The 56729-nt window shown below is 70.4% G+C and carries 54 protein-coding genes (1 of these 54 only partly in view); 22 read left to right on the top strand and 32 right to left on the bottom strand.

The genetic code is table 11. The features are described from left to right. Positions 1 to 145, bottom strand: partial view of a DEAD/DEAH box helicase gene (locus tag ACIA77_RS03165; protein WP_395884092.1) — the beginning only. The gene continues 2360 nt to the left of window position 1, outside the view; only the first 145 of its 2505 coding nucleotides appear in the window; its start codon is at positions 143 to 145; the stop codon falls past the left edge of the window. 155 nt (positions 146 to 300) lie between these two features. Here ACIA77_RS03165 and ACIA77_RS03160 point away from each other — a divergent pair, with 155 nt between their 5' ends. After that, on the top strand, positions 301 to 1545 hold the full coding sequence (locus ACIA77_RS03160; protein WP_395884091.1) for a primosomal protein: 1245 nt from the start codon (positions 301 to 303) through the stop codon (positions 1543 to 1545). A gap of 384 nt (positions 1546 to 1929) precedes the next feature. Here ACIA77_RS03160 and ACIA77_RS03155 read toward each other — a convergent pair whose 3' ends face one another. From ACIA77_RS03155 to ACIA77_RS03145, 3 genes are all read right to left on the bottom strand, one after another. Beyond that, complete coding sequence (locus ACIA77_RS03155) at positions 1930 to 2121, bottom strand: helix-turn-helix domain-containing protein (protein ID WP_395884090.1); 192 nt, start codon at positions 2119 to 2121, stop codon at positions 1930 to 1932. A gap of 854 nt (positions 2122 to 2975) precedes the next feature. Further along, the gene (locus ACIA77_RS03150; RefSeq protein WP_395884089.1) at positions 2976 to 4184 is read right to left on the bottom strand and encodes an MFS transporter; all 1209 of its coding nucleotides are present in this window, start codon (positions 4182 to 4184) and stop codon (positions 2976 to 2978) included. A gap of 120 nt (positions 4185 to 4304) precedes the next feature. Continuing rightward, positions 4305 to 5396 carry an adenosine deaminase gene (locus ACIA77_RS03145; protein ID WP_395884088.1) on the bottom strand — a complete coding sequence of 364 codons (1092 nt, stop codon included), beginning with the start codon at positions 5394 to 5396 and terminating at the stop codon, positions 4305 to 4307. A 211-nt stretch (positions 5397 to 5607) separates the two neighbouring features. Between ACIA77_RS03145 and ACIA77_RS03140 the strand changes: the two genes are divergently transcribed. Beyond that, the gene (locus ACIA77_RS03140; protein ID WP_395884087.1) at positions 5608 to 6702 is read left to right on the top strand and encodes a PA containing protein; all 1095 of its coding nucleotides are present in this window, start codon (positions 5608 to 5610) and stop codon (positions 6700 to 6702) included. A gap of 1307 nt (positions 6703 to 8009) precedes the next feature. On the opposite strand, the gene ACIA77_RS03135 is transcribed toward ACIA77_RS03140, so the two are convergent. The 6 genes from ACIA77_RS03135 to ACIA77_RS03110 form a co-directional block, all read right to left on the bottom strand. Continuing rightward, positions 8010 to 9287 carry a thymidine phosphorylase gene (locus ACIA77_RS03135; RefSeq protein WP_395884086.1) on the bottom strand — a complete coding sequence of 426 codons (1278 nt, stop codon included), beginning with the start codon at positions 9285 to 9287 and terminating at the stop codon, positions 8010 to 8012. Continuing rightward, complete coding sequence (locus ACIA77_RS03130; protein WP_395884085.1) at positions 9284 to 9673, bottom strand: cytidine deaminase; 390 nt, start codon at positions 9671 to 9673, stop codon at positions 9284 to 9286. Before ACIA77_RS03130 ends, ACIA77_RS03135 begins: the two co-directional genes overlap by 4 nt. Continuing rightward, positions 9673 to 10905: an ABC transporter permease gene (locus ACIA77_RS03125; RefSeq protein WP_395884324.1), complete on the bottom strand. Its 1233-nt coding sequence runs from the start codon at positions 10903 to 10905 to the stop codon at positions 9673 to 9675. Before ACIA77_RS03125 ends, ACIA77_RS03130 begins: the two co-directional genes overlap by 1 nt. 47 nt (positions 10906 to 10952) lie before the next feature. Continuing rightward, on the bottom strand, positions 10953 to 12053 hold the full coding sequence (locus ACIA77_RS03120; protein ID WP_395884084.1) for an ABC transporter permease: 1101 nt from the start codon (positions 12051 to 12053) through the stop codon (positions 10953 to 10955). Then, entirely contained in the window at positions 12050 to 13618 is a 1569-nt protein-coding gene (locus ACIA77_RS03115; protein WP_395884083.1) for an ABC transporter ATP-binding protein, read from the bottom strand. The genes ACIA77_RS03120 and ACIA77_RS03115 overlap by 4 nt, the downstream gene beginning before the upstream one ends. Before the next feature lie 78 nt (positions 13619 to 13696). Further along, positions 13697 to 14839, bottom strand: coding sequence for a BMP family protein (locus ACIA77_RS03110; RefSeq protein ID WP_395884082.1), 1143 nt, complete (start codon positions 14837 to 14839; stop codon positions 13697 to 13699). A gap of 693 nt (positions 14840 to 15532) precedes the next feature. Here ACIA77_RS03110 and sdhC point away from each other — a divergent pair. The 5 genes from sdhC to ACIA77_RS03085 all read left to right on the top strand — a co-directional run bounded on the left by sdhC (position 15533) and on the right by ACIA77_RS03085 (position 20055). Beyond that, positions 15533 to 15976: a succinate dehydrogenase, cytochrome b556 subunit gene (gene sdhC / locus ACIA77_RS03105; protein ID WP_395884081.1), complete on the top strand. Its 444-nt coding sequence runs from the start codon at positions 15533 to 15535 to the stop codon at positions 15974 to 15976. Positions 15977 to 15978: 2 nt separating this feature from the next. After that, a complete protein-coding gene (locus ACIA77_RS03100; protein WP_204091581.1) occupies positions 15979 to 16395 on the top strand; it encodes a succinate dehydrogenase hydrophobic membrane anchor subunit in 417 nt (138 codons plus the stop codon). Positions 16396 to 16431: 36 nt separating this feature from the next. Next, a complete protein-coding gene (gene sdhA / locus ACIA77_RS03095) occupies positions 16432 to 18186 on the top strand; it encodes a succinate dehydrogenase flavoprotein subunit (RefSeq protein ID WP_395884080.1) in 1755 nt (584 codons plus the stop codon). Beyond that, on the top strand, positions 18186 to 18956 hold the full coding sequence (locus ACIA77_RS03090; protein WP_395884079.1) for a succinate dehydrogenase iron-sulfur subunit: 771 nt from the start codon (positions 18186 to 18188) through the stop codon (positions 18954 to 18956). Before sdhA ends, ACIA77_RS03090 begins: the two co-directional genes overlap by 1 nt. A gap of 175 nt (positions 18957 to 19131) precedes the next feature. Next, positions 19132 to 20055 carry a hypothetical protein gene (locus ACIA77_RS03085; protein WP_395884078.1) on the top strand — a complete coding sequence of 308 codons (924 nt, stop codon included), beginning with the start codon at positions 19132 to 19134 and terminating at the stop codon, positions 20053 to 20055. Positions 20056 to 20478: 423 nt separating this feature from the next. Here the strand turns inward: ACIA77_RS03085 and ACIA77_RS03080 are convergent, their stop codons facing one another. Next, positions 20479 to 20742: an SCO4848 family membrane protein gene (locus ACIA77_RS03080; protein WP_395884077.1), complete on the bottom strand. Its 264-nt coding sequence runs from the start codon at positions 20740 to 20742 to the stop codon at positions 20479 to 20481. Between the two features lie 43 nt (positions 20743 to 20785). Between ACIA77_RS03080 and ACIA77_RS03075 the strand changes: the two genes are divergently transcribed. Continuing rightward, positions 20786 to 22030, top strand: a complete 1245-nt coding sequence (locus ACIA77_RS03075) for a D-alanyl-D-alanine carboxypeptidase family protein (protein ID WP_395884076.1) — start codon at positions 20786 to 20788, stop codon at positions 22028 to 22030. Here ACIA77_RS03075 and ACIA77_RS03070 read toward each other — a convergent pair. The 5 genes from ACIA77_RS03070 to ACIA77_RS03050 all read right to left on the bottom strand — a co-directional run bounded on the left by ACIA77_RS03070 (position 22027) and on the right by ACIA77_RS03050 (position 26402). Further along, a complete protein-coding gene (locus tag ACIA77_RS03070) occupies positions 22027 to 23040 on the bottom strand; it encodes a YhjD/YihY/BrkB family envelope integrity protein (protein ID WP_395884075.1) in 1014 nt (337 codons plus the stop codon). The two genes, ACIA77_RS03075 and ACIA77_RS03070, sit on opposite strands and share 4 nt — an antisense overlap. A 55-nt stretch (positions 23041 to 23095) precedes the next feature. After that, positions 23096 to 23608 (bottom strand): AAA family ATPase, encoded by a 513-nt coding sequence (locus tag ACIA77_RS03065; protein WP_395884074.1) that lies wholly within the window; start codon positions 23606 to 23608, stop codon positions 23096 to 23098. Further along, on the bottom strand, positions 23609 to 24868 hold the full coding sequence (locus ACIA77_RS03060; RefSeq protein WP_395884073.1) for a hypothetical protein: 1260 nt from the start codon (positions 24866 to 24868) through the stop codon (positions 23609 to 23611). Between the two features lie 24 nt (positions 24869 to 24892). Further along, entirely contained in the window at positions 24893 to 25915 is a 1023-nt protein-coding gene (gene trpS / locus ACIA77_RS03055) for a tryptophan--tRNA ligase (RefSeq protein ID WP_395884072.1), read from the bottom strand. A gap of 136 nt (positions 25916 to 26051) precedes the next feature. Next, positions 26052 to 26402 (bottom strand): hypothetical protein, encoded by a 351-nt coding sequence (locus ACIA77_RS03050; RefSeq protein WP_395884071.1) that lies wholly within the window; start codon positions 26400 to 26402, stop codon positions 26052 to 26054. Between the two features lie 494 nt (positions 26403 to 26896). Between ACIA77_RS03050 and ACIA77_RS03045 the strand changes: the two genes are divergently transcribed. Further along, positions 26897 to 27577 (top strand): chitinase, encoded by a 681-nt coding sequence (locus tag ACIA77_RS03045; protein ID WP_395884323.1) that lies wholly within the window; start codon positions 26897 to 26899, stop codon positions 27575 to 27577. Between the two features lie 61 nt (positions 27578 to 27638). On the opposite strand, the gene ACIA77_RS03040 is transcribed toward ACIA77_RS03045, so the two are convergent. After that, positions 27639 to 28454, bottom strand: a complete 816-nt coding sequence (locus tag ACIA77_RS03040) for an exodeoxyribonuclease III (RefSeq protein ID WP_395884322.1) — start codon at positions 28452 to 28454, stop codon at positions 27639 to 27641. Positions 28455 to 28495: 41 nt separating this feature from the next. On the opposite strand from ACIA77_RS03040, the gene ACIA77_RS03035 reads away from it, so the two are divergent. The 3 genes from ACIA77_RS03035 (at position 28496) to ACIA77_RS03025 (ending at position 30515) form a co-directional block, all read left to right on the top strand. Continuing rightward, complete coding sequence (locus ACIA77_RS03035; RefSeq protein WP_395884070.1) at positions 28496 to 29215, top strand: MBL fold metallo-hydrolase; 720 nt, start codon at positions 28496 to 28498, stop codon at positions 29213 to 29215. Between the two features lie 70 nt (positions 29216 to 29285). Further along, complete coding sequence (locus ACIA77_RS03030; protein ID WP_395884069.1) at positions 29286 to 29861, top strand: TetR/AcrR family transcriptional regulator; 576 nt, start codon at positions 29286 to 29288, stop codon at positions 29859 to 29861. A 147-nt stretch (positions 29862 to 30008) separates the two neighbouring features. Further along, complete coding sequence (locus ACIA77_RS03025) at positions 30009 to 30515, top strand: permease (RefSeq protein ID WP_395884068.1); 507 nt, start codon at positions 30009 to 30011, stop codon at positions 30513 to 30515. Between the two features lie 4 nt (positions 30516 to 30519). On the opposite strand, the gene ACIA77_RS03020 is transcribed toward ACIA77_RS03025, so the two are convergent. Both ACIA77_RS03020 and ACIA77_RS03015 read right to left on the bottom strand, forming a co-directional pair. After that, entirely contained in the window at positions 30520 to 30834 is a 315-nt protein-coding gene (locus ACIA77_RS03020; protein WP_395884067.1) for an SH3 domain-containing protein, read from the bottom strand. 212 nt (positions 30835 to 31046) lie between these two features. Next, positions 31047 to 32270: an NADP-dependent isocitrate dehydrogenase gene (locus ACIA77_RS03015; RefSeq protein ID WP_395884066.1), complete on the bottom strand. Its 1224-nt coding sequence runs from the start codon at positions 32268 to 32270 to the stop codon at positions 31047 to 31049. A gap of 229 nt (positions 32271 to 32499) precedes the next feature. On the opposite strand from ACIA77_RS03015, the gene ACIA77_RS03010 reads away from it, so the two are divergent. From ACIA77_RS03010 to ACIA77_RS03000, 3 genes are read left to right on the top strand one after another with little or no spacing between them, the layout of a single operon-like run. Beyond that, positions 32500 to 32988 carry a hypothetical protein gene (locus ACIA77_RS03010; RefSeq protein ID WP_395884065.1) on the top strand — a complete coding sequence of 163 codons (489 nt, stop codon included), beginning with the start codon at positions 32500 to 32502 and terminating at the stop codon, positions 32986 to 32988. Positions 32989 to 33011: 23 nt separating this feature from the next. Continuing rightward, a complete protein-coding gene (locus tag ACIA77_RS03005; RefSeq protein ID WP_395884064.1) occupies positions 33012 to 33374 on the top strand; it encodes a DUF2203 domain-containing protein in 363 nt (120 codons plus the stop codon). Positions 33375 to 33407: 33 nt separating this feature from the next. Next, positions 33408 to 34016, top strand: coding sequence for a class I SAM-dependent methyltransferase (locus ACIA77_RS03000; protein WP_395884063.1), 609 nt, complete (start codon positions 33408 to 33410; stop codon positions 34014 to 34016). On the opposite strand, the gene ACIA77_RS02995 is transcribed toward ACIA77_RS03000, so the two are convergent. Beyond that, a complete protein-coding gene (locus tag ACIA77_RS02995) occupies positions 34013 to 34276 on the bottom strand; it encodes a hypothetical protein (protein WP_395884062.1) in 264 nt (87 codons plus the stop codon). The genes ACIA77_RS03000 and ACIA77_RS02995 overlap by 4 nt on opposite strands. A 452-nt stretch (positions 34277 to 34728) precedes the next feature. On the opposite strand from ACIA77_RS02995, the gene ACIA77_RS02990 reads away from it, so the two are divergent. Beyond that, entirely contained in the window at positions 34729 to 35253 is a 525-nt protein-coding gene (locus tag ACIA77_RS02990; protein ID WP_395884321.1) for a pentapeptide repeat-containing protein, read from the top strand. Between the two features lie 101 nt (positions 35254 to 35354). Here the strand turns inward: ACIA77_RS02990 and ACIA77_RS02985 are convergent, their stop codons facing one another. From ACIA77_RS02985 to ACIA77_RS02975, 3 genes are read right to left on the bottom strand one after another with little or no spacing between them, the layout of a single operon-like run. Then, a complete protein-coding gene (locus tag ACIA77_RS02985; protein ID WP_395884061.1) occupies positions 35355 to 35933 on the bottom strand; it encodes an HhH-GPD-type base excision DNA repair protein in 579 nt (192 codons plus the stop codon). Continuing rightward, entirely contained in the window at positions 35923 to 36510 is a 588-nt protein-coding gene (locus ACIA77_RS02980; protein ID WP_395884060.1) for a hypothetical protein, read from the bottom strand. The genes ACIA77_RS02985 and ACIA77_RS02980 overlap by 11 nt, the downstream gene beginning before the upstream one ends. Further along, entirely contained in the window at positions 36492 to 37136 is a 645-nt protein-coding gene (locus ACIA77_RS02975) for a spermidine synthase (protein WP_395884059.1), read from the bottom strand. The genes ACIA77_RS02980 and ACIA77_RS02975 overlap by 19 nt, the downstream gene beginning before the upstream one ends. A gap of 75 nt (positions 37137 to 37211) precedes the next feature. On the opposite strand from ACIA77_RS02975, the gene ACIA77_RS02970 reads away from it, so the two are divergent. Beyond that, complete coding sequence (locus ACIA77_RS02970) at positions 37212 to 37394, top strand: DUF1918 domain-containing protein (RefSeq protein ID WP_204091598.1); 183 nt, start codon at positions 37212 to 37214, stop codon at positions 37392 to 37394. On the opposite strand, the gene ACIA77_RS02965 is transcribed toward ACIA77_RS02970, so the two are convergent. After that, the gene (locus ACIA77_RS02965; RefSeq protein ID WP_395884058.1) at positions 37391 to 38581 is read right to left on the bottom strand and encodes an MFS transporter; all 1191 of its coding nucleotides are present in this window, start codon (positions 38579 to 38581) and stop codon (positions 37391 to 37393) included. The genes ACIA77_RS02970 and ACIA77_RS02965 overlap by 4 nt on opposite strands. Before the next feature lie 108 nt (positions 38582 to 38689). On the opposite strand from ACIA77_RS02965, the gene ACIA77_RS02960 reads away from it, so the two are divergent. Beyond that, the gene (locus tag ACIA77_RS02960; RefSeq protein WP_395884057.1) at positions 38690 to 39013 is read left to right on the top strand and encodes an ArsR/SmtB family transcription factor; all 324 of its coding nucleotides are present in this window, start codon (positions 38690 to 38692) and stop codon (positions 39011 to 39013) included. A 181-nt stretch (positions 39014 to 39194) separates the two neighbouring features. After that, positions 39195 to 40379, top strand: a complete 1185-nt coding sequence (locus tag ACIA77_RS02955; protein WP_395884056.1) for an MFS transporter — start codon at positions 39195 to 39197, stop codon at positions 40377 to 40379. A gap of 743 nt (positions 40380 to 41122) precedes the next feature. Here the strand turns inward: ACIA77_RS02955 and ACIA77_RS02950 are convergent. Together ACIA77_RS02950 and ACIA77_RS02945 are read right to left on the bottom strand one after the other, a co-directional pair. Further along, a complete protein-coding gene (locus ACIA77_RS02950; protein WP_395884055.1) occupies positions 41123 to 41461 on the bottom strand; it encodes a DUF3017 domain-containing protein in 339 nt (112 codons plus the stop codon). Next, positions 41461 to 42315: a bifunctional methylenetetrahydrofolate dehydrogenase/methenyltetrahydrofolate cyclohydrolase gene (locus ACIA77_RS02945; protein WP_395884054.1), complete on the bottom strand. Its 855-nt coding sequence runs from the start codon at positions 42313 to 42315 to the stop codon at positions 41461 to 41463. Before ACIA77_RS02945 ends, ACIA77_RS02950 begins: the two co-directional genes overlap by 1 nt. 266 nt (positions 42316 to 42581) lie before the next feature. On the opposite strand from ACIA77_RS02945, the gene ACIA77_RS02940 reads away from it, so the two are divergent. Then, positions 42582 to 45695 (top strand): TNT domain-containing protein, encoded by a 3114-nt coding sequence (locus ACIA77_RS02940; protein WP_395884053.1) that lies wholly within the window; start codon positions 42582 to 42584, stop codon positions 45693 to 45695. A 42-nt stretch (positions 45696 to 45737) separates the two neighbouring features. Here the strand turns inward: ACIA77_RS02940 and ACIA77_RS02935 are convergent, their stop codons facing one another. Further along, the gene (locus ACIA77_RS02935) at positions 45738 to 47165 is read right to left on the bottom strand and encodes a phenylacetate--CoA ligase family protein (RefSeq protein WP_395884052.1); all 1428 of its coding nucleotides are present in this window, start codon (positions 47163 to 47165) and stop codon (positions 45738 to 45740) included. A gap of 245 nt (positions 47166 to 47410) precedes the next feature. On the opposite strand from ACIA77_RS02935, the gene ACIA77_RS02930 reads away from it, so the two are divergent. After that, the gene (locus ACIA77_RS02930) at positions 47411 to 47743 is read left to right on the top strand and encodes a hypothetical protein (protein WP_395884051.1); all 333 of its coding nucleotides are present in this window, start codon (positions 47411 to 47413) and stop codon (positions 47741 to 47743) included. Positions 47744 to 47758: 15 nt separating this feature from the next. On the opposite strand, the gene ACIA77_RS02925 is transcribed toward ACIA77_RS02930, so the two are convergent. From ACIA77_RS02925 to ACIA77_RS02905, 5 genes are all read right to left on the bottom strand, one after another. After that, the gene (locus ACIA77_RS02925) at positions 47759 to 48073 is read right to left on the bottom strand and encodes a hypothetical protein (RefSeq protein WP_395884050.1); all 315 of its coding nucleotides are present in this window, start codon (positions 48071 to 48073) and stop codon (positions 47759 to 47761) included. Next, positions 48070 to 48675 carry a pentapeptide repeat-containing protein gene (locus ACIA77_RS02920; RefSeq protein ID WP_395884049.1) on the bottom strand — a complete coding sequence of 202 codons (606 nt, stop codon included), beginning with the start codon at positions 48673 to 48675 and terminating at the stop codon, positions 48070 to 48072. Before ACIA77_RS02920 ends, ACIA77_RS02925 begins: the two co-directional genes overlap by 4 nt. Before the next feature lie 47 nt (positions 48676 to 48722). Then, positions 48723 to 52055 carry an error-prone DNA polymerase gene (locus ACIA77_RS02915; RefSeq protein WP_395884048.1) on the bottom strand — a complete coding sequence of 1111 codons (3333 nt, stop codon included), beginning with the start codon at positions 52053 to 52055 and terminating at the stop codon, positions 48723 to 48725. 92 nt (positions 52056 to 52147) lie between these two features. Beyond that, the gene (locus tag ACIA77_RS02910) at positions 52148 to 53719 is read right to left on the bottom strand and encodes a DNA polymerase Y family protein (RefSeq protein WP_395884047.1); all 1572 of its coding nucleotides are present in this window, start codon (positions 53717 to 53719) and stop codon (positions 52148 to 52150) included. Between the two features lie 130 nt (positions 53720 to 53849). Beyond that, entirely contained in the window at positions 53850 to 54602 is a 753-nt protein-coding gene (locus ACIA77_RS02905) for a hypothetical protein (protein ID WP_395884046.1), read from the bottom strand. 607 nt (positions 54603 to 55209) lie between these two features. Here ACIA77_RS02905 and ACIA77_RS02900 point away from each other — a divergent pair. After that, complete coding sequence (locus ACIA77_RS02900; protein ID WP_395884045.1) at positions 55210 to 56358, top strand: epoxide hydrolase family protein; 1149 nt, start codon at positions 55210 to 55212, stop codon at positions 56356 to 56358. Positions 56359 to 56729: the final 371 nt, after the last annotated feature.

The raw sequence follows: 56729 nt of genomic DNA, 5'->3' as shown, positions 1-56729 counted from the left end.
TGACGTTCGCCCCCGAGACGACCTCGATCAGCGCCTCCTCCTGCGCCGGGTACAGCTGGATGCCCCGTTCGGCCGTCCAGGTGGAGAAGGCTTCGAACAGGGCGTCGGGGTCGGGATCCGCTGGCAGGAGGTCTGTGAGTGTCATCGCGGTGCCCATCGTGCCATCCCGCGGCGGCCAGTTCTCCAGGGGCGATCGCGGCTGCTTGCCCCAACCCGTAGGCTTCGCGGTACCGCGCACCGACCGGGGGATGCTTCCGGGCAGGCGCGCGTCCACGGGCGGTACTCCGGAGGGTTCGCAGAATGGCACAGGACATCATCCCGATCGAGCTCGGGCTGCCGCAGGGCGACGTGGTCACCCTGTGGGCTCCGCGGTGGCGGGAGGACGGCGAGGAGTGGGAAGCGTTCCTCGGCGACGAGGACGACCTGTACGCCTTCCCCGACGCCGCTCACCTGGCCGCTTTCGTGCGCACGTCCGACCAGCACGACCTGCTCGACCACCCCGCGTGGGACGCGGTGCCGGCGCTGAACGTGCCTGAGCTGATCCCGGACGACGACCACTCCTACGACCTCGTCGGTGTGCCCGAGCTCGTCGCCGAGGAGCCCGATTCGTGGACGATCGGTGAGCTCGCCGAGATCGTCGGCATCGTCCGGTCGCTCGCCGACGTGTGCGAGCTGGACGAGGTGCACGAGGTCCTCGACGCGTACGAAGGTTTCTCGCTGCTCGAGCAGGGCCGGCTGCCGTTCACCGGCCGCGACGGCGAGGCGCTGTGGAACGACCTGTCGAAGGCGGTGTCCGAGAAGTGGGACATCGTGCTCGACGCGATCGACGGCATCGTGACCGTGCCCGACGTCGACGCCGCGGTGCTGGAGCAGACGGCCGAGGAGCTGGCCGCGTTCCACGAGGAGTCCGCCGAGGCCGAGGCCGCCGAGCCGGAGGACCTGGAGGCCGTGGACTCCGCTTCGGACGACGAGGGTGACGACGAGCCCGTCGGCTTCTGGGGCGAGGTCGGCATCGACCCGATCAAGATCGTCACGGCGGGCGCCGAGTACTACACGCTGCGCTGCTACCTCGACGACAAGCCGATCTTCCTCGGCAGCGACGGCGAGATCGACGTGTTCCCGTCCGAGAAGAAGCTCCTCGCGGCCATCAAGGACGGCAAGGACCTCGCCGACACCGACATCGCCGACGTGTCCACTTGGGACGAGGTCGTGGCCAAGGCCACCACGGGCGACCTCGAACTCGAGGTCGACGCCGAGAACACCTACGTCCTCACCGGCATCGACGACGACATCGCCGAGGGCCCGGAGTCCATGGACCCCAACCAGCTCGAGCTCGCCGTCGAGCTCATCACCGACGCGGCCGACTGGGCGGGCGACGACACCGTCGAGGTCGCCCTCTCGCAGAACGAAAGCCTCGGCTGGCTGGTCTCCTTCGTCCTGCGGCCCGACCCCACGCGCCTCGAGCCGAGCGCCCCGTTCGACACGGAGCAGAGCGCCTGGCGCAAGCTGGTGGAGGACTTCGAGAATCGCCTCACGGTGGTCTGAACCACTTCGTTTCACTGAAGGCCACCCGCGAGGTTTCCCGTGGGTGGCCTTCTTCGTCGGCGGGGCACACCCCCGCCCTCCGGCGTTTCTGATCATGCTCGTGTCGGTGACCATCCGCGGCCGCCGCTGATCCGGACTGACGGTTGGCGGGTGATGCGGTCGGTGCGCAGCCAGGCGGCGACCTGACGGCGCAGACCGTCTCGGGCCTGCGGGCAGAGGGCTTGGCAGATGGTTTCGCAGGTCACCTGCCGCTCCGACCGGTCAAGGTGATCGCGGCGCACCTGCGGGCGATCTGTTGCGGGCTCCGCCTCCAGCCCGGCCCGCACGATCGCTCGCAACACCGCATCCGCGGCCGGCTTGCCTGTCTTCGGGCGAGCGCGACACTCAGCGGCGAATTCGTGGGCAGCGTGGGGCTGGTCGGTACCATCCTTGCTGGTTCGGGCGCACTTCGCGGGTGATCGTGGAGACCGGCCGGTTCAGCTCAGCGGCGATCGTCCGCAGCGACATCCCGGGCCGGCGGACCCGATCGGTGATCCGGATCCGTTCGCCCAGGCTCAGAAACCGCGACGAGACCACTACCCGTACGCCCGGCACTACCGGCGCAGCGGCCGAGACGGCCCGCTAGCGTTTCACGGTCCGGTAGCTGACCCCCACCTGCCGAGCCGCTTCCACACCACCGCAAACCGGCCGCCCACACCGCCGGCAAAGCCCGGCCGCGCCAAGCAGGGCTTCGAGGTCTGCCCGCCGACGCTCGGTCCCGTTCCGGACATCCGCGCAACTCCTGAACAACTCAGGTGTTGCAACGCCCCCAGAGACCGCCTCTCTCGAGGGGCGCCCCCGAGTCCATCGTATCCGCGACCACCGACAAAAACCGTGATCAAAGCCGTGAACGGGTCAAGCTGTCCACAACTCGGACGCAGTGTGGACAGCTGGATGAAGCAGCCGAGCCGCTCTGGTCGGTGGTGCTCAACGCCCTCCCCATCGGAGGAAGCCACCTCGCCGCTAACCCGCTCTGCTTGGCGGTGCGCGACGTCCTGGTCACCGGAGGAAGCAGCTCCGCAGCAACCCACCCTGGTCGGCCGTGCGCAGCATCCCGCCCACCGAAGAAAGTCACCTCACCGCCAACCCTTCCCGGTCAGCAGTGCGCGACGTCCTGGTCACCGGAGGAAGCGGCCCCGCTGCCGGCCCGCTCTAATCAGCCGTACCCGACATCCGGCCCACCGGAGCAAGCGGCCCCGCCGCCAACCCGCCCTAGTCGGCCGTACCCGACGCCTAGCCCACCGGAGCAAGCAACCCGCCGCCAACCCACCCCGGTCAGCACTGCACAACGCCCCGCCCACCAGAGGAAGCAGCCCCGCAGCAACCCCCGGTCGGCGGTGCGCGACATCCGGCCCACCACAGGAAGCCACCTCACCGCCGACCTGGCCCACTCAGCGGTGCTCGACCTCCCGCTCCGCCCGCACCGGCACCGCCGCGATGGCCAGCGCCGGGAAGATCGCGACCACGCAGAAGGCCAGCGCGTACCGCGTATCTCCGATGAGCAGGCCGAGCAGGGGTGGCGTCAGCGCTCCGGCGATGTTCTGCGCGGTGTTCTGGGTGCCCATCGCGCGGCCGGACCACGCGACGCCCGCCAGCTCGGCCGACGCGGTGAAGCCGAGGCCGTTGTCGGCGACCGTGATGATCGCGGCGAGGACCAGGGCGGCCAGCACGAGCCACAGCCAGGTCGCGTCGCCGGCCGCGACGAGGAGCATGACCAGGCAGCTGGCGAACGCGAGCTGCCGCATGGGGCGCAGCCGGCTGCCGACGCGGTCGGACCAGTAGCCCGACGCCAGGCGGCCCAGCGCGCCGAGCACCTGCGCCACCGCCAGGAACACGCCGGCCTGCGCCGGGGTCCAGTCGTGCTGCGACACGAGGTAGACGGGCGCGAACGCGGACACCGCGAACTGCGGCACGACCAGCAGCGCGCTCGCCCCGTGCACCCGCCACAGCCACGGCTTGCGGTACGGCGACGGCGGCTTCTCCGAACCCGGCGCGGCGCGCGGTGGCCGCGGCGGGTCCTGCACGAACACCGCCACCAGCAGCGCCACGACGATCGCCAGCGCGGCCGGCAGCAGCATTGCCGCCTGGAAACCCCAGCGCGCGGCCAGCGGCGGCAGGCCCACGGCGGCCACCCCGACGCCCAGCGGCTGCGCCGTCTGCCGGATGCCCATGGCGATGCCGCGCTCGGACTTCGAGAACCAGCCCATGACCACGCGGCCGCTCGCGGCGTTTACGGAGGCCGTGCACGCTCCGGCTACGAGAAACACGCCAAAGAGCAACCCGACCGGGTGATTCCACAGCGCGGCGTACACCAGGAGTAATCCCGACGCACCCAGTCCGAGCGCCATGATCAGCCGCTCTCCGTAACGGTCCGCAGCCGCACCCCACGCGATCAGGGTGAGCAGCAGCCCGATGCTGGGGGCGGCGACGACGGTGCCCGCTTCGGCCAGCGTCAGACCTTCGGCGGCCCGCATCGCGGGGACGAGGAACGGCAGGCCGTAGAGGAAGGCGCAGCTGGACGTCTGGGCGGCGAGGCCGAGGGCGAGGATGAGCCACCGTCGAGAACTCCCCTTTTCCTGCGCTCTCGACCTTGCCGCCACCTGCGCCAATGTTCTCACCGTCTCACATTTTGAGAAGTAACTCCTACATCGTGGACTTTAGTTGACGCACGCTAAGGAACGCAACCGCCTTCGGGGCGGTCGCGTTCCGTGGCGCGGGGGTCAGGCCAGTGCGGCGTACCCGGGCTTGATGACGTTGTCGATCAACGCGAGCCGGGAGTCGAAATCGAGGAACGCGGATTTCATGGCATTGATCGTGAACCAGCGAAGATCATCGAGACCGAACCCGAACGTGGTCGCCAGGGCCGTGAATTCACTGGTCATGGTGCACCCGCTCATCAGGCGGTTGTCGGTGTTGACCGTGACCCGGAAGTGCAGGCGGGCGAGCTGTGCGATGGGGTGGTCGGCGAACGAGGCGACCGTGCCCGTCTGGACGTTGGACGTCGGGCAGATCTCCAGCGGTATGCGGCGGTCCCGGACGTAGCTCGCCAGCCGTCCAAGGTGGACGGTTCCGTCCGAATCGGTCTTGGTGTCCTCGACGATCCGCACGCCGTGGCCGAGCCGTTCCGCGCCGCAATACTGGATGGCCTCCCAAATCGACGGCAATCCGAATGCCTCACCCGCGTGAATGGTGAAATGCGCGTTGTTCTGCCGCAAATAGTCGAATGCGTCGAGATTCCGGGTGGGCGGAAAGCCGTCCTCGGGGCCGGCGATGTCGAAGCCCGCGACGCCCGAGTCGCGGTACCGCACCGCCAGCTCGGCGATCTCGAGCGCCCGGGCGTGCTGGCGCATCGCGCAGAGCAACGTGCGGACCTGGATCGCACCGCCCGCGGCGGCCACGCGGCGTGTTCCCTCGGCAAAACCGGTCTGGACCGCTTCGACCACCGCATCGAGTGACAGTCCGCGTTCGACGAACAGCTCCGGTGCGTAGCGGACCTCGGCGTAGACGACACCGTCGGCCGCGAGGTCTTCCACGGCTTCGGCCGCAACCCTGACCAGCGCTTCCTCGGTCTGCATGACCCCACAGGTGTGGGCGAAGGTTTCCAGGTAGGACACGAGGGAGCCGGAGTCGGCGGCGTCGCGGAACCAGCGGCCGAGCGCCTCGACATCGGTGGTGGGCAGGGCGTCGTAGCCGGTCGCGTCGGCGAGCTCGACGACGGTGGCCGGTCTGAGGCCGCCGTCCAGGTGGTCGTGCAGCAGCACCTTGGGGGCGCGGCGCAGGGTCTCTGCGCTCAGCGGGGTTACGTCTGACATGCACCAACGGTAGTCTCGCTGTCATTCCCCTACATGGCGGTAACGCTCGGCGTCGAGGCAACCCTCAGCTTTGACGATCAAGGAAGGAATCGGCCATCCGGGTAACGGGCTCGTTATCCCGTCTTACCGGGGGCCACACACACAGCAATTTTTCAGTCGATAAGCTTCGGGCCACGTCCCTTCCATTTCCCCGCCGACGAAGGACACGCCAGTGACCACTGACAACCACATTGCCGCTCCGTCCTTCGACCGGATGCGCAACATGCTGGTGCGCGCGGCCGAGGTGCGCGAGAGCGAACAGCAGCAGATCTTCGACGCGCTGGACGACATCTACGCCCGGCTCGCGCCGGTCGACTCGCTGGGCGCGGTGCGCAAGCGGCTGTCCGAGATGCCCGACCGCACCGAGGTCGGCGTGATCGCGGAGCGCCTCGACGAGGCGATGACGCGCCTGGAGGCGCAGGACAACGCGATCGCGGCCCTCACGCACGCCGTCGAGAGCATCGTGGACAAGCTGGCCAAGCCGTTCGCGCAGCTCGACGGCCGGCTCGACGGCGTCGCGGCGCGCTTCGAGGGCGTCGCGGGCCGGATGGACGGGCTCGAGGACAAGCTGCAGAACATCCACCGCCGGCTCGACGAGCTGGGCGGGCACCTGGACAAGCAGGACGGCAAGCTCGACACGATCCCGCAGACCACGCAGGGCCCCGTGCGCGAGCGCATCGAGCTGGCGGAGGCGAACCTGCGCGAGCGCATCGAGACGGTGGACCACGAGCTGCGCTCGCGCGTCGACGAGCTCGACCGCGCGACCAAGGAGCGCATCGGCAGCACGACCGACGCGCTGCGCACCGCGATCACCGAGACCGGCGAGATGGTGGACGCGTCCGAGCGCCTCGAGAACCTCGTCACCCGCCTCGACACGGTCACCCAGCGCCTCGACGACCTGGGCAACCGCCTCGACAAGGTCGAGGACGGCTTCGCCTCCCAGCTCGGCGACCTCGACGGCTCGATCAAGACCGGCCTCTCCAAGGTCGAGGGCACGCTGTCCAAGCAGCCCGACACCGACTCGGTCGACTCCCTGGTCCGCCGCTCGAACGACGAGTCCGTCCGCCGCATCGGCGGCCAGCTCGACGAGGCCATGGCGACCTTCGCGGAACTGATGCTCGGCGGTGGGCCCGCCGTGCAGCAGATCGCCCCGCCGCCGCCCGCCCCGCGCCAGCCGCGCCGCAGCTCGCGCAACGGCCGCTCCCCCAAGGCCGCCGACCCGAAGGCCAAGAACGGCACCGACGCCGACGACCCCGCCGGCGAGTGACGTCTTAGCGATTGAGGAAGTGCCCCCGCCCTGGTGGTGGGGGCACTTTCGCGTCTGGGGTTGGTTCGGCGAGGCGGGTTCTCGGCGGCGCAGGCAATTGGTGAGGTGCGAGCGATGTGGGCCGCTCGCTCAAGTCCGCCGGCTACCTGCGGCCTGCCACCGACAACCGGACAACGACGACGCCACCGCCGGGCCCGGACGCCTGGACCCAACTCGGGTTCGCCCCATCCCGCCGAGGTCTGCGACTCGCCCGCCTTGGAACCGCGCCGACCTGCCACGACGCGGAACTCGACACCGCACCACGTCGGTTCGGACCACATCGCTTCGGACCAAGTCGGCAAGCCGGTTCGGACCAAGTCGAGGACACTGCCGAAGATCAGCCGCCGCAATGCCGGCGACAACCCGGCCACCGCTGCTGCTGGCCACCCACCCCGGAGGCCGAGACAAGCCCCCGCCCTCCCGAGGGGGGCGTCCCCGAGCCCATTCTACCGGCCACCACCGACAAAATCCCTGGCCAAGACCGGAACGGGCCAAGCTGTCCACAACTCGGCGACGGTGTGGACGACTCGCAGAAGCGGTCCGGTCCGGGGCACACATCCGGGTATAAGACCCGCCGATAGAGGCCCAAAGCCCAAACGAAGGCCGGCGATTCCGGCCCATAGCCCAAGCGAAGCCCGGCGATTGAGCCTAGAGCGCAGGCGAGGCTCGGCGACTGCGGCCTGGCGCTCAGGCGGAGTCGGGCAGTTGCAGCCCGCAGCCCAGGCGAGGCTCGGCGGCTGGAGCCCAGGGCCCAGGCGAAGCCCGCGGCTGCGACCCTCAGCCCAGGTCAAGCCCGGCGGTCGAGGCCTAGAGCCCAAGCAAAACCGGCGGTCCAGCACACAGCCACACGAAGCCCGGCGAATGCAGCCCACAGCCCAGGTCAAGCCCAGCGGTCGAGGCCTAGAGCCCAAGCAAAACCGGCGGTCCAGCACACAGCCACACGAAGCCCGGCGGCCCACAGCCCAAGCAAAGCCCGGTGACTGCGAGCTAGAGCCAAACAAAGCCCGGCAGTCCCGGCCCACAGCCCAAACGAAGCCTGGCGATTCCGGCCCAACACACAACACCCAGGCGAGGCCCAGCCGACAGCCGGACCTCGCCGGACCAAGCGCAGCGCCGAACGAGCCCACGGACCGCAACCGAACCCAGTCCACCGCCAACGAGTACTCCGCCGAACCGACTCAGGAACGGATCGTCGGCTCGACAACCGGCCCGCCCCACAGCCAGACCGGCCCCGGCAACCGGACCGCCGCGAGGCGACCCCACTCACCTCACGACCGGATCGTCTCCAAGACGATCGGCCCCACAGCCGGCGCAGCATCCGCGACCGCGAACGCCCCAGCCAGCGCCTCCAGAGCCCCCGGCACCGCGGCGGGAGTGTCCGTGTGCAGCTCCAGCAACGGCTCCCCCGCCGTCACCCGGTCGCCCGGTTTGGCGAGGCACAGGACGCCGGCGGCGGCCTGCACGGGGTCCTCCTTGCGGGCGCGCCCGGCGCCCAGGCGCCAGGCGGCGACGCCGACGGCGTAGGCGTCCAGCGAAGCCAGCACACCGGAAGCCGGAGCGGGAACCACGTGCACGTGAGCCGGCGTCGGGAGTGGGGCCGAGGGGTCGCCGCCCTGGGCGGTGATCATGCGGCACCACACCTCGTACGCCTCGCCGGAAGCGAGTACCGCGGCGGGATCCACTGAGGACAGGCCCGCCAGCGCGAGCATCTCGCGGGCGAGCGCCACCGTCAGCGCGACCACGTCCGCCGGGCCGTCGCCCTGCAAGACAGCAACCGACTCGGCGACTTCGACGGCGTTGCCGACGGCCCGGCCCAGCGGCACGTTCATGTCCGTGATCAGCGCCGTCGTCGCGACGCCGTGGGCCGCGCCGATCGAGACCAAAGTGGCGGCCAGCGCGCGGGCGTCCGCGGCGGTTTTCATGAAGGCGCCCGAACCCGCCTTCACGTCCAGCACCAAGCCGGAAGCGCCCTCCGCGATCTTCTTCGACATGATCGACGACGCGATCAACGGCACCGACTCCACCGTCGAGGTCACGTCGCGCAGGGCGTAGAGCTTCTTGTCCGCCGGGGCCAGGCCTTCGGTGGGCGCGCAGACGACCGCGCCCACCGAGGACAGCTGCGCGGAGATCTCCGACAACGACAGCGCCGCCCGCCAGCCGGGGATCGACTCCAGTTTGTCCAGCGTGCCACCGGTGTGGCCGAGGCCGCGGCCCGACAGCTGGGGCACGGCGGCACCGCAGGCGGCGACGAGAGGCGCCAGGGGCAACGTGATCTTGTCCCCGACCCCGCCCGTCGAGTGCTTGTCCACCGTCGGGCGCGACGCGGGCAACGACAGCCGTGAGCCCGACTCGATCATCGCCAGCGTCCAGCGGGCGGTCTCCTCCGCGGACATCCCCCGCAGGAAGATCGCCATGGCCAGCGCGGCCATCTGCTCTTCGGCCACCACGCCGCGCGTGTAGGCGTCCACGACCCAGTCGATCTGCGCGTCGGACAACCGGCCACCGTCGCGTTTGGTGCGGATGACGTCCACAGCCGCGAAAGTCACGGCAAGTCCTCCGGGCCGAACGCGTCCGGCAGCACGTCCGACATCGGCAGCACCCCGCGCGGGGTGTCCACCAGGCACGCGGACCCGCCGAGTTCGAACAGGATCTGCCGGCAGCGCCCGCACGGCATGAGCAGCTCCCCCTCACCGCTTCGGCACGCGACGGCGACCAGGCGGCCGCCGCCGGAGAGCCGCAACTGGCCGGCCATCGTGCACTCCGCGCAGAGGCCCAAGCCGTACGAAGCGTTCTCGACGTTGCAGCCGGTTACGACGCGGCCGTCGTCCACCACGCCGGCGACGCCGACGTGCAGGCCCGAGTAGGGCGCGTACGCCAGCGCAGCCGCCGACACCGCCGAAGCGCGCAGCGCTTCCCAATCCACGGCAACCATCAGTCGCCTTCACCTCGCCGGTACGGCGCGCCGTCGGCCTTCGGCGGCCGTAGTCGTTGCGACGCGACGGCCAGCACGATCAGCGTCACGAAGTGCGCCGTGTACGGGATCAGGTCGCTCGGCAGCGTGTCGTTCGTCCAGTAGATCGCGTACAGCACACCCGCGCCCACCACGCCCAGGGCCGCCGCCAGCCACTGCCGCCGGATCAGCTGCACCACCACGATGATCGCCAGCAGGATCACGGCGCCGTACAGCAACGCGAGCACCGCCCCACCGCCACCGGCGAGCTGGAGACCGTCGGCGTACCCGAACAGCGCGGCGCCGCCGAGGAGGCCGCCCGGCCGCCAGTTGCCGAAGATCATCGCGGCCAGACCGATGTACCCGCGGCCGTTCGTCTGGTTCTCGAGGTAGTCCGCGCCGCCCTTGAGCAGCACCAGCGAAGCGCCACCCATGCCGGCGAAGCCGCCCGAGATCAGCACACCCACGTACTTGTAGCGGTAGACGTTGACACCCAACGACTCCGCCGCCACCGGGTTTTCGCCGCACGAGCGCAGCCGCAGGCCGAACCGCGTGCGCCACAGGATCCAGTAGCTCACCGGCACGAGGATGATCGCGAGCATCGTCAGCGGCGCGACCCCCGTGACGAGCCCGCGCAGGATGCCGGCGACGTCGGAGATGCCCACGCGCTGCTCGTTCTCCAGCGTGCCCAGCCAGTCGGACAGGCCCGAAGCGGAGTACGTGTCGAACTTCGGCACCGGCGGCGACTGCCGCGGGTTGCCCGACAGCGGCTCGAAGATCAGGTTCGCGAGGTACTTCGCGACGCCCAGTCCCAGCAGGTTGATCGCCACACCGGAGACGATGTGGTTGACGTTGAACGTCACCGTCGCCACCGCGTGCAGCAGGCCGCCGAGCGCGCCGAACGCGATGGCCGCCAGCAAGCCGATCCACACGCCGCCGTAGTACGCGCCCCAGGCCGCGCCCCACGTGCCGAGGATCATCATGCCCTCGAGGCCGATGTTGACCACGCCCGCGCGCTCGGCCCACAGACCGCCCAGCGCGCACAGCAGGATCGGCAGGGCGAGCCGCAAAGCGGTCGACGCGGTGTTGCTCGACGTCAGCGCCGAAACGCCGGTCGCGTACGACGCCGTGGACATCACCGCGATCGACACCACGGCCCAGATCACGCCGCGCAGCCAGCCGGGGACCCGCCGGCGCCGGCGCTCGACCGGCATCGGCGTCCCGGCATCGGGCTCCGGGCGGGAGAACTCCGTCACCTGGCTCACAGCACCGCACCGCCTTCCGCGACGGATGAGGTCTTGCGCCCGTTGCGGCCGAGTGCCCGGCCCACCCTGCGTTGCTCGGCAGCCAGGTCGGCGCGGCGCACGATCTCGTACGCGACGACGACCGACAGCACGATGACCCCCTGCATGATCGTCGCGATCTCCTTGGACACGTTGATCTGCTCCAGCGACACCGCCGAGGTGTCGAGGAACGCCCACAGCAGCGCGCCGAACGCGATGCCGCCGGGGTGGTTGCGGCCCAGCAGCGCGACGGCGATGCCGGTGAAGCCGTACATCTGCGTCGAGGTGATGCCGTAGCTGTAGTCGCGGCCGAGCAGCTCCGGCATGGCGACCAGACCGGCCACGGCGCCCGAGAGGATCATCGCGATCAGCGTCATCCGCGTAGCACTGACGCCGCCGGCCGTCGCGGCCGTGGACGACTCACCGCTGGCCTTGAGCTCGAAGCCGAAGCGCGTGCGGTTGAGCATGAACCAGTACGCGATGCCGAGCGCGATCGCGATGAACACGAACCCGAACAGCACCCCCGAGCCGATCGGGATGCCCGGGATCCGGCCGGACGGCGCGATCGTGCGCGTGCCGATGTTGTTGCCGGTCTGCACGCCGAACTGATCGGCGTTGACGAGGAACGCGATGATGCCGGCGACGATCGAGTTCAGCATGATCGTCGAGATGACCTCGCTGACGCCGCGGGTCACCTTAAGCACCGCGGGGATCGTCGCGTACAGCGCGCCGGCGAGGACCGCGACGATCAGGATCACGATCGTGTGGATGACCGGCGGCAGCTGCAGCGCGCCACCGATGATGGCCGCGACGATCGCCGCGAAGCGGTACTGGCCCTCGACGCCGATGTTGAACAGGTTCATCTGGAAGCCGATGGCCACCGCGAGCCCGGACAGGTAGTAGACCGTCGCGAGGTTCACCGTGTCGACGGCGGTGGAGCCCTTGAACAGCTGCCCCACCATGGTTCCGTACGCCTGCAACGGGTCGGCGCCGGAGATGACGAGCGCGATCGCCGACAGCACCACGGCGAACACGATCGCGAGCAGAGGCGGCAGCAGCCGCGTGCGCCACGAACTCATTGGACTTCTTCACCTTCTTCGGCGCCGGTCATGGCGGAACCGAGTTCCTGCGGGGTCACCGTCGCGGGGTTCGCCTCGCTCACGAGCCGCCCGCGCAGCATCACGCGGATCGTGTCGGACAGGCCGATCAGCTCGTCGAGGTCGGCGGAGATCAGCAGCACGGCCAGGCCGTCGGCGCGAGCCTGGCGGATCTGCTCCCAGATCAGGGCCTGCGCGCCGACGTCGACGCCGCGCGTCGGGTGCGACGCGATGAGCAGCACCGGGTTCCCGGACAGCTCGCGCCCGACGATCAGCTTCTGCTGGTTGCCGCCCGACAGCGCGGCTGCCGGCACGTCGATGCCCGGCGTGCGCACGTCGTACTCCCGCACGATGCGCTCGGTGTCCCGGCGCGCGCCGGCGATGTCGAGCAGCCGCCCGCTGGAGACGGGTTTGCGGGTCTGGTAACCGAGGATCCGGTTGGCCCACAACGGTTGCGTGAGCAGAAGGCCGTGGCGCGTGCGGTCTTCGGCGATGTAGCCGATGCCCGCCTCGCGCCGGGCGAGCGTGCCCAGCTTCACCAGGTCGTGGGTACGGCCGTCGGCCTCGGCGAGCTCGACGTGCCCACCGCTCGTCTTGCGCATGCCCATGATCGCTTCGACGAGCTCGGTCTGGCCGTTGCCCTCGACGCCCGCGATGCCGAGCACCTCACCGGCGTGCACCGTGAAGTCGATGTCGTCGAGGATGCGCCGCTCGGAGTTCAGCGCGGTCATCTGCAGGCCGGTCACGCGCAGCACGTCCCGGTCGGTCACCGTCGACTCGCGCGTCTCCGGGCTCGGCAGCTCCGAACCCACCATCATCTCCGCCAGTTCGCGGCTCGTGATGGTCCTCGGATCGGCCGTGCCGACGGTGGTGCCACGCCGGATCACCGTGACCGTGTCGGCGATCGCGCGCACCTCGTCGAGCTTGTGGGAGATGAAGAGGAACGTGTAACCGTCGGCCTGCATCTCGCGGACCGTGGCGAACAGCGCGTCGACCTCCTGCGGAACGAGCACGGCGGTCGGCTCGTCGAGGATGATGATCTTGGCGCCGCGGTAGAGCACCTTCACGATCTCGACGCGCTGGCGCTCGGCCACGCCGAGCTCCTCCAGCAGCTGATCCGGCTTGGCGTGCAACCCGGTCTGCTGCGACAGCTTCGCCAGCCGGGCGCGCGCCGCGCGCCCGATGCCGTGGAGCGCCTCGCCGCCGAGGAACACGTTCTCGGCCACCGTGAGGTTGTCGGCGAGCATGAAGTGCTGGTGCACCATGCCGATCCCGGCCCGGATGGCGTCCTGCGGGTTGCGCAGCTTCAGCTCGGTGCCGTTGATCGCGATCGTGCCTTCGTCGGGCTGTTGCATCCCGTACAGGATCTTCATCAGGGTCGACTTGCCCGCGCCGTTCTCGCCGCAGAGGGCGTGCACCTCGCCCGCGGCCACGGTGAGGTTGACGTCGGAGTTGGCGACCACACCCGGGAAGCGTTTGGTGATCCCGGTCAGCTGGACGGCCGGGGTGCCCCGATCGGGGACGGCATCGGCCTCGGCAGTGCTCATCGGTTGGACATCCAGTTCTGGTCGAAACGCGTGAGGGCCCGGAAGGAAGATCCTTCCGAGCCCCGACACGTCTGTGTACTACTTGGTCGGCTTGTCCGAAACCTGGATAGCGCCCGAGATGATCTGGGCCTTGTACCCGTCCAGCACGTCCTTGATGTCGTCGACCTTGCCACCCGAGGTGGCGTAGCCGACGCCGTCGACCTTCAGGTCGAAGCGCTTCGGCAGCACGCTGAGGTCGCCCTTCGCGTCGGCCTGCAGGAAGTCGAACACGGCGACGTCCACGCGCTTCATCATCGAGGTGAGGATGATGTCCTTGTCGGCGGCGACGGTGGCCTGGTTGTACTGGTCGGAGTCGACCCCGATGGCCAACGCCTTGCCCGACGTCTTCGCGGCGTCGAACACGCCCTTACCGGAGGCGCCGGCGGCGTGGTAGATCACGTCCGCGCCGTTGTTGATCTCGGCGGCGGCCTTCACGTTGCCCTTGGCCGGGTCCTGGAAGCCGGAGAAGTCACCGGCCGGGGTCAGGTACTCGTCCTCGATCTTGACCTTGTTCGACACGGCCTTCGCGCCCTGCAGGAAGCCGGCCTCGAACTTCTGGATCAGCGGCGTGTTCACGCCACCGACGAAGCCGATGTGGCAGCTCTTGCTCTTGTAGACGGCGGCGACGCCGGCCAGGAACGAGCCCTGCTCTTCGGCGAACACCAGCGGCGTCACGTTGGGAGCCTTGATGGTGTCGTCGTCGACGATCGCGAACTTGGTGTTCGGGTGCTTCGGCGCGACGACCCCCACGGAAGGCGCGTAGGCGAAGCCGACCGCGATGATCGGGTTCAGGCCCTGGTCGGCCATCTGCTCGAGGCGCTGCTGCTTCGCGGCTTCGCTCTCGTTCGGGCTCGCGGTGCTCTCGCTCACCGTCGTGATGCCGAGCTCCGACTTCGCCTTGTCGACGCCGGCGGCGGCCGCGTCGTTGAACGAGGCGTCACCCCGGCCGCCGATGTCGAAGGCCAGGCCGACCTTGAGCTTGCTGCCGTCGACCTTCTCGCCGGACGAGCTGCTCGTGGTGGCGGCGGCCGGAGCTGCCGGCGGCTTCGGCGCGGTGACGCAGCTCGTGTCCGAGCCGCCCCCCGAGGCGGTGTTGCTGCTGCTCCCGCCGGTGTCCTTCGCGCACCCTGCCAAGGTGAGGACCCCGGCCATGGTCGCGGCGGCCAGCGCGGTTCCACGCATGCGACGCAACGTGTGTCTCCCTCCCCGCTGATCCAGCGGACGAATCGAGATCGACCCGGCACCGGTGCCGAGTTCAACCGCCAGACCGTACCCAACCGCCAGACGGGCGCCATAGGAAAGGCACGCTACGTAACACAAACGTTTACTCAGGGGTCCGATTCGCGACCGATCGTGTACTTACGGTGATCAACTGGTTCCGGCGTGGGGTCACCTGGAGTCACTTCGAACCGGTTCCACGGCGGCGTCGCGAGGGCTCCGGAACGCGTCCGGACGATCTTCGTCCCCCCTTCGCCGAGCCCTCTCGCGCGACCGCTCGAACCGGGCGTAGCGAACCTCACGAAAGCGCCTTCCCGACCGCCCTTTTTCCTCGCCGAAAGCCCTGGAATCGCTTTGCTGAATCGAACTGACCGGGCCGGAAACCCCCAGGTCGGATCGTCTGCGAATGGCGTCCGGTACGTGGTCGGCGCCACACGCCCGAGTGGTCCGCGACGCTCCCGGTGTCTGGTCCATCACAGAGACGAACCCGGAGGTGAGCCGGGTCGGGAAGGCGGGTCTAGCATCCACTCATCCACGCTCGATGGCCCTAGATCTCGGCACCGCTGCCGGAGTTGTCCCCAGTGGACCGACCCGGAAGCGAGTGCGGACCTCACCGGTCACCCGGGCACAACAGATGACGTTGGAGGCCGTTCACCGATGTCCACCACGGCGAGCACCGCCACTGAGGCGGGAGCGAGCGATCGGGCGGGTGCCTCACGCCGGCAGGGGACCTTCTACCGGGGCGACCCCGGTATGTGGTCCTGGGTGCTGCACCGCATCACCGGCGTGCTGACATTCTTCTTCCTGTTCGTGCACGTGCTCGACACCGCGCTCGTCCGCGTGTCGCCGAACACCTACGACCAGGTGATCGAGACGTACAAGACCCCGATCGTGAACCTGCTCGAGGTCGGTCTCGTCGGCGCGGTCCTCTTCCACGCCCTCAACGGCATCCGCGTCATGCTGGTCGACTTCTGGGCCAAGGGCCCGAAGTACCAGAAGCCGATGTTGTGGGTGATCGGCGTCGTGTGGGTCGTCGTGATGGTTCCGGGTGCGTTCTTCATGCTGAAGCGCACCGCTGAAATGCTCTTCGGGGGTGCCTGATCATGGCCGACCAACTCGTCATCGAATCGCCGCGCCAGCCGCGGCGCCCGGCCGCCCGGCGCAGCAACAAAGAGCTCTACAGCTGGCTGTTCATGCGCATCTCGGGCCTCGCGCTGATCATCCTGGTGCTCGGACACCTGCTGATCATGAACATCCTCGACGGCGGCGTGCACCGCATCAACTGGGGCTTCGTCGCCGGCCGCTGGGCTTCGCCGTTCTGGCAGTTCTGGGACCTCGCGATGTTGTGGCTCGCCGAGATCCACGGCGGCAACGGACTGCGCACGATCATCGACGACTACGCGCGCAAGGACAACACGCGGTTCTGGCTGAAGATCCTGCTGTACGTCTCGATGGTCCTGATCCTGGCCGTCGGCACGCTGGTGATCTTCACGTTCGACCCCGAGATGCCCGCCAGCTAGGCGCACCCACCACCACACGTAGCGGAGTTCTTTCCCATGCAGTTCCACAAGTACGACGTGGTGATCGTCGGCGCCGGCGGCGCCGGCATGCGCGCGGCCATCGAAGCCGGCCAGCGCGCCCGCACCGCGGTCCTCACGAAGCTGTACCCGACGCGGTCCCACACCGGCGCGGCCCAGGGCGGCATGTGCGCCGCGCTGGCGAACGTCGAGGAGGACAACTGGGAGTGGCACACCTTCGACACCGTCAAGGGCGGTGACTACCTGGTCGACCAGGACGCGGCGGAGATCATGGCCAAGGAGGCCATCGACGCGGTCCTCGACCTGGAGAAGATGGGCCTGCCCTTCAACCGCACGCCCGAGGGCAAGATCGACCAGCGCCGCTTCGGCGGGCACACCCGCGACCACGGCAAGGCGGCCGTGCGCCGCGCCTGCTACGCCGCGGACCGCACCGGCCACATGATCCTCCAGACGCTGTACCAGAACTGCGTCAAGTACGGCACCGAGTTCTACAACGAGTTCTACGTGCTGGACCTCGTCACCAGCGAAGACGAGAACGGCAACCCGGTCGCCTCCGGCGTCGTCGCCTACGAGCTGGCCACCGGCGAGCTGCACGTCTTCCAGGCCAAGTCGATCGTGTTCGCGACCGGTGGCGCGGGCAAGATCTTCAAGACGACGTCGAACGCCCACACCCTCACCGGTGACGGCCTCGGCATCATCTTCCGCAAGGGCCTGCCGCTGGAGGACATGGAGTTCTTCCAGTTCCACCCGACCGGCCTCGCGGGCCTGGGCATCCTGATCTCCGAAGCCGTCCGCGGCGAAGGCGGGATCCTGCGCAACGCCGACGGCGAGCGGTTCATGGAGCGCTACGCCCCCACCATCAAGGACCTGGCGCCGCGCGACATCGTCGCCCGCTCGATGGTCCAGGAGGTGCTGCAGGGCCGCGGCATGGGCCCGAACAAGGACTACGTGGTCCTCGACGTCACGCACCTGCCGGTGGAGGTCCTCGAGACCAAGCTGCCGGACATCACCGAGTTCTCGCGCACCTACCTGGGTGTCGACCCGGTGAAGGAGCCGGTGCCGGTCTTCCCGACGTGCCACTACGTGATGGGCGGGATCCCGACCAACATCCACGGCGAAGCCCTGCGCGACAACGAAAACGTGATCCCGGGCCTGTACGCGGCCGGCGAGGTCGCCTGCGTGTCGGTGCACGGTTCCAACCGCCTCGGCACCAACTCGCTGCTGGACATCAACGTGTTCGGCCGCCGCGCCGGCATCGCCGCCGCGGAGTACGCGCTGGCGCACGAGCACGTGGAGCTGCCCGAGCTGCCGACCCAGCTGGTCGAGGACCAGCTGGCGGGGCTGCTTTCCGAGCACGGTGACGAGCGCGTCGCCGACATCCGCAAGGAAATGCAGCAGACGATGGACTCGCACGCTTCGGTGTACCGCACCGAAGACACGCTCAAGCAGGCGCTGACCGACATCCAGGCGCTCAAGGAGCGCTACGGCCGGATCACCGTGGCGGACAAGGGCAAGCGGTACAACACCGACCTGCTCGAGGCCGTCGAGCTGGGCTTCCTGCTGGAGCTGGCGGAGGTCCTCATCGTGGGCGCGCTGGCGCGCAAGGAGTCGCGCGGCGGCCACGCCCGCGAGGACTACCCGAACCGCGACGACACGAACTTCATGCGGCACACGATGGCGTACAAGCAGGGCGAGGGGTTGTCGTCGGACATCCGCCTCGACTACAAGCCGGTGACCTTCACGCGTTACGAACCGATGGAGCGGAAGTACTGATGACTGCGGCAACCACCGAAGAAGCTCCGGCGGGGGCGCAGGAGCACCAGCCGATCACGGTCACGCTGAAGATCCTCCGCTTCAACCCGGAGGTCGACAACGAGCCGCACTGGGAGTCCTACGACGTCCCGGCCCAGCCGACCGACCGCGTGCTGAACCTGCTGTTCTACATCAAGGACTACGTCGACGGGACGTTCTCGTTCCGCCGTTCGTGCGCCCACGGCGTGTGCGGTTCGGACGCCATGCAGATCAACGGGATCAACCGTTTGGCCTGCAAGGTGCTCATGAAGGACCTGCTCGAGAAGGACGGCAAGAAGACCGTCATCTCCATCGCGCCGATCAAGGGCCTGACGACGCTCAAGGACCTCTACGTCGACATGGACCCGTTCTTCGAGGCGTACCGGGCCGTGAAGCCCTACCTCGTGAACTACGGTCACGAGCCCTCCCGCGAGCGCATCCAGTCCCAGGCCGACCGCGACCGCTTCGACGACACCACCAAGTGCATCCTCTGCGCCTGCTGCACGTCGTCCTGCCCGGTCTACTGGAACGACGGCTCGTACTTCGGCCCGGCCGCGATCGTCAACGCGCACCGCTTCATCTTCGACTCGCGCGACGACGCGGCCGAGGAGCGCCTCGACATCCTCAACGACTCCGAGGGTGTCTGGCGGTGCCGAACGACGTTCAACTGCACGGACGCCTGTCCGCGAGGGATTCAGGTGACGAAGGCCATTCAGGAAGTGAAGCGCGCACTGCTGTTCAAGCGCGTCTGAGAAATTCGTGGTCGAGAGGCCCTCACCGGGTTCGCCGGGTGGGGGCCTTTCGGCGTATTGGCCGCCGTAAATTCGGACATAACTCGCCTGTTCGGCTCTGACAAGACCGTGCGTTACTGGGCTATTCTTACGCGTTACCGATGTCTCGGACGGTCGTGCGACGGGGAACGAACAGATGAGCGCAGGTGCGGAACTGCGGAAGGTGCTTTCACAGCACTTGGCGCCGTTTATCGCCGATCTCGAAGAACTGGTGTTCCGGTATGGCTACTTGCGGGTGTTCGCCGCGGCGGTCGCCGCCCTCGGCAGCGTGGGGCTGCTCGGCGAGGTGCTCGGCATGGAGTGGTTGCGCACGACCTTCGCCAGCATCGCGGGCGGGTTGTTCGTCATCGCGAGCGCGATTTCCTTCGCCGGAACCCACAAACTGCGTACGCGAGTGCAGCACAGCGAAGAACTTCTGCACAACTACGCCGACGCGCTCGCCGTGCGCACGCGCAAGCCCATCTCCGTCCAGGAGTGGAAGCAGGAGGTGATCATCGAAGACAACGGCGACGCGTTCTGCCGCCGGGTGCTCGTGCTCCACGAGGCGAACGACAACGTTCCCCGCTACCTTTCGGTGAACCTCGTTTACTACGGCTCCACGCCGTTGTCGGAACGCGGCCGGCGGCTGGTCGAGTGCAAGGCTTTCCACGCCGGACCGGAAGACCTCGACCAACGGACCCGCGCCAATGCGACGTCCATCTGGTCCTCTTCGTCGAACGGGAAACCGAAACTGGACCTGTACATCCACCTCGGCACCGCGGTGCAGGAGGGCGATGTGGTCACCGTCGAATGGACGTGGCCGAAGTACTCGGTGGATTTGATGACGGGCGCGGAACCCGAGGCGTTCGACGTGCTGTTCACCAAGGAGGTCAGCAAGTTCGAGCACCGCGTGGTCTTCCGCAACGTCAAACACGACAGCATGTTCGTGGTCCGGAACCAAGGGGCGCAGGGGCTGCGGCGGATCCGCCAGGGCAAGGACGTCATCGTGGAGTTCTCCGCCGCGAACCCGAAGATGGCTCACCGGATGGGGTTCATCGCGGATTACTCGCGTCAGGGCTGAGGACGGAAAAGGGCCCGGAGCCGAGGCTCCGGGCCCTTTTCGGGTGTGCGATCGGATGACCGATCAGTTCCCACCCGTTTCGGAGCCGCCGCCGTGCATACGAAGTCCATTCACATTACCGAGCCGCCTTCTCCGCGGCCCTCCGGGTGCGCTGACCTTACCCCCTCCTCAGCCGGTCGGCATGGTGGGCCACCCCGTGGGAAATCCGGTTACCGAGCGGCGTCGGGTGCATTCACCAAGCCATGACCGGAGGCCGTGTTTCTCCTTCGCCGAAGCAATGCGCGCGGCTGAACCGCACGTCGCGAGGTCGGCTCCGGTGGTCAGTGGTGCGGCCGCGGGTCCGTCCGGGCGCACGCACCGAACGGGCGCGCCAGCAGAGCGGTGGGTGCCGGCAACTGCGACACACCGCCGAACGGGCCGAACTCAGGCGTCGGCGGAGCTCTGTTCCTTCGATCGGGTGGCGCGCGAAGCCCGCAGCGCCCGCCAGCCGATGACGCCGATGATCGTGCCGAGCACGAAGGAAACGACCGTCAGCACGGCGTGCACGATGAAGTACCCGGTGACGGAGCCGTCCGCCGCCCAGGACTGGTCGCTCGCCCAGAGGTTCTTGGCGAAGGTGATCCAGATGATCCAGGACCACACCCCGAAGGCGAGAAAGAAGATAGCTGTACCTCGCGTAATACGCATGTCCTTGAGTATGCGCGCGGCGCCGCGACGCTAGATTGCGTGGGTGCACAGCGCATTCCCCACGTCACTTCGGGTCCTCGCCGCGACGCTCACCGCCGGCTTCCTCGCCGTCGCCGCGCCCGCCGCCGCGACGGCGGCCACACCCGCGCCCGCGCAAGCCCAGCCGTGCGCGGACCGCGCCGCTCCGCCGCCCCCAGTGGACACGTCGGAGAAGCCCGCACCGGGCGAGCCTTCCCCGGCGCCACTGCCCGTGCCGGCCGAACCCGTCGGCGGGAACCGGATGGGCGGCTGCGGGCTGGTCCTGCCCGAGGGCGCGCTCAACCCGCCGGACGGCGACACGGCCGCTTCCTGGCTCGTGCAGGACCTCGACACCGGCGACGTCATCGCGGCGAAGGACCCGCACGCGCGGGAGCGGCCCGCGTCGCTCATCAAAACGTTGCTGGCGCTCGTCGTCACCACGGAGCTCAAGCCCGACCAGATCGTGGTGCCGACGAAGGAGGACGCCGAGCAGGAGTGCACCTGCGTCGGCATCGTCGCCGGCGGGCACTACACCGTCGACCAGCTGCTGCACGGCCTGCTGATGCACTCGGGCAACGACGTCGCCCACGCGTTCGCCACGGCGCTCGGCGGCGTCGACGTGACCACCACGAAGATGAACCTGCTCGCCAAGCGCATCGGCGCGACCGACACGCGCGCGGCGACGCCGTCGGGCCTCGACGGTCCCGGCATGTCGACCTCGGCGTACGACCTGAGCCTGATCTTCCACTACGCGATGAAGCAGCAGGAGTTCGCGCAGGCCGTCGCCACGAAGGCGTACACGATCCCGGCGATCGGCGGGAAACCGCCCATCCCGGTCTACAACGACAACAAGCTCCTCGGCGTCTACCCCGGTTTCCTCGGCGGTAAAACGGGTTTCACCGACGACGCCCGCCACACCTACGTCGGCGCCGCGCAGCGCGACGGCCACCGCCTCGCCGTCGTGATGATGCGCGCCGAGCAGCGGCCCACGAAGGTCGTCGACCAGGCGGCGAAGCTGCTCGACTACGGTTTCGCGCTGCAGGAGGACCACGCGGCGCCGGTCGGGCGCATCGCGTACGAAGCACTCGTCGCGACGGCACCGCCCGCTCCCCCGGCCAACGTCGCCGCCGCGGGTACCGGATCAGCCGCCACACCGGCGAAGAACGACCCGTTCGGCACCACGGGCTGGATCCTCACGCTGGTGGTGTTCGTCGTCATCGTCGCCGGGTTCGTGATCGGGTACCAGCGCAAGAAGCAGGCGCGGGACTAGCTCTTCCGGCGCCCGAACCAGCCGAGCAGGGCACCCACGCCGAACACCCCCGCGGCGGCACCCATGCCGAACCCGCGCTGGACGGTCACCCGCGGCTCCAGCAGCACCGGCGCCGGCGGGCGCACGACCTTGCGCTGGTTCTCGCGCGCCGTCGCCGTCCACGCCGTCACGAGCAGCAGGAAGCGCGACACGAGGTTCGCGAACACCAGCAGACCGATGATCGGGCCGAAGATGGCGGCGGCCGGCGACTGCGTCACGCTCTTCAGGTAGATCGTGGCGACCTGCTGCAGGATCACGAACCCGATCGCGGCGACGATCGCGCCCTTCACCGCGCTGCGCATCGCCACGTGCTCACGCGGCAGGCGCGCGATGACCCACAGGAACACGAGCGCGTTGGCGGCCAGGCCGAGGATGATCGTGGCCACCCGCAGCACCCAGACCGCCCACGTCTGGTCCTGAAGGCCGACCAGCTCCAGCAAGTACTGGCCGACACCGCTGCCCGCGGCCGTCACAGCGAACGACACGATGAGCGCGATGCCCAGGCCGACCAACGACAGCAGGTCCTTGATGGTCGTCTTCACGAACGGCTGCTGCTTCTTCTCCTGGCCCCACTGCGCCGTGAGGGCGTCGCGCAGGTTCGACATCCAGCCGATACCCGAGTAAAGAGCCAGCAGCAGACCGAAGATCCCGATGCCGCTGCCCGAAGAGATGGCGGCGTTCACGATGGTCATGACGAGGTCCTGCAGGCCTTCCGGCACCGAGTTCTTGATCCCGTCGGTGATCTTGCCGATCACGGCCTGGTTGCCGCCCACGACCTTGCCGATGACGGTGAACGCCACCATGAAGATGGGGAACACCGACAGCACGCTGAAGTACGTGATGGCGGCGGCGTAGTGGTTGCCGTAGTGCTCGCCGAAGGATTCGTTGGCTCGGATCAGGTGATCCAGCCACGGGTACTTCCGCCGCAGCCGAGGCAGCAGCTTCTCCTGGTCACCGTTTTTGTTCGCCACCGTAAAACGCTAACCACGGTGGGTGAGGGCCGCAACGCGAGCGGGCCCGCGCGGGTCAGGCGACGCTGGTCAGGAAGGCGCGGTACGCGTCGTCCACCCGGCCGGAGGACGTCTCGACGACCCGCGCGTGCGGCCGCGTCGCGAGGAACGTTTCGAGCCGGTCGTACAGCGCGGCGACGTCGGCGGTACCGGTTTCGTGGTGCTCGGGCCGCGGCGGGCGCTCGGCGAAGCGGCGCAGCACGTTGTCGCGGGTGTCCCAGAGGACGATCTCGAAGAACTCCGCGCCGACGTCGCGGGCGAGTTCTTCAAGCCGCACCAGGAACTCCGGGCGGGCGAGCAGCTGCGGGACCACCACGTCGTGACCCGCCGCCAGGTGTTCGCGGGCGGCGGCGAGCGCCAGTTCACGCGCGGCGACGCCCGACTCGCGCGGCCGCTCGCGCCAGCCGCCGACGAGTGAGCGGACGCGGTCGACGTCGAGGTTCAGCGTCGGCGGGTGCTCCTCGGCGAACCGCTCCGCCACGGTCGACTTGCCGATGGCGGGCGGTCCGTTGAGGACGATCAACCGCACCTAGACCCCGCGGAAGCTCTGCGCGATCTTCTGCCCGGCGGGCCCGAGCGCGCTGGTGGCCTCCTCGAGCGTGAGCCCGTCGGGATGTCCGTCGTGATCGGCCAGCTGCAGCTCGAAGGCGAAGCGGCCCTTGCGGAAGATCAGCACGCCGCGGGTCTTCACCGACAGGGTGTCGGTCATGATCTTCGATTCGTCGCCGACCGGGGCCGTCGTGGCCTGCCCGCCGTGCGCGCCCGCGGTGTTCTCGACGTACTTCTTCGCCCCCTCCTCGGACAGGAAACTCGTGACCCGCAGCGCGAGTGCCTTGCGGGAGAGCGCGTCGTCCTGGCCGGTGCCGCGTGCGCACTCGAGGGCCACGTAGTTGTACGGCTGCGTCTCGTGCGGGAAGACGACGTCGCCGACCGAGGTGCCCGGCATCTCCGAGACGAGGGGCGAGGCGTCCGCGCCGATCGCCGGAGTGACGACGTCGGGTGTGAGCAGCGGGCACGGCTGAGCGACCGGCTGCGGGAACACCGGGCTCGAGTAGTCGATCGTGCTCGGGCCGACGGGGTGGTCGGCCTGCGCCTGGAGGTTCTGCATGACGCGCTTGGCGATGTCCTGCAGCTTGCCCGCGTTGCCGGCGCCCTTGAGGTCGAAGTCGAAGCTGGCCACGGTGTCACCGAGGACCACGGCCGCCTCGCCGGACGCGTCGGGCTCCGGGACGTCGCGGCGCTTCGAGAACAACCTGACCGAGCCGAGCGCGATACTCGGGTGCACGCCGTCGTAGGCCGCGGCCGCCCCGGCGGCCGAGGGCACGTACGCGGGCTGCGACACCGCGACCGCGAGGGTCTCCTGCAGCGTGCCGTCCGCGGAGCGGAGGCTGTAGTTGCACTTGTTGAGCGCCAGGCCGTCGGCCTTCGCGTAGGTGATGGCGGAGGTCTTGAGGAGACCCGAGCCGTCACCGACGAGGTAGCTGCGCTGGAAGTTGACGATGTTCGGGTCCGGCCGCGGGTCGACCTTCACCCCGAGCGAAGTCAGGTCGGTCCACGACAGGAGGTTGCACGCCTCGATCACCGGCTTGCCGCCGAACCGCACGGCCTGTGCGTTCGCCTTTTCCTTGACGGGCGCCGGATCCGGATCGGTGGCGCCCTCGTACCCGGGCCGCGTCGTCGTCTGGCCGTCGCCCACCGGCGAGGCCGACTGGGTGTCCGGAGTGGACGTTCCGCAGCCGGCGGCCAGCACGGAGGCAGCGAGGAGCCACGCGCCTGTTTTCAGTTTCACCTTTGTCCCCCGACAAATGGCTGATCAGCGCGCGGCGGGGAGGAACCCGATGCGCTCGTAGACGGTTGCGAGGGTCTCCGCCGCGACCCCGCGGGCGCGCTGGGCGCCGCGTGCGAGCACCTTGTCGAGCTCGGTGACGTCGTCCAGATAGGACTGGACGCGCTCCTGCAGCGGCGTGACCCATTCGACGAGCACCTCGGCGAGGTCCTTCTTCAGGTCGCCGTAGCCCTTGCCGTCGTAGGCCGCCTCGAGGTCGGCGATCGAGCGGTCGGTGAGCGCCGAGTAGATGCTCAGCAGGTTGGAGACGCCGGCCTTGTTCTCCGCGTCGAACTTGATCTCGCGCCCGGTGTCGGTCACGGCGGAGCGGATCTTCTTCGCCGAGCGCTTCGGGTCTTCGAGCAGCTCGACGAGCCCGTTGGCGGCCGAGGCCGACTTGCTCATCTTCGCCGTCGGGTCCTGCAGGTCGTAGATCTTCGCCGTGTCCTTGACGATGTAGGGCTCGGGGACCACGAACGTCTTGCCCAGCCGGTTGTTGAAGCGCTGCGCGAGGTTGCGCGTGAGCTCCAGGTGCTGGCGCTGGTCCTCGCCGACCGGCACGGCGTTCGCCTGGTACAGCAGGATGTCCGCGGCCTGCAGGATCGGGTACGTGAAGAGCCCGACGCTGGCGCGGTCGGCGCCCTGTTTGGCCGACTTGTCCTTGAACTGCGTCATCCGGCTGGCTTCACCGAAGCCGGTCTGGCACTCGAGCACCCAGCTCAGCTGCGCGTGCTCGGGCACGTGGCTCTGGACGAACAGCGCGCTGCGGTCGGGGTCGACGCCGATGGCGAGCAGCTGCGCGGCCGACCGACGGGTGCGCTCCAGCAGCACCTTCGGGTCCTGCTCGACCGTGATGGCGTGCAGGTCGACGACGCAGTAGAAGGTCTCGTGCGTGTCCTGCAGCTGCACCCACTGGCGCAGGGCGCCGAGGTAGTTGCCGAGGTGGAACGAGTCGGCCGTCGGCTGGATCCCGGAAAGCACCCGCAGGCGCCCGTTCTGTTCGTCGGACACGAGGCGATTCTTCCAGGCTCGGCCGGGGCGGGTCACAGGGAGGTCTCCGGGGGCGGGTCGGGGGTGGCGGACCCGCGAGCCGCGGCGAGCGGCCGGGCCCGGCAGCGGCGGGCTCAGCGGCCCGGAGCGCGGCCGATCAGGGGTGCCGCACCGGCGCGAGCGGCCGGGTGGGGGCCTCGGCATCGGCGACGGCGGGCTCCGGCGCCACGACAGCAGGAGCAGCGGCGGTGACGAGCGCGGCGCGGGCCTTGCGGCGCTGCCGCAACACGCCGAGGGCCATGCCGACGATGCCCAGCGCCACGGCCACCAGGCCGACCGGCCCGAGCATGCCGAAACCGCCCCAGCTGGTCTCTTCGCGGGCGACGTTGTCGTCGGCCAGAGCCGTGCCACTGCCGGCGAGCAGCAGGACAGCCGGCAGGACGACGAGGGTCGCCGACCGGGCCGAGTGCAGCGTGGACCGCAACAGGAGATGACCTGGGTTGCGCACCGGAGTGCCTCCCGCGAAATGACGTTCCTGGCGAGATCTCTCACCCGTAAGGATGAGCCTTGTCGTGAAAAAACTACCGAGCGTGTCAAGACCTGTCGGTTCTGATCAACTCGGGCGCCGAGACTAGCGCCCGTCCGGGGAGGCGGGGAGGCCACCCCCGCACTATCGGCATCACCGGTGGTCAGCGCTCCGCAGCGAAGCGATCACCCCGTACCGAGGCCGGAACCGGTCGCTCGAACGGCCCTCGCGGAACCGGTGACGCCCACTCCCGGTCGCTCGGCTCGCGCGAAACATGAATCTCATTCACTCATTCGGCGGCACCGGATTACGGACAGCAAGTTATTCACCAACTCGGTTGCTCTGTTCGCGGCTTCTTGACCTCGAAGCGGTTCCGGTCGCTTGAACAGTGGTCTATACCTCATTGGTGTAGACCACTTCAGGGCGAACAAAGGAGTGAGCCCATGTCTCTCCGAAGGATCCTCACCGCCGTCGGGATGGCCGCCGCCGCGGCCGTCGCCGTGCTCGTCCCCACCACGGCGACAGCGGCCCCGGCGGCGAGCTTCGTGGTTAGCGAAGCGCAGTTCAACCAGATGTTCCCGAGCCGGAACTCCTTCTACACCTACAGTGGACTGACCGACGCGCTCAGCGCGTACCCCGGCTTCGCGAACTCCGGCAACGACACCGTGAAGAAGCAGGAAGCCGCGGCGTTCCTCGCGAACGTGAGCCACGAAACCGGCGGCCTGGTGTACATAGTGGAGCAGAACACCGCGAACTACCCGCACTACTGCGACACCAGCCAGTCCTACGGCTGTCCGGCCGGCACCGCCGCGTACTACGGCCGCGGGCCGATCCAGCTCAGCTGGAACTTCAACTACAAGGCCGCGGGTGACGCGCTCGGCATCGACCTGCTGAACAACCCGAACCTCGTGCAGAACGACGCGGCCGTCTCGTGGAAAACCGGTCTCTGGTACTGGAACACCCAGTCCGGCCCCGGCACCATGACCCCGCACGACGCCATGGTCAACGGCCGCGGGTTCGGCGAGACGATCCGCAGCATCAACGGCTCGATCGAGTGCAACGGCGGCAACCCCGCCCAGGTCCAGAGCCGCATCGACGCGTACCAGAAGTTCACCGGCATCCTGGGCGTCGACCCGGGTGGCAACCTCAGCTGCTGAGGGTGCCAGAAGGGCCCCTGGGTGGCGGCCGAGGGGCCCTTTTCCTTGTCCGGCCGGGGAATCAGCGCGGGAACGGCACGTCGTACGTCGCCGTCACCGGGGCGTGGTCCGACCAGCGCTCGGCATACGTTTCGGCACGTTCGACGACCACGGACCGCACCGCGGCGGCCAACGCGGGCGTCGCGAGCTGGTAGTCGATGCGCCAGCCGGAGTCGTTGTCGAACGCCTTGCCGCGGTAGGACCACCACGTGTACGGACCGGGGCCTTCGTGCAGGCGCCGCTGGACGTCGACGTAGCCGGCCTCTTCGTAGACCCGGCCGAGCCACTCGCGCTCCTCGGGCAGGAAGCCGGAGTTCTTCTGGTTGCCCTTCCAGTTCTTCAGGTCGACGGTGTCGTAGGCGATGTTCCAGTCGCCCACCACCACGACCTCGCGCCCGGCCGCGGCGGCCTTCGCGCGCAGCTCAACCAGGTGCGGCAGGAACGCGGCCATGAAGCGCTCCTTCTCGTCCTGGCGCTCGGTGCCGACGTCGCCGCTCGGCAGGTACAGGCTCGCGACGACGACGCCCGGCAGGTGCATCTCGAGGTAGCGCCCGCTGTCCTCGAACTCGGGCTCACCGAAGCCGACGCGCACCTCCTCCGGCTCGACCCGGCTGTAGAGCGAAACGCCGTTGCGCCCCTTGACCGCCGACGCGGCGTGCGCGGCGTGCCAGCCTTCCGGCTCGACGACGTGGCCGGGCAGCTGCGCGGCTTCCGCCCGCACCTCCTGGCAGGCGACGACATCGGCGTTCGTGGTGGCGAGCCACTCGACGAAGCCCTTCTTCACGGCGGCCCGCAGGCCGTTGACGTTCACGGTGGAGACGGTCAGCACCCCGCGCACGCTACCCGTCACCCCCGACAACTCCGTGCCAGACTGCGGCCATGGCCCGACTCACCGTGCTCGGCAGCTGCGGCGGCTACCCCGAACCCGGCCGCGCGTGCGCCGGTTTCCTGCTGTCGCACGAAGACCACCACACCGTCCTCGACCTCGGTTACGGCGCGGCCGCCCGCCTGTTCACGCACGTCGAGGCGAAAGCCCTCGGCGCCGTCGTCGTGACGCACGAGCACCCCGACCACATCGCGGACCTCACCGCGCTGAGCCGCGCGTGGCACTACACGGTCGAGACCACTCGCCTGCCGCTGCACTGCACCCCCGGGGTGCTGCGCCGGCTCGAAGCCGCCGAACCGCGCCCGCACCCCGCGACGATCTTCGACGTGCACACCTTCGCCGGGCCGGCAGCCGTCGGCCCGTGGCAGCTCACTTCGGCCCCGCTGCCCCACTTCGTGCCGAACCACGGCGTGCGGCTGAGTTCCGCGGCCGCCACCGTCGCGTACTCCGGCGACACCGGACCGTCGCCGCTGCTCGTGGAACTGGCCCGCGACGCGGACGTGCTGATCTGCGAGGCGACGGTGCCGGAACCCGAAGAGCACCTCATGACGGCCGCCGAGGCCGGCCGGACGGCGGCGAAAGCCGGCGCGAAAACCCTGCTGCTCACACACTTCTGGCCCGGCACCGACCGCGCCGAATCGGTCGCGCGGGCGCGCGCGGGGTTCGGCGGTCAAGTGCTGGCCGCGGACGAAGGATTGACGCTCGAGCTGTAGCCCGGCGGCACCTCTTGACGACCAGAGGCTAAGCCTATTAGCTTTTCAGCTATGCCAGTTAGCCACCGTGATGTCCCCTAGAGCCGGCCTCACGCCGGACGCCGTCGTCGCCCTCGCGCTCGAGGTGGTGGACGCCGACGGCGCCGGCGCACTCACCCTCGCCAAGGTCGCCGAGCGGGCCGGCGTCGCCACGCCGTCGCTGTACAAGCACGTCGGCGGTCTCGCCGCCCTCCGGCGGCTCATCGACCTCGCGGTGGTCACCGAGATGACCGAAGCGTTGCGAGGCGCGGCGACCGGCCGCTCCGGCGGCGAGGCCATCGAGGCGCTCGCCGATGCGTATCGCGCCTACCTGCGAAGGCATCCACACCGGGTCGCCGCGCTGGAAACGGCGCCCGACGAGGCCGACGAAGAGCTCGCGAAGGCCACCCACGGTGTCGCCGAAGTCGCCTTCGCGGTGCTTCGCCCGTATGGCTTCGACCACGCCCGCAGCGTGCACGCGGTGCGGTGCCTGCGCGCCGCCGTGCACGGCTTCGCCGGTCTCGAAGCTTCGGGCGGATTCGGCCGCCCCGAAGACGTCGACGCCAGCTTCACGCTCCTGAAAACGATGCTCGTGCGGGGCATCGCCGACTACGCCGGAACGAACTGAGGGGAACCATGTCCTTCGTCATCGCAGTGCTGCTCTTCACCGTCGCGCTCGGGATTCCCGACGCGCGCTTTCCCTGGCCGGGCAAGGGGGTCCGCAGATGATCGCCGGGCACTTCGGGCTCGCGGCCGGCGTCAAGGCCGGCCGGCCTTGACGCCGGTGTGGACGCTGATGCTCGCCACCGCGTGGCTCGACATCGTGTTCACCCCGCTGTACCTCACCGGCGTCGAAACCATCGACCAGTCGGGCGGAACCGGCTACGGCGAAGGCGTGATCCACGCCGACTACACGCATTCTCTTCTCGGCGCGCTCGTCCTGTCGGCCTTGTTCGGCCTGGTCGCGGCGCGGTGGCTCGGCCGGAGCGCGGGGGTCACGCTCGGCGCGGTCGCGTTCTCCCACTGGCTGCTCGACCTCGTGGTGCACCGCGCCGACCTGCCGATCCTGCCCGGCAACGCGGGCGACCTGCCGACGTTCGGCTTCGGCCTGTGGCGGTTCCCGGCGGTCTCGATGACCGTCGAAATCCTCCTGCTGGTGGTCGGCATCGGCCTCTACTGGCGGGCCGCGGCGAAGCGCGACCCGCGCAAGGCGCGCGGCCTGGCCGCCATCGCCGCACTGTCGGGTGCGGCCACCGTGGCGCTGGAACTGATCGGCGTCTAGCCAGTCAGCACTTCGCCCCTTCGACCGGCTTCACGAAGTTGCTCGCCACCCACTTGCCCTGGTCGACCTCGCGGAACCCGTTCTGCTGCACCGCCATCGCGTCGAACTCGGCGCCGTTGAGGTACTTCCCGACGATCTTGCCGTTGCCGTCGGGCGTCTCGCGGGCGTTGAGGACGTCGGCGGTCACGGTGACCTTGCACCCCGTCGGGGAACCCTGCGCGTCGGCCTGGCCCTTCTGGTTGATCACGTAGAGGATCACCACTGCGGCGATGACACCGATGATGATCAGCGTCTTCTTCGGCAACAACCCCAGGATCACGGCTGGCTCCTCCGACGAAATCCCGAAAAATCCGGCCCGACCAGGGTAGACACCGAGTGGGTCCGCCCGACAGGTCCACCGGCCCAGACCACCCGGAGGCGCCAACAGCGTCACCCCCCGGTGACAGACCGTGTTCACGACGAAGGGGCACCTCGGAAGACTCCTCCGAGGTGCCCCTTCGCGGTGGTGGGACAGGCAGTTCTGCCGGTGGCTCAGCCCTGGGCGATCCGCTTGGCCAGGTTCTCGTCGAGGGTCGCGAGGAACTCCTCGGTGGTCTGCCACTGCTGGTCGCCGCCGACGAGCAGCGCCAGGTCCTTCGTCATCTTGCCGCTCTCGACGGTGTCGATGACCACGCGCTCCAGCGTGTTCGCGAAGCCGATGAGCTCCGGGTTGCTGTCGAGCTTGCCGCGGTGCTCGAGGCCCCGGGTCCACGCGTAGATCGAAGCGATCGGGTTCGTGGAGGTCGGCTTGCCCTGCTGGTGCTGGCGGTAGTGCCGGGTGACCGTGCCGTGGGCAGCCTCGGCCTCGACGGTCTTGCCGTCCGGCGTGCGCAGCACCGACGTCATCAGGCCGAGCGAGCCGAAGCCCTGGGCCACGGTGTCGGACTGGACGTCACCGTCGTAGTTCTTGGTGGCCCAGACGTAGCCGCCCTCCCACTTGAGCGCCGCGGCGACCATGTCGTCGATGAGCCGGTGCTCGTAGGTGAGGCCCTTGGCGTCGAAGTCGGCCTTGTACTCGGCCTCGAAGATCTCCTGGAACACGTCCTTGAACATGCCGTCGTAGGCCTTGAGGATCGTGTTCTTGGTCGACAGGTAGACCGGCATGGCGCGGTCGAGGCCGTACTGCAGCGACGCGCGCGCGAAGTCCTCGATCGACTTGCGGTAGTTGTACATACCCATGGCGACGCCGCCGCCCTCCGGGTACTTCGCGACCTCGAACTCCATCGGCGCGGAGCCGTCTTCGGGGGTGTAGGTCAGCGTCAGGGTGCCCGGGCCGGGGACCTTGAAGTCGGTGGCCTTGTACTGGTCACCGTGGGCGTGCCGGCCGATGATGATCGGCTTGGTCCAGCCCGGTACGAGGCGCGGCACGTTCTGCATGATGATCGGCTCGCGGAAGACCACGCCGCCGAGGATGTTGCGGATGGTGCCGTTGGGGCTCCGCCACATCTTCTTGAGGCCGAACTCCTCCACGCGCGCCTCGTCGGGCGTGATCGTGGCGCACTTGACCCCGACGCCGTGCTGCTTGATGGCGTTGGCGGCGTCGACCGTGATCTGGTCGTCGGTGCGGTCCCGCTCCTCGATGCCCAGGTCGTAGTAGTCCAGGTTGACGTCCAGGTACGGGTGGATCAGCTTGTCCTTGATGAACTGCCAGATGATGCGGGTCATCTCATCGCCGTCGAGCTCGACGACGGTGCCCTGGACCTTGATCTTGGCCATGAGCAGCGGTGCTCCTTCCGCGGATCTTCGCGATGCTTCTTCGACTCGTGGGTAGCGGTACAAGCGTACTGCTTACCGGGCCTGGGTGGTTCCAGAAGTGGTCGGCGTCAAGTCTCCACCCGGCGCCAGCGGCGCCGACGGGCGGGCACGGGCCCGGTTCACCGGTCGCGGAACCAGGTGAGCCCGGCGACCATCCCATCGGGGAACCAGCCACTCGAGAGGTCACGCTATGTCGTACTCCGACCCGGACACCACCTTTCAGCAGCCGGTGTTCGAAGAGCCACACCGCGGCCGGGCCGTGGCCCGCGTGGTCAGCGGGCTGCTCGGGCTCGTGCTCACGCCCGTCGCGTTCGGCCTGGTCGCGGCCGGTGGCTACCGGGAGCAGACGATCGTGGTGGAGGCGTTCGCCGCGCGCCGCGACCCGCTCGGCATCGCCCTGGTAGCAGCGGGCGCGATCCTGTTGCTGCTGGTCGCGGCGCTGGGCGCGTGGTCTTCGTCGGGTCCGCTGCTCGGCGGGCTCGTGTGGGGTGTGCTGCCGGGCGTCGTCGCGCTGGCGATGCCGGAGTGGGGCTTGCGCCTGCTCGACGTGCTGCCGCGCGGCGGGCTGTCGTTCGGCGTGACGTCGTGGCTGTTCTCCGGTGCCCTGCTCGCGGGCGGGTTCCTGCTCGTCGGCGCGGGCCTGGCGGCCACGATCGCGAGGCGGCGGCCCGCGCGGTGAAGGCCCGGTGAGAACATCGTCACATGGGTCTGTTCACCGTGCCGGAGGCACGCGCCGAGCTCGCCAGGCTGCTGCCGGTCCTCGCCGAGCTCATCCGGGTGCGCGCCGACGCCGCCGAGCTCGCCGCGTCGCTGCGGCCGGGCGGGCACGACACCGACCTCGGCGGGCTGCCGGAGTGGAAGGCCGCGCAGGCCCGGCTCGACGAGCTGATGACGACCGTCCAGCGCACGGGCGCGGAGCTGAAGGGCTTCGCTCCCCTGCTGGTGGACTTCCCGGCGTCGCTCGACGGCGAAGACGTGCTGCTGTGCTGGCTCGAAGGCGACCCCGAACTGGCCTGGTACCACCGCGCCGACCTCGGCTTCGCCGGGCGCCGGCCGCTGAAGTGAAAATTCGCTGGTCAGGGCCGCTAGGTTGAGCCGGTGACCACTGACTCCGACGTCTTCGACGCCCTCGCCGACGGATACGACGACGACCCGTTCCACCCCCTCGTGGCCGACACCCTCGTGTCGACGCTGCCGAACGCGCCCGCCCTCCTCGTCGACGTGGCCACCGGCACGGGCGCGGCGGCCTTCGCGGCCCTGCGGCTGAAGCCCGCTTCGATCGTCGCGGTGGACTTCTCGCCGGCGATGCTCGCTCTCGCCCGAGAGAAGGCGGCCACGCTGGACCCGTCCGGCGTGATCTCGTGGCACGAGGGCCGCGCCGTGCCCCTCCCGGTCGCCGACGGCGCCGCCGACGCGGTCGTCTGCGCCTCCGCCCTGCACTTCCTCGGCGCGACGGCCCTGGCGGAGTGGCGGCGCGTCCTGCGGCCCGGCGGCGTGGCCGCGTTCAGCATCTCCTCGGCGCGGCGCTTCTCGCGGACGGGCTCCCTGACCGACCAGATGCCCCGCGACTTCCGCATCCCCGGTACCGAAAAGGAAGCCGCCGCCCTGGCCACCGAGGCCGGCTTCACCACCGCGTCGGCCACCACGGTGACCGCCCACCTCGCCGGCCGGGAACGGCTGGTGTTCGGGGTGCGCGCGGTGCGCTAGGCGTGGAAGTGGACCTCACCGGTCGTCACCGGACCGGCGGGGCCCGAGCAACGCAGCACGAACGACGCGTCGAAGGCGGTGATGGTGCCGTCGGCGGCCCGGACGAGCTCCGTGACGGTGAAGTCGGCAGTCGTGTCGCCGGCGGCGTCGGCGCAGGCCTGCGTCCCGTCGGCCCGCGTACCGCGGAAGGCGGCGAAGCCGGGCCCGTCGAGCTGCGGCGCGCTCTGGCCCCGGAAGCGGGCGCCGGCGTAGGTGCCCACGTGCAGCTGCTGCCTTGCCCCTTGACCGGGCCCCTTGACCTTGGCCTTGCCCCTTGCGCCTTGGCGCTGGCCCTTGGCCGAGTCCGTTGGCCTCTGGCCTTTGGCCTTGCCCCTTGGCCGTGGCCGCGCGGCTGGGCGGCTGGGCGGCATGACGGTCCCCTTCACACCACGCGCGCGAATGTCCCGCTCGCGCCGCGCGGCGAACCCGGCAGACGCCGACCTTGACCACAATCGGTGACCACGCGCGGCCCGATCCCACCACTCACCGGCCGATACCCCGCACCACCTCGACCGCTTCCCCGGCACGACTGGCCCGTTGATGCCATCGCCTACGTTTCCGCAGCTCAGAGGCGGTAAAATGGATGCGGGGCCGGTCCCCCTGTGGTTGGGCGGGGGCTTGCTTGCGGGCGGGGATTTGCTCGCGGCGGTGCGGTTGACTTTGCTGACCGGGAATTTGTGGCCGGGACCTCGCGGGCCCGGACTTCGCGGGGCCGGGACTTCGCGGGGCCGAGACTTCGCGGGGCCGGACTTCACTGACCGGAGCTTCACTGACCAGGGCTTCGCCGACCGGGGCTTCACTGACCAGGGCTTCGCCGACCGGGGCTTCACTGACCGGAGCTTCACTGACCGGGACTTCGCGGATCGGGACTTCGCGAGCCGGGACCATCCGAGCCGGGACTATCCGGGTCGAGACCTTGCGGGCCTGGACTTTCCTGGCAGGACTTGCGAGCGGAGACTCGCGGGCCCGGGCTTCGCGAGCCGCGACACGGGGGCCTGGATTCGTTCATCGGCGGTTGTTCGGGCGGCAGTTCGGGCGCGCGGCGATCCGCGCCATGACTCGCAGGTTGTCCATGGCCCGCGGGGCTGATGCGGGTGGCGGCAGCCGTCTCGCGGTCGAAGGGACTGGTTCGAAAATGTGGCAGCCGCGGCGTGGGAACGGCCGTCAGCTGGCCCTGCAGGAACTTTCCTCATCGTGACCCGGGACAACCCACGAGCGCCCCCGGTTCGCCTCGCCGGCCGCATCGCGTCCGGCAGGGCACGGCTGCCACCGGAGACCAGCCGACCAACCCCGTCCCAGCTACTTCTTCGCAGCCGCCTTTTCCGCCTTCTTGAACGCCCGCACTTCGGCGAGGGTCTTGGCGTTCACGACGTCCGCGATGGAACGGCGGGAGCCGCGGTCGCCGTAGGCGCCGGCGGCGGTGCGCCAGCCCTTGGGCTGCACGCCGTACTGCTTGCCGAGCAGGGCGAGGAAGATCTTGGCCTTCTGTTCGCCGTAGCCGGGGAGGGCTTTGAGGCGCTTGAGGACCTCGGGGCCGTCCGGCTTGGGGCGGCCTTCGGTCCAGATCGCTTCCGCGTCGCCGTCGTAGTTTTCGACGATGAACTGGCACAGGGCCTGCACGCGGCGCGCCATGGACCCGCCGTAGCGGTGGATGGCGGGCGGCGTGACGCACTTCTGCACGAACTCCTCGGTGTCCGCCTCGGCGATGCGCCGCACGTCGAACCCGCCCATGCGATCGGCGATCTTGCGCGGCCCGAGGAACGCGACCTCCATGGAGATCTGCTGGTCCAGCAGCATGCCGACCAGCAGCGCCACCGGGTCGTTGCTCAGCAGCTCGTCGGCTTCGGCGTCGCCGCTCAGGTGCACTTCACGCGTCATGCGTGCCATTTTGGCAGGCCGCGACCCACACGCGCAGCTCACCGAGCCGGGTGGCACCGCAGGCGAGCGCGGCGGCGAGGTCGGCGCCGTGTTCGTAGCCGACGACCGGCAGGCCGGGGAAGGCGGCGGCCGCGCCGGCGACGGCGCCCGGCCAGTCCGCCCCCGTCACGTTCGACAGGCCCACCGCCCGCGCGCCGCGGTGCGCGATGGCGGTGCCGGACGAGCCGTGCAGGTGCACGAACGACGGGTCCGGCGAAGCCGACGCAACCCACGCCGCCGCAGGCCGCACCGGGAAGTGCAGCCAGGAAGCCTCGAACAGCACGCCGAACCCCGGCAGGTCCAGCGTCGCGAAGCTGTCCTTCACCGAGCAGCCCGCGGACGCGTCCACGAAGGGCAGGACGTCGGCCGCCGTCGCGTCGGCGGTGAGGGTGACGGCGTCCGGGTAGAACTCCGGCGTCCGCGCCGGCGCCGTCCACGCGCGCGGCCCGAAGACGCCGGAAACGCCGCGGATGCGGCAGAACACGTCGCACCACGACGCGTTTTCCTCGACAGCCGCAGTCAGGAGCGCGCGAACCACAGCACGTCCGGCTCGCCGCGCAGCACCGGGACCTCTACCACGCGCACGTCGGAGAACCGCTCCCGCAGCCGGTCCGTGAACGCGGGCGCCGCGCCGGCGCTCCACACCGCCAGCACACCGCCCGGACGCAGGAGCCGCGCGAGACCGTCCACTCCGGACTCTCCGTACAGCGCGGCGTTGCCGGGTGTGACCGTCCACTCCGGACCGTTGTCGATGTCGAGGCACAGCGCGTCGAACGTCTCCCCACAGCCGGCCAGCCACGGCACCAGGTCCGCTTCCACGACCCGCACCCGCGGGTCCGCCAGCGCCGAGCCGTGCACCTCACGCAGCGGACCCGTGCGGTTCCACGCGATGACGGCCGCTTCGCGCTCCACCACCACGACCGAGCCCACCCGGGGGTGATCCAGCGCCGCCCGCAACGAAAACCCCACCCCGAGGCCACCGATGAGCACCCGGGCCCCCGGCGCCAGCAGGTCGGCGGCACCGGTGACGAGCAGGCGTTCGGACTCGCCGTTGCGGGTGTCCATGAGGAACACGCCGTTCTCGATCACCTCGAGCGCTTCGCCGTCACGGCGGAGCACGAGTTCGCCGCCCACGCCGTCGGCCACCTCCAGCACCTCACCCACCCGGCCAGCCTTTCACAACGGCCTGTACGCGACCGCGAGCCACCCTTACGCTGTGAGGCCAGGAGGTGAAACCTCATGCGCGCGACAGTAGGAGACGAGATCCAGGTCCACGGTCGCACGGTGGGAGCGGCCGAGCAGCGCGCCGAGATCCTCGAGGTGCGCGGCCCGGACGGCTCCCCGCCGTACGTGGTCCGGTTCACCGACGGGCACGAAGCTCTGCTCTACCCCGGACCCGACTGCGAGATCAACCCGGACTAACCGACAGCCACTTCTTCGCGGACCGCCGCCCGACGCGGCTCCCAGAAGAACGCCATCACCGCGACGGCCACCCCGGCGAGGACCGCCGCGACTTCCGGCAGCACCGTCGGTCCCGCCGACGTGAGCACGGCCCCGCCGACGACACCGGAGAGGCCGACACCGAGGTAGATCGCCGACGCGTTCAGCGAGAGCGCCAGCCCGGCGTGCCCGGGTGAGAGTTCGATGAGCCGGTGCTGCATGGGCGGGTTGATCGCCCACGTGATCGTGCCCCACACGAAGAACGTGACGCCCGCGCCGACGACGGTCACCGACGTGAACGGCAGCAGCGCCATCACGACGGTCATCCCGGCCAGCACCACGAGCACCGGCACGCGCGCACCCCACCGGTCGGCGGCGCGGCCGCCGAGGTAGTTGCCCAGCGCGCCACCGATGCCGTAGCAGAACAGCAGCACGGTCACGGTGCCGCCGGTGACACCGGCCGTCGCGGCGAGCAGCGACGAGGACAGCGTGTAGACCATGAACGCGCCGAGGCACGCGAGCACGGTCGTGACGAGCAGCGCGACCACGCGCTTGTCCCGCGCGACCGCGAAGCGCTCGGCCAGCCGCACAGCCGGCGGCGGTGCGACGCGCGGCAGCACCAGCCGCACGGCGATCGCGCCCGCCAGCGACAGCACGCCGACGAGCAGGAACGCGGCCTCGTAGTCCCACTGCTGCGACACGAGACTGCCGAGCGGCACCCCGAAGATCAAGGCGACCGTGAGGCCGCCGAACACCATCGCGACCGCTCGGCCGCGGCGTTCCGGCGTGGTCAGCTCCGCGGCGACGGCGCTGGCCGCCGGCGTGAACACGGCCGCACCGACCGCCGTGACGACCCGCGCGACCAGCAGCGGGCCGTACCCCGGCGCGACTGCGGCGAACAGGTTGCCCACGCCGGTCACGACGAGCGCGGCCACCAGCAGCGTCCGGCGTTCCCAGCGGCCGGTCAGCGCGGCGAACAGCGGCGAGCCGAACGCGTACGCGATGGCGAAGGACGTGACGAGCTGCGCGGCCGCGGTGGCGGAGACGTGCAACTCGGAGACGAGCGACGGCAACAGCCCGGCCACGATGTAGCCGCTGGTGCCGACCCCGAAGGCCCCGAACGCCAGTACGGCGTTTCGCGAGCTCCCGGTGGAAGTGGCGCTGGACATGAACGTGCCCCCAAGGGTGAAGCGGGATTGGTTCGACGAACGTCGTAGTTCGATGACGACCGTACACGCGTCCCCTGACAATTTCGAGGAACGTCGTACTATGGACGCATGCCCGCCACCACGCACCTGAGCCCGCTCGTCCACCCCGAGCGCGACGAGATCACCGTCGAGAGCGTGCTGCGCGCGCTCGCGGACCCGGTGCGCCTGGCGATCGTGCGTCAGCTGGCCACCGCGGACACCGAGGTGTCGTGCGGCGGGCTCGACGTGCCGGTGACGAAATCCACACTCACCCACCACCTCGGGATCCTGCGCCAGGCCGGTGTGATCAGCGGCCGGCAGGAAGGCACGACCCGGTTCAACTCGTTGCGGCGCAACGATCTCGACGACCTGTTCCCCGGACTGCTCGACGGAGTTCTCGCCGCGCGCCGCTGACGGTCGCGTTACGTGAACAGCCTCACCCGGATACCGGGATGACAAACCCCGCCCGTTCGGTTGAACTGGTGCGAGACAGCACGACGACGTCGGCGCTGTCTTGTTTTTTGACCGTTTACTAAAGCGCTTCAGAACGGGCTCAGCCCGGGCTGAGTAATCGATTTCTCACGAAAGGAGAGCCGTGCCCGTCGCGTTGCTCGCGCTCGCCATCGGTGCCTTCGGCATCGGGACCACCGAGTTCGTGATGATGGGTGTGCTGCCCCAGGCCGCCGCGGACTTCCACATCGACATCCCCACCGCCGGCTACTTCATCTCCGCCTACGCGCTCGGCGTCGTCATCGGCGCGCCCCTGCTGACCGCGGTGGCCGTGCGGCTGCCGCGCAAGACGATGCTGCTCGCGATGATGGGTCTGTTCACGCTGGGCAACGGCCTGTTCGCGCTCTCGCCGAACCAGGGTTTCGGCATCGCGTTCCGCTTCCTGGCCGGCCTGCCGCACGGCGCGTTCTTCGGCGCCGGCGCGGTGGTCGCGTCGAGCCTGGTGAAGCCGGGTGACCGCGCGAAGGCGGTGTCGATGATGTTCATGGGGCTCACGCTGGCGAACGTCGTCGGCGTGCCGCTCGGCACGCTCCTGGGCCAGCAGGTCGGCTGGCGGGCGACGTTCGGGGTGGTGGCCGTGATCGGGCTGCTGGCCGCCGGTGCCATCGCCAAGCTGGTGCCGCACCAGGGCCGCCCGGCAGAGGCTTCGCTGCGCGGTGAACTGGGCGCGTTCCGGCGTCCGCAGGTGTGGCTGGCGCTGGCCATCGTGACCTTCGGGCTGGGCGGCGTGTTCGCGTGCCTGTCCTACATCGCGCCGATGCTGACCGACGTCGCCGGCTTCTCGCCCGCCGACGTGACGCTGCTGCTGTCGCTGGCGGGCGTCGGCATGACCGTCGGCAACTACCTGGGCGGACGGCTCGCCGACCGGGCGCTGATGCCTTCGCTGTACGGCGCGATGCTTTCACTGGCCGTGGTGCTGGCGATCTTCACGCTGACGGCGCACTCCAAGGTGGGCGCCGCGATCACGATCTTCTTCGTCGGCGTCGCGGGCTTCATGATCGGCCCGATGATGCAGACCCGCATCATGCAGAAGGCCGGCGGGACCCCGTCGCTGGTTTCCGCGGCCGTGCAGTCGGCCTTCAACATCGCCAACTCGATCGGCGCGTACCTCGGCGGGCTGGTGATCGCCGGTGGTCTGGGCCTCGTCGCGCCCAACTGGGTGGGCGCCACGCTCGCCGTCCTCGGCCTGTCCATCGCGGCGGTCTCGGGAACGCTCGACCGGCGGGACGCCCGGGCCGACGAGCAGCGGGAGCTGGCGTTGGCTTCGTAGGGCTTGGGTTTCTTGAGGCTGGCTTTTCGGTGTGAGTCGGCAGTGGCCCCGCACCCCGGATTCTCGGGTGCGGGGCCGCTGGTGTCCGGGGACCGCTCGCTTCCGACGTGGGGTGGCACGAGTGGACCGGTTCGCGCTCGGCTTCGTGCGCGAACCGGTCCACTCGCGATGGCCTCCGCGTGCGAACGGTCCACTCGCTGCATCCGGAATTCACGAAGGGACCGGTCGCGGGCCTCACGGCGCAGCGCGAGTGGACCCGTCGCGCTGCTCAACCGCGCGAAGGGACCGCTCGCGCACCTGCCGGCGCGCGATGGACCCCTCGTCACGCATCAGCAGAGGCACGATCGGACCGCTGGCGCCCCGAAAGGCGCTTGAGGGGAGTTCGCCCCCGGTTGACGTCGCGATGGGACCGTTCGGACCGCGCAGGGGGCGAGGAGGGACCGCTCGCGCACCGGCAGCGGCGCGAAAGGTCGAGTCTGGCCGCACTGAGGGCGCGAGGGGACCTCTCGGACCGGCCCGGGGGCACGACGGGACCGTTCGCGCCCTGGACCAGTCACACGACTGGTCCAGTCGCGCCGGGGAAGAGAGCGAAAGGACCGCCCGGACCAGGCCGGCGCGAAAGGACCGTTCGCTCCGCGAACAAGCCGGCACGAGTGGTCCAGTCAGGCCGCCCCGGCACCCGGAAACGACAGCAGCCCCGTACCCAGCCACCCGGGTACGGGGCCACTCCACCGTCCGAAACCTCACGAAGACATGTCGAAAGGCCCACCCGTGATCGTCAACGCGATGTAGAACACCGCCGCGCACAGGGCGGCGTACGTGACCACATCGACGATCTTCCCGCGGATCGCCAGCAGGCCCACGCGGTCCTCCGGCAGCACGGCCCGCAGCAGGCCGCCCACGAGGAGGGCCACGCCGACCAGCACGGCGCCCTCGCGCCAGTGGTACTGGAGGATGCGCAGGGCGGCGGCCAGCAACAGCAGGACCACCACCCCGAACGGCACGTGCACGATCCACGGCCGGGAGGGGCGGGGCCCGTCGCTACCGGTGGGGCCGCGGTGGCGGGAGGCGGTCATGGCCATCAGGCGGCGGCCGCGCGTTCTGCGGCCTCGACCACGTTGGACACGAGCATCGCGCGGGTCATGGGGCCCACGCCGCCCGGGTTGGGGGACAGCCAGCCCGCGACCTCGGCCACGCCGGGGTCCACGTCGCCCCTGAGTTTGCCGTCGACGTGGGAGACGCCGACGTCCAGGACGGCCGCGCCGGGGGCCACCATGTCGGGCTTGATGATGCCGGGGACGCCGGCGGCGGCGATCACGATGTCGGCGCGGCGGACCTCGGCGGCGAGGTCGCGGGTGCCGGTGTGGCAGAGCGTCACGGTCGAGTTCTCGCTGCGCCGCGTGAGCAGCAGGCCCATCGTGCGGCCGACGGTGATGCCGCGGCCGACCACCGTCACGCGCGCGCCGTTCAGCTCGACGCCGTGGCGCCTGAGCAGCTCGATGATCCCGTACGGCGTGCACGGCAGCGGCCCCCGCTGGCCGAGCACGAGCCGGCCGAGGCTGGTGGGCGCGAGGCCGTCCGCGTCCTTGTCCGGGTCGATGCGCTCGAGCACGCGGTTCGCGTCGAGGTGCTTCGGCAGGGGCAGCTGCACGATGTAGCCGTGGCACGCCGGGTCGGCGTTGAGGTCGTCGATGACGGCCTCCAGCTTCTCCTGCGAGATGTCCGCGGGCAGGTCGCGGCGGATCGAGTTGACGCCGATCTTCGCGCTGTCCGCGTGCTTCATCCGCACGTACGAGTGCGAGCCCGGGTCGTCGCCGACCAGCACCGTGCCCAGCCCGGGGACGACGCCCCGCTCGGCGAGCGCCGCCACCCGCGGGCGCAGCTCCGCGAAAATGGCGTCCTTCGTGGCCTTGCCGTCCAGAATCTTCGCCGTCACGGTGACCATTCTCGCAAAGAGCCGGTCGTCCCCGGATCGCGCCCGGGGCGCACACGCAGCGTGCCCGGTGGACCACCCGATCGGCCCGCGCGTCGCGCCCCGGCGCGCGGGATCACCCGACGTAGACTCCTCGTCACCCCCGGCGCCGGAACCCGCTCGGACTCGGTGATCTTGAAGATCCCGCGTCGCCCGAGGTCAGACCGCACGCGAGTGGCAAAAGACCCATGCGGGGTGCGTTCGCGCGCGCGAACAGTCAAAATGTTCACGTGGCACAACCGACGACGCAGCTGAACGCGACCGAGCAGGACACACTGGTCAAGCAGATCGGGCTCGCTCTGCTGCGCGCAGCCCCGCGCGACTGGCGCAAGGTCACGGTGGAGTACCGGGCCGTCGGCCGGTACCACGAGCTGACGGGCGACATCCGCACCGAAGACGGCGCCGCCCACGACTGGGTGGCCACTCACGACATCGCGACGCTGTTCGGCCGGCTGCGCGCTGGTATGTACCGCGACGGGCGCGGCACCTGGTTCAACGCGCGCTACCAGCTCGATCACCCGTCCAGCTACAACCTGGAGTACAACCGCGAGGAACCCGTGTGGCGCCTCGCGCCGCCGCCGCAGGCGTACCAGGACGAGCTGCGCATGTTCCCCCGCACCGAGGAGAACGTGCCGGAGTGGCTGATCCGCCGGCTGTCGGGCCTCGGCCCCGAGCAGCCCGGCCCGCACTTCCGCATCGCGCGCATCTTCGACACGATCGGTCCCGCGGGCCGTCCCGTGATCAACCGGCCCGACCTCGACGTCGCGGAGCAGGACCGCCTGCTCGAATACCTCGACCACGCGCCCGTGGTCGTGCAGGACCGCGGCTACGACATCGACCGGCTCGCGCAGGCGCCCGAGGCGACCGTGCCCGTCGCGTTCCACAGCGACGGCCAGTGGATCTGGCCCGCTGCCGTGAACTTCTACATGCGCCAGTACGGCGTTTCGCCCGAGCCGGACCTCGTGGAGCACATCCGCGCCAACGGCTTCCAGCTGCCGCAGGTCGACGACCTGGCGCTGCAGGGCGCCGCCGCCTACCTCACGCGCGGCAGCCAGCAGCCGCCGCAGCAGCGGCCGGGTCCGCCGCCTCAGCAGCCGCCGATGCAGCAGCAGGCCGCTCCCCCGGCGCCGCCCGCCGCACCGCCGGCCCCGGCTCCCGAACCGCCGGCACCGATCGACGTGCCCCTCGCCGTGCACACGCCGCCGGCCGAGGCCGACGACGAGCCGACCAAGCCGCCGTTCGACCAGGGCTTCGACAGCACGGCCCCGCACGGCGACCAGCCGGGTGCGGACGAGCAGTACCACGACGACGAGTTCGACGACCGCTTCGCGGGCGACGACGGCTACGACGACGAGCAGCACGCGGGCTTCGAACCGGCCCACGACCAGGCGTCCAACGGCCAGGGCTCGACCCCGTCGGCCGAGCGCACCGCCCTGTACGCACCGGTCGAGCCGAACACCGCGCCGCCGCAGCAGCAGCGCGAAGAGCAGCACACGGCCCTCTACGCGCCGGTGGAGCCGAACACCGCGCCGCCGGAGGAAGACGCCGAGCAGACGGCGCTGTACGCACCCGTCGACGCGGCCGGTCCGGACCCCGCCGGGCAGCAGCTGCACGAGGAAGAGCCGGTGCTCTTCACGCACGGCGACGAGCAAGCGGCCCCCGACGAGCCGACCCCGCCGCGCGGCGAACAGCACACCGCGCTCTACGCGCCGGCCGACCGCGACGAAGACACCCAGTCGCACTTCGACAGCCGGCGGTTCGACGACGGCGGGCAGTACGAAGACGGCCGGCAGTACGACGAGGGTGGCCACTTCGAGGACGAACAGCACTTCGAGGACGGTCAGTACGACGAATCCGGCCAGTTCGACGAGGCCGGCCAGTTGGACCAGGCCAACCGCTACGAAGGCCGGCAGTTCGAGGACGACGAGCACTACGCCGACGAGGACCACCGCGAGACCGGTGCGCCCGCCGGCCAGGAACCGGACTTCGACCCGGGCCCGCCGACCACGATGATCACGCCGGACGAGGGTCTGCCGGGCCTGGTGCCCCTGGTGGCCGAGTCCGCGATCTCCGTCCGGGCCGCGCGTCCGGAACCGCCGCAGGCCCCGCCGCCGGCGCCCGAACCGCCGCAGGCCCCGCCAGCGATGGCCACGCAGCAGCCGCCACAGCAGCCGCCACAGCAGCCGCGCCGCGAGCTGCCCGCCGACCCGGTGCTCGCGAAGCTGCAGACGCGGCTGGACGAGCTGGAGGTGCCGCCGGCCGCGTACCGGCTCGGCACGTCGACCGAGCGCGGCTGGACCGTCGAAGAGGTGGACGAGGGCTGGCGCGTCGGCTGGTACGACGGCGAGCTGATCAACCCGGCGGTGTTCGGCGACGCCGACGACGCCGCCGCGTTCATGCTCGGCAAGGTCCTGCTGCACCCCGACGGCCACGAGCCCGCCGAGGAGCAGCCGGAGCCGCCGCCCGCGCCGGCGCCGGACCGCGTGGCCGACGCCCCGAAGCCGCCGGTGGTGGCGACGCTGTCGCCGGAGATCGCGACGGGGTCGTTCCCGGTCCGGCCGCGCGAGAACGTGCCGCCGCAGGAGCAGACGTCGTTCACCCCGGCCGAGGAGCTCTTCGCCGACGACGACGAGCCGCCCGCGCGGCCGGCCCCGCCGGCTCCGCCCGTGCCGCCGGCCCCGCCGACGCAGGTCGCCCCGCCCGTGCAGCCGCCGCAGCGCCGCGAACCGCCGGCCGCGCCGCCCACTCAGCTCACACCGCCCGTTCCGCCGCTCGGCGGGCCCGGCCTGCCGGGTGGTCCCGCTGCACTGGGCGGACCGGCCGGACCCGGTGGTCCTGGCGGTCCTGGTGGACCCGCAGGGCCTGGCGGTCCGGGTGGGCCCGGCCTCGGTGGGCCGGGTGCGCCGGTGGCTCCGCCGCGGCGTGAGGAGCCGGTGCGCGCCAACGGGGCGCCGCGCGCGGCCGCGGCCGCCAACGGCTCCGGCAACAACCAGTGGCCCATCTCGCCGTTGTCGGGTGAGCCGCCGCTGACGTTGTTCCGCGGCAAGGAGATGCGCGAACTGCCGGCCGGCAGCGAGCTCGACCGCTTCGGCGGCCCGAGCGGCAACCTGACCTACGCGGCGGGCACGCCGTTCGAGGAGCGGTCGCTGGTGCCGGAGTGGATCAACCGGCCGTACCACGTGTACCGCGTGCAGCGTCCGCTGGAGACGCTCGCCGGTGTCGCGATCCCGTGGTTCAACCAGCCCGGTGGCGGGTCGGCGTACCTGCTGCCGGCGTCGATCGAGGAACTGCTGGCCGAGGGTGACCTGATCGAGCTCGAGCCCGGCGAACCGCCGATCGACTGAGCTTCGGAAGGCAAGGGGCGGGGCCTGCGGGTCCCGCCCCTGTCACGTGCCGCGCGTGTAGCGGTGTTTGACACCGACCGGGAAGTACTCGGGGTCGCCTGCCGGGCGCAGCACGACTTCGGGGAGCTGGCGTTCCGCGGGGACGTAGTGGGCGAACTCGCTGTTGAGGCGCAGCAGCTGGTCGCGGATCGAGGTGGCCAGCGCGCCGGCGTCGCCTTCGCGGCCGGGCGCGAGCTCCACCGTGATGCGCAGCCGGCGGTCGCGGTCGGTGTCCTCGTAGGTCTCGAGCACGAACTTGCCCGTGACCCAGTCGCTGACGCCGGGCTGTTCGAGGCCGACGGTGACGTTCTCCGGGTAGATGTTGACGCCGAAGTAGGACACGGTGAACAGCGACCGTCCGAAGAGGAACACGAACGGCAGGTCCGGACCGGCGGCGGGCGTGAACCCGTTGGCAGCGCAGAACTCCAGCATCTCCGCGTGCGACACGACGCCGCCTTCGTCGGCGATGTGGTAGCGGACGAGCGGCACGCCGTTGTCGCCGGAGAACAGCAGGGTGGCGCCGTCCGCCTCGAAGAAGCGGCTGGCCGGGTCGTACTGCACGAGTGTCGGCAGGCGGGACTCGCCGAACAGCTCACGAGCCAGCTCCGGCCGGGCGGCGAGGAAGCGGCGGATCGACACGGACGTCGGCGTCTCCGTGCCCAGCACGCCCGCGTCGGCCGTGCCGTAGAGGGAAACCATGTCGCTGACGGGATCCGCGACGCCCGCGCGCGCCGCGACGAGGTCGCGCCACTCCTCGCTGAACACCTCGCCGGCGAACACCATCTTCACCGCGAGACCGGCCCAGCTGTCGCCGCTGTCGACCACGTCCTTCACGAACGGCGGGTAACCGAGCAGCACGACCTGGTCGAAGTGCGGCGCCAGCTCCGGCAGCACCCGCAGGATCTCGGCCTTGTTGTTGCCCGGCGCGACCGTGGTGATCGGGAACCCCTTGGCGGCCAGGTGCCGCACGCACGCCGTCGTGAACAGCCCGCCGACCCACGTGCCCAGCGGGAAGCACACCACGGCGAGCGTGCTGCGCTCGTCGGCGCCGAACGTGCGGAAGACCTGCTCGAACCGCTCGGCGATGTGCAGCTCGTCCGCCAGCGACCGCGGCCAGATCGTCGGGCTGCCCGACGAACCGGACGACACCGCGATCATGTCGCACGCATCCAGCCGCCCGCCACGGCACAGCTCCGGCAGCGCGTACCGGCTCTGGTAGGCCGCCTTCGACGTCAGCGGCAACCGGCGGAAGTCGTCCTCGCTCCGGATGCTCGCGGGGTCGATCCCGTGCGCGGCGAGGAACTTCCGGTACGCGGGCACGGTGGCGGCAACGTCGCGGAAGAAGCCCACGATGTCGAGCTCACGCTGCTCGCCTGCGAAGAACGCCTGGTACGCGCGGATCACGTCGTCGGGTTGCACGCCGCCCATCATGCCCCGGTTTCCTTTCGGCGGAAGTGGCTCGCTGGCCAGGACCGCCCGATCGTCCTCGTGCGGGTTCACCGGGTGTTCACGACAGCCGCGCGGGTGCTGCCGTCGGGTCAGCCGCGTCCGGACGCTGGTGCTGAGCTGGTCACCAGCGTCCGGCAGCCGGCACCGCACTCATTGAGGCAGAAATGTCAGGGGCGTGTGCGACCGTCTACGTCCGTGAGCAGGCAATCGCGAAGGTGGACCAGGGAATGAGTTCGCTCGACAAAGCGGTGTGGCGACTGGTCCGAGGCGACGAACTCCTCGGCGAGATCGTGCTCGAGAACGCCGACATGGCTTGGCACTTCGGCAGGTTCAAGCCGCAGCCCGCGTTCGCCGAGGTCAAGCCTCTGTTCGACGAGGAACTCGCCTTGGTGGATTCCGGCCTGGAAGACAACTACGACGCCTGGGAGCGGATCTGGGAACGCATCACGGCATCGATGAGCCTCGTGTCACCACGCGGCCCGGTGCCCGAATTCCTCCTCCACGTCCAAGGGGACGAAGCGTGGTTCCGGTGGGGCGATCAGCCCTTCGACGAAGACTGACTCGAAGGCAACCGCTCAGTAGAGCTCGGCTTCCCAGCCCGCCAGCGGCGGCTCGCCCTCCGGGAGCCGGCCGGTGCAGTACCGGAACAACCACGTCGCCGCGCGGCGTTCGGCGTGCTGCTCGTTGAGGGGCTCGCCGTCTTCGCCGAGTTCCAGGACGTTCGCGAAGATCGCGAACAGGGTCTCCCTCGCGGTGGGTTCATCGGCCGGCGTCTGCCGGTACTCGATGCCGTCCAGGAGCGGGTGCCCGACCGATCCGCGCGCGACCACCCACCCCGCGAACCGCCGGATCGCGCCGGAGGCACCGGGCGACAACCGCGCGGTGGTCACTTGACGATGAGGCCGTGTGCGGCGGCGAAGCCGATCGCCGTCTCGACGTCGACGTAGGCGCCGCGCAGGTCGGCCTGCACGAGGGCGTTCGCGTCGAGGCGGGTGCCCCGGAGGTCGGCGCCGGGGAGTTTGGCGCCGAGGAGGCGGGCGCCCGTGAGATCGGAGTCGCGCAGGTCGGTGTCGGCGAGGTCGGCCTCGGTGAGGTTGACCTCGCGCATGCGCAGGCCCGAGAGGTGCAGCTTGCGCAGGCGGCCGCGGGCCAGGGACGCGAGCGACAGGTCGCAGTCCGTGAGGGCGATCCCCCGAAAGCGGCAGTCCACAAAGGACGAGCCGAGCAGCGAGCACGCCGACCAGCGGCTGTCGGCGAGGACGGCGCGGTCGAAGGTGCACGAGCGGAACGCCGAGGCGTCGTGGCGCGAGCCCGCGAGGTCGACCTTGGTGAAGTCGCAGTTGTCGAACGTGCAGCCGCGGGTGCGCAGGTCGCGCAGGTCGGCTTCGGTGAAGTCGCAGCCGGAGAAGCTCCGTTTTTCCCACCACTGCCCGGAAAGCACGGCGTCGCGGTAGTCCTCGCCGGTCTCGATCTCCTCGACGGGCCTGCTCATCGGCCCATCATAGCGAGCGTGTCACCGGCGCCGATCACCCGCGGCGGTCAGCGGAAGTCGCGGGACTTCGCCTTGATGCGCAAGGGCATCGTCTCCAGCTTCTCCGCGCGGACGCTCGCCACGCCGTCCGCCTTCTCCACCACGCCGCGCACGAGCAGGGCGGAGCTGGCGCGCGCCACGCGGTGGAAGCGTTGCCACAGCCCGAGCGTGCAGATCACGTTGACCATGCCCGTTTCGTCCTCGAGGTTGATGAACGTGACGCCGCCGGCCGTCGCGGGGCGCTGGCGGTGCGTCACGGCTCCCCCGACGAGCACGCGGGCGCCGTTGGCGAGGTCGAGCAGGCCGGACGCCGGGACGACGCCCAGGGAATCGAGGTGGTCGCGCACGAACTCCGTCGGGTAGCTGTCGGGCGAGAGGCCGGTGGCCCACACGTCCGCGGCGGCGACGTCGAGGGCGTCCATGCCCGGCAGCGTCGGGGCGTCGACGCCGGGAGCGGTGCCCGGCAGCTTCTCCGGCCGGTCGTGTGCGACGGCGCCCGCGGACCACAGCGCCTGGCGCCGGTCGCCGCCGAACGCGCTGAAGGCGCCGGCCGTGGCGAGGGCTTCCAGCTGCGGCGCGGTGAGCCGCACGCGACGGGCGAGGTCGGACATGCTCGCGTACGGCCCGTTTGCGTCGCGTTCGGCCACGATCTTCGTCGCCGGCTCGTCGCCGATCAGCCGCACGGTGCCGAGCCCGGTGCGCACGGCGTGCAGCTTTCCCCTGTCCGGCAACGGTTCCAGCGTCGCGTGGGGCAGGCTGCGGTTGACGTCGGGCCCGAGCACCGTGACGCCGTGCCGGCGCGCGTCGGCGACCAGCGACTGCGGCGAATAGAAGCCCATCGGCTGCGCGCGTAGCAGCCCCGCGCAGAACGCGTCCGGGTGGTAGTACTTGAAGTACGCGCTGGCGAACACCAGGTGCGCGAAGCTCAGCGCGTGGCTCTCGGGGAAGCCGAAGTTGGCGAACGCCTTGAGCTTCACGAAGATCTTCTCCGCCAGCTCCGCGTCGACGCCCTTGGCCGTGGCGCCGGCGACGAACCGGTGCCGGAGCAGCTCCATCTTGCGTTCCGAACGCTTCGACCCCATCGCGTGCCGCAGCTGGTCGGCCTCCGCGGCGGTGAAATCGGCGACGTCGAGAGCGATCTGCATCATCTGTTCCTGGAACAGCGGCACGCCCTCGGTCTTGGACAGCGCGTTCTCCAGCAGCGGGTGGTCGTAGTCCCACGTCTCGCGCTTCTGCTTGCGCCGGATGTAGGGGTGCACGGACCCGCCCTGGATCGGGCCGGGCCGGATGAGCGCGACCTCCACGGCGAGGTCGTAGAACTCGCGCGGCTGCAACCGCGGCAGCGTGGCCAGCTGCGCGCGGCTCTCGACCTGGAACACGCCGATCGCGTCGGCGCGGCAGAGCATCCCGTAGATGTTCTGGTCTTCCAGGTCCAGGTCGGCGAGGTCGACGCGCTCGCCCTTGTACTCCTCGACGAGGTCGAGCATGTAGTGCAGCGCCGAGAGCATGCCGAGGCCCAGCAGGTCGAACTTCACCAGCCCGGCCGCGGCGCAGTCCTCCTTCTCCCACTGCACCACGCTGCGGTTTTCCATCCGTGCCCATTCGACGGGACAGACCTGGCTCACGGGTTCCTGGCAGATCACCATGCCGCCGGAGTGGATGCCCAGGTGGCGCGGGAAGTCTTCGAGCGCGAACGCGAGCTGCACGACGTCGTCGGGGATGTCGTGGTCGTGGTCCTTCTCGGTGCTGCGCAACGCGCCCCAGCGGTCGATCTGCTTGCTCCACGCGTCCTGCTGTCCGGGTGAGTAGCCGAGCGCGCGGGCGGCGTCGCGGATCGCGGAACGGGCGCGGTAGGTGATCACGTTGGCGACCTGCGCGGTGTTGAGGCGGCCGTGCTTGGCGAAGACGTACTGGATCGCCTCCTCGCGCCGGTCCGATTCGATGTCGAGGTCGATGTCGGGGTAACCGTCGCGGTCGGGGGCCAGGAAGCGTTCGAAGAGCAGCTTGTACTTCACCGGGTCGACCTTGGTGATGCCGAGCGCGTAGCAGACGGCGGAGTTGGCGGCGGATCCGCGGCCCTGGCAGAGGATGTCGTGGTCGCGGCAGAAGCGCACGATGTCCCAGACGATGAGGAAGTACCCCGGGAAACCGAGATCTTCGATGATCTTCAGCTCGTGCTCGATCTGTGCGCGCGCTGCGGCTTCGGCCTCCTTGCCGGCGTAGTGCTCCTCGAAGCCCTTCTTCGTGAGCTCACGCAGGTAAGTCGCCTCGGTGTGGTTTTCGGGGACGTCGAACGGCGGCAGTTCGGGCGCGAGGAGCTCCAGCTTGAACGAGCACTCCACGCCCAGCAGCGCCGACCGCTGCACCGCGCCCGGGTAGCGCTGGAAGCGATCGGCCATTTCGGCGCCGGAGCGCAGGAACGCGGCGCCGTCGCCGGGGAGCCAGCCTTCGAGGTCGTCGATGCTGCGGCGCGCGCGGATGGCGGCGACGGCGTCGGCGAGGCGGCCGCGTTCGGGACGCGCGTAGTGCGCGGCGGTGGTGGCGACGGTGGGCAGGCCGAAGTCTTTCGCCAGCTCGGCGAGCAGGTCGTTGTGGGTGGTGTCGAGGGGCTGGCCGTGGTCGAAGAGCTCGACGTACACGTTGTCGCGGCCGAAGAGTTCCACGAGCTTCCGCAGCTGCGTGGCCGCGGCGGCCGGGCCGTCGCGCAACAGCACCGAGCGCACGGCGCCCTTGCGGCAGCCCGTGAGCACGGCGCACTGGCCGGTGACTTCCTCGGCGACGGCGCGCAGGTCGTAAACGGGTCGGCCCTTTTCGGCGTGCTCGCCGGCGGCTCCGTCGTGGCCGCGCAGCTGGCCGGCGGTGATGGCGCGGCACAGCGCGCGGTAGCCGTGGTCGCCGCGCGCGAGCAGCAGCAGGTGCTCGCCTTCGGGGTCGGCGACACCGTTCTGCGGACCGGACAGGCCGAAGCTCAGCTCGGTGCCGAACACCGTGGCGACACCGAGTTCTTTGGCGGCTTCGGCGAAGCGGACGACGCCGTACATGCCGTCGTGATCGGTGAGCGCGATGGCGTCGAGGCCGAGGCGCGCGGCCTCTTCGACGAGCTCCTCGGGGTGGCTGGCGCCGTCGAGGAAGCTGAAGTTGGAGTGGCAGTGCAGCTCCGCGTACGGCACGCGCGGCCCGGACTCGACGTCGGCGCGCGGCGGCGGCACGTCGGCGGGCCGGCGGTAGACGTCGCGTTTGCGGCCCCACGCCGGGCTGTCGCCGTGGTCGCCGGGCGGCGCTTCGCCGGACAAGGCCCGCGCGAGGTCGTGCCACGGGACGGGCGGGTTGTTCCAGCCCATCTAATCGTTTTCGGGTGAGCTGCGGGGCGCCGGGATGAGCGGGGTTTCGCGGCGCACGCAGGCGTCCCAGGCGAGTTCGGTCTCGTCGTCCATCAGTCGTAGATCCCTTCCACTGTCCACACGGGAGTTTCGGTGCCGGAGCACAGGACGAGCACGGCTTCGTCGGCGTCGTCGCGTCCGGTGGCGGCGAGCAGCAGCTGCAGCCGGGCCTGCTGGGGCGCGGCCGCGCGGCGGCTCGCCGCGACGGGCCACGGGCCGGCCCAGTCGAGCACCGTCCGCGGCGGGCCGCCCGCGACGCTCAGCCGGCACGGCGGCGCGGTGAGCTGCTTGCGGCTGGTGATGCCGACGGGCACGCCCTGCTCGTCGACGACCTGCACCGGCACGGGTTGTTCGAGCACCGTCGCCGGGGACGGCGCGGGCAGCCGGCCGGGCCAGGTGGCGTCCGGTGGCGAGACGGGTTCACGCGGGTCGCCCCACGGGATCAGGCGCACGCGGCCGGCGGGGTCGCGGCCGCCGTCGAGGAGCGGGGTGACGACGCCCTCCGGCCCGAGCAGGCCTTGCACGCGGACGAAGGCGCGGGCGGCGCGTTCGGTGGTGAGCTCGTCGTCCTCGCTGCGGTTGCCGCCGTGCCAGAGGCCCAGCTGCAGGGACTTGCCCTCGACGGTTTCTTCGGGCTCCAGCCGCAACCGCGCGACGCCCGAGCTGAGGCGCCGGTCGCCGCGCAGCCAGCCTTCGAACTGCCAGCGCACGCGGTCGGCGACGCCTTGGGGCGTCAGGGGTTCCGCGCAGCGCCAGACGCGGCCGAGCTGTTCGCCGTCTTCGGTCGTGGCGTAGATGCCGAGGCGGGTGCAGGCGAGGCCGCGAGCGGCGAGGCTCGCGTGGAAACGCGCGCCGAGGTTCTTGGCGAGGAACGCCGCGACGTCGACGCGTTCGAGCACCGGGTCGAACGTCTCCGTGAGCGTGAGGTCCGCCGGCGGTGTGCGCCGCAGCGGCGGGCGTTCGGACAGGCCGCGCGCCAGGCGGTGGGCCAGCACCCCGTCGAGCGCGAAGCGGGACATCACGTCGCGCTCCGACAGCGCGGCGAACGCCCCGAGCGTCCGCAGGCCCAGGCGCGTGAGCAGGTCGACGAGTTCCTTGCGCTCGACGTCCGGCTGATCCAGCTCGGTGATCGGCAGTGGCGCGAGGAACTCCGCGGTCTCCCCCGCGGGCACGAACTCGCCTTGGCGCGCCGCGACGGTCGCACCGAACAGCCCTTCCGCCACCCCGATCTGGCACTCGACGCCCGCGATCGCGGCCACCTGGTCCACCAGTTTCTCCGCGAGGGGGTGCTCGCCACCGAAGTAGCCCGCCGCGCCCGCCACGGGCACCGCGATGAGCCCCGGCCGCACCACTTCCAGCCCGACGACCAGCTCTTCCACCGCGCGCGCCACGTTCTCGAACAGCCGCGCGTCGCGCCCGTCGTCCACGCCGAACACGGCCAGCTCGGGGCAGCGGGATTCGGCTTCGCGGCGCCGCATCCCGCGCCGCACCCCGCGGCTGCGCGCCACCGCCGTGCACGCGACCACGCGGTTGGCGAGGAACACCGCGGCGGGCCGGGTCAGGGCGGCACCCGCCGCCGCCGTCGCCGCGACGGCGGGCCAGTCGGGGCACCAGAGGACGAGCATCCTGGCGGGGAGTGTGGTGGTTCTTTCCGGGGCGATGGTCATGAGAGCGCTCCGGAGTGTCTGATGTGGACGGTGAGGGGTTCGGTCGAGGCGGGGTTTCGGCTTTGTCCCGGTGCTGCGCGCGGTGGGGTCATCCCGCCACCTCCTGGTCGAGTGGGTCGAGTTCGTCGAGTCCGTCGAGTCCGTCGAGGCGCTGGACGGGGAGGAGGACCGGGGCCGGGTCGGCGAGGAGGGCACGGCCGCCGGGGCCGGGGAGGGCGAGGGTGGCCGACCGGGGGCGGGCGGCGGAACCGCGGCCGCCGGCACGGACCTCGGCGTCGCGGGCGCGCAGGAACCCCGCGCCGGCGCCGAGGAACCCCGCCCAGGGGCCGGGGGTGCAGTGGAGTTCGAGATCGGCCGCGGGCCACGGGCCGAGGGAGAGCAGGACGGCCCCGCGGTGACGAGCCCGCGCTGACAGCCGCCGGGCGACGGGCGGACGGACGGAACGGGGTTCGGTGACCACGAGGTCGACGCCGTCGAGCAGGGCGGCGACCACGGCCGGGTACTCGGCGCCCGGCCGCGGCACCAGCGCGAGCCGCGCCACGTCAACCCCGTGTTCCTCCGCCGCGGCGATGCCCAGGGAGGGCACGCCGACCACCGCCGCCCACGACCCGGCGGCGGTGGCCTCGGCGAGCAGGGCGAGCAGCAGCGACGTCGAGCGGTGGACCGCCACGGTGCTCCCGCGCCGGAGCCCCGCGTCGGGCAGCAGGCCGGCCAGCGCCGCGGACACCGGGAGCACCCTTCCCGTCGTCCTGGCGTGCTCGGCTCGCTCCGCCACCCGGCTCGCCGTGCTCACGCCGGGCAACGCAGCGAGCCGAGCCACCGGCTCCACCACTGCCGTCACCGCACGCACCTCCCTCCGCGCACACGCCGGCCCCACCCCGCCGCAGGCCCAGGCCAGAGCCCCACGGGACGAGCACCGGCACACCGCGGGGAAGGCGGCTCCGATACCCCTGCGTCGAACACTTGTTCGACACCGTCAAGTACACCCGGATCCGGCGGGCCTGTCAAGCCGCGGCCCGGCCTTGTCCACAGGGCGGCCGAGTTGTGGACAGCTCAGCCCCCGCGCGGCTTGATCACCGGTTTCGTCGGGGGTGGCCGGTAGGATGGAGATGGGACGCCCCCCTTGGGAGGGCGGGGGTTTTCGTCCGGCCGGTCAGGGTCGCACAACAGCCGCGTGGTGCGCGGCTGAAGGTGTGTGACCAGGCGAGGACACGGCCGCCACCACATCGCAGGCGAGCGTGCAGTCACGAGCCGAATCGTCGTGGCGGTCTGGTGTGCCGGCGCTCGGTCGAGCCATGCACGCGCGAGGCGGCGGCTCTCACGGAATCCGGTAACGCCTGGTGGCGATCAGTGGCGCCCACGCGAAACCGAGACTGATGCCGTTTTCCTGCCAGCCATCGAGGCCCCGCCGTCGCATGCTCGAGGCAAGATCGAGAAAGGAGGCGGACGTGGTACGTCCGTTCCGCAGCACCACCAGCGACGAGCAGCTCACCGACCTGAAGGACCGCCTGGCCCGAACCCACTTCGCGCCCGCGTTATCCGGGAGCGAATGGACCCACGGCACCCCGCCGGGGTACGTCGCCCAGCTCGTGGACTACTGGCGCGACGAGTTCGACTGGCGCGCCGCCGAAGCGCGGCTCAACGCGATGCCGCAGTTCCTCGCCGACGTCGGTGGCGCGACCGTCCACTTCGTACACGCGAAGGGGGTGGGGCCGCGTCCGTTCCCGTTGCTGTTCTCGCACGGCTGGCCGGGTTCGTTCTGGGAGGTGCACAAGATCCTCGGCCCCCTGACGGACCCCGCGGCGCACGGCGGCGACCCGGCCGACGCGTTCGAGGTGGTCGCGCCCAGCCTGCCCGGCTTCGGGTTCACGCCGCACCCCGGCACGCCCGGGATGAACCCGACGGCGATCGCGGCGCTGTTCAACCGGCTCATGACCGAGGTGCTCGGCCACCACCGCTACGGCGCACAGGGCGGCGACTTCGGCGCGCAGATCACCAGCCGCCTCGGGCGGGACCACGGGCGCCACGTCGCCGGCATCCACCTCAACCTGATGGGCGCCACGCCCGTGCTCGACTCGACGCCGCTCACGCCCGCCGAAGAGGCGTTCCGCGCGCAGGCCGAGGACTTCTTCTCCGAACAGGGCGCGTACGCACAGCTCCAAGGGACCCGCCCCGCCACGCTCGCGGCCGCGCTGGCCGACTCCCCCGCCGGGCTGGCCGCCTGGTTCGTGGAGAAGTTCCGCGCGTGGAGTGACTGCGGTGGTGACGTCGAATCCGTCTTCAGCAAGGACGAGCTGCTCACCGACATCACGCTCCACTGGCTCACCAACACCAGCGCCACCGCCGCGCGCCTGTACTACGAGACGATGCGCACCGAGGGCATGCTGGGCGCGAACACCCCGGGCTACGTCGCCACCCCGACCGGCTTCGCCTCCTTCGCCCACGACAACTTCACCCCGCCTGAGGAGTGGGTGCGCCGCGCGTACAACCTGACCCGTTTCACCGCTTTCGACCGCGGTGGGCACTTCGCTGCGCTGGAGCGTCCGCAAGAGCTGGTCACCGAGATCCGCGAGTTCTTTCGCCCTCTCCGTGGCTGAGGGGACCGGTCGTGCCGGTCGGGGCGGTGAGCGCTGGGAGGCGGTGGGTTCTGCGGTTGGGTTGCTCGGATCAGGGAGGGCCAGGGCTTGTCGCGGGCGATCAGGTGGATTGCGATGGAGCGCGGGCTACTGTTGGTCCGAGGATGGAGATAACTATCCATAATAGACGGTCAGAGTGGCTGCGTTGTAGCAGCGGTGCGGGTCGCCGTTAGAGCGGCGGTTCGGCCGCCGCATTCAAGTAATGGTTCGGGTCGCCGTTAAAGCAGCGGTTCGAGCCGCCGGGCTCAGGCAATGGTTCGGGTCGCCCTTCCACCACGGTTCGGGTCTCCCGCGTTCCAGTGAACGGTTCGGGCCGCCTTCCACACGGTACG

It is taken from the genome of Amycolatopsis sp. NPDC051903 (assembly GCF_044452505.1).
In the GTDB taxonomy this organism is placed as follows: domain Bacteria; phylum Actinomycetota; class Actinomycetes; order Mycobacteriales; family Pseudonocardiaceae; genus Amycolatopsis.
Note: the sequence above shows the minus strand (reverse complement) of the source record. Positions and strands in the feature narration are given on the sequence as shown.

What these genes read in the sequence shown, in the direction of transcription:
- ACIA77_RS03160 (WP_395884091.1), top strand. Translation starts at nt 301, where the DNA reads ATGGCACAGGACATCATCCCGATCGAGCTCGGGCTGCCGCAGGGCGAC.
- ACIA77_RS03145 (WP_395884088.1), bottom strand. Translation starts at nt 5,396, where the DNA reads ATGTCAGACGTAACCCCGCTGAGCGCAGAGACCCTGCGCCGCGCCCCC.
- ACIA77_RS03130 (WP_395884085.1), bottom strand. Translation starts at nt 9,673, where the DNA reads ATGGTTGCCGTGGATTGGGAAGCGCTGCGCGCTTCGGCGGTGTCGGCG.
- ACIA77_RS03125 (WP_395884324.1), bottom strand. Translation starts at nt 10,905, where the DNA reads ATGCCGGTCGAGCGCCGGCGCCGGCGGGTCCCCGGCTGGCTGCGCGGC.
- ACIA77_RS03120 (WP_395884084.1), bottom strand. Translation starts at nt 12,053, where the DNA reads ATGAGTTCGTGGCGCACGCGGCTGCTGCCGCCTCTGCTCGCGATCGTG.
- ACIA77_RS03115 (WP_395884083.1), bottom strand. Translation starts at nt 13,618, where the DNA reads ATGAGCACTGCCGAGGCCGATGCCGTCCCCGATCGGGGCACCCCGGCC.
- ACIA77_RS03110 (WP_395884082.1), bottom strand. Translation starts at nt 14,839, where the DNA reads ATGCGTGGAACCGCGCTGGCCGCCGCGACCATGGCCGGGGTCCTCACC.
- sdhC (WP_395884081.1), top strand. Translation starts at nt 15,533, where the DNA reads ATGTCCACCACGGCGAGCACCGCCACTGAGGCGGGAGCGAGCGATCGG.
- ACIA77_RS03100 (WP_204091581.1), top strand. Translation starts at nt 15,979, where the DNA reads ATGGCCGACCAACTCGTCATCGAATCGCCGCGCCAGCCGCGGCGCCCG.
- sdhA (WP_395884080.1), top strand. Translation starts at nt 16,432, where the DNA reads ATGCAGTTCCACAAGTACGACGTGGTGATCGTCGGCGCCGGCGGCGCC.
- ACIA77_RS03090 (WP_395884079.1), top strand. Translation starts at nt 18,186, where the DNA reads ATGACTGCGGCAACCACCGAAGAAGCTCCGGCGGGGGCGCAGGAGCAC.
- ACIA77_RS03085 (WP_395884078.1), top strand. Translation starts at nt 19,132, where the DNA reads ATGAGCGCAGGTGCGGAACTGCGGAAGGTGCTTTCACAGCACTTGGCG.
- ACIA77_RS03080 (WP_395884077.1), bottom strand. Translation starts at nt 20,742, where the DNA reads ATGCGTATTACGCGAGGTACAGCTATCTTCTTTCTCGCCTTCGGGGTG.
- ACIA77_RS03045 (WP_395884323.1), top strand. Translation starts at nt 26,897, where the DNA reads ATGGCCGCCGCCGCGGCCGTCGCCGTGCTCGTCCCCACCACGGCGACA.
- ACIA77_RS03035 (WP_395884070.1), top strand. Translation starts at nt 28,496, where the DNA reads ATGGCCCGACTCACCGTGCTCGGCAGCTGCGGCGGCTACCCCGAACCC.
- ACIA77_RS03030 (WP_395884069.1), top strand. Translation starts at nt 29,286, where the DNA reads ATGTCCCCTAGAGCCGGCCTCACGCCGGACGCCGTCGTCGCCCTCGCG.
- ACIA77_RS03015 (WP_395884066.1), bottom strand. Translation starts at nt 32,270, where the DNA reads ATGGCCAAGATCAAGGTCCAGGGCACCGTCGTCGAGCTCGACGGCGAT.
- ACIA77_RS03010 (WP_395884065.1), top strand. Translation starts at nt 32,500, where the DNA reads ATGTCGTACTCCGACCCGGACACCACCTTTCAGCAGCCGGTGTTCGAA.
- ACIA77_RS03005 (WP_395884064.1), top strand. Translation starts at nt 33,012, where the DNA reads ATGGGTCTGTTCACCGTGCCGGAGGCACGCGCCGAGCTCGCCAGGCTG.
- ACIA77_RS02985 (WP_395884061.1), bottom strand. Translation starts at nt 35,933, where the DNA reads ATGACGCGTGAAGTGCACCTGAGCGGCGACGCCGAAGCCGACGAGCTG.
- ACIA77_RS02970 (WP_204091598.1), top strand. Translation starts at nt 37,212, where the DNA reads ATGCGCGCGACAGTAGGAGACGAGATCCAGGTCCACGGTCGCACGGTG.
- ACIA77_RS02965 (WP_395884058.1), bottom strand. Translation starts at nt 38,581, where the DNA reads ATGTCCAGCGCCACTTCCACCGGGAGCTCGCGAAACGCCGTACTGGCG.
- ACIA77_RS02960 (WP_395884057.1), top strand. Translation starts at nt 38,690, where the DNA reads ATGCCCGCCACCACGCACCTGAGCCCGCTCGTCCACCCCGAGCGCGAC.
- ACIA77_RS02950 (WP_395884055.1), bottom strand. Translation starts at nt 41,461, where the DNA reads ATGGCCATGACCGCCTCCCGCCACCGCGGCCCCACCGGTAGCGACGGG.
- ACIA77_RS02935 (WP_395884052.1), bottom strand. Translation starts at nt 47,165, where the DNA reads ATGATGGGCGGCGTGCAACCCGACGACGTGATCCGCGCGTACCAGGCG.
- ACIA77_RS02930 (WP_395884051.1), top strand. Translation starts at nt 47,411, where the DNA reads ATGAGTTCGCTCGACAAAGCGGTGTGGCGACTGGTCCGAGGCGACGAA.
- ACIA77_RS02920 (WP_395884049.1), bottom strand. Translation starts at nt 48,675, where the DNA reads ATGAGCAGGCCCGTCGAGGAGATCGAGACCGGCGAGGACTACCGCGAC.
- ACIA77_RS02915 (WP_395884048.1), bottom strand. Translation starts at nt 52,055, where the DNA reads ATGGGCTGGAACAACCCGCCCGTCCCGTGGCACGACCTCGCGCGGGCC.
- ACIA77_RS02910 (WP_395884047.1), bottom strand. Translation starts at nt 53,719, where the DNA reads ATGCTCGTCCTCTGGTGCCCCGACTGGCCCGCCGTCGCGGCGACGGCG.